19 protein-coding genes and 1 riboswitch (1 of these 20 running past the window's edge) are annotated in these 57,671 nt (G+C 47.7%); of the genes, 11 read left to right on the top strand and 8 right to left on the bottom strand.

Annotation, left to right across the window (positions count from 1 at the left end; translation table 11 throughout):
• Window positions 1-37: 37 nt before the first annotated feature.
• The 10 genes from EEL30_18945 (at window position 38) to EEL30_18900 (ending at window position 48,705) form a co-directional block, all read left to right on the top strand.
• Window positions 38-1,171 carry a glycerol dehydrogenase gene (locus tag EEL30_18945; protein QDX94179.1) on the top strand — a complete coding sequence of 378 codons (1,134 nt, stop codon included), beginning with the start codon at window positions 38-40 and terminating at the stop codon, window positions 1,169-1,171.
• 1 nt (window position 1,172) lies between these two features.
• On the top strand, window positions 1,173-2,933 hold the full coding sequence (dhaK, locus tag EEL30_18940; GenBank protein ID QDX94178.1) for a dihydroxyacetone kinase subunit DhaK: 1,761 nt from the start codon (window positions 1,173-1,175) through the stop codon (window positions 2,931-2,933).
• 578 nt (window positions 2,934-3,511) lie between these two features.
• Entirely contained in the window at window positions 3,512-4,510 is a 999-nt protein-coding gene (locus EEL30_18935) for a DUF2167 domain-containing protein (protein QDX94177.1), read from the top strand.
• A gap of 967 nt (window positions 4,511-5,477) precedes the next feature.
• Window positions 5,478-17,180 (top strand): amino acid adenylation domain-containing protein, encoded by an 11,703-nt coding sequence (locus EEL30_18930; GenBank protein ID QDX94176.1) that lies wholly within the window; start codon window positions 5,478-5,480, stop codon window positions 17,178-17,180.
• A 148-nt stretch (window positions 17,181-17,328) separates the two neighbouring features.
• Entirely contained in the window at window positions 17,329-24,978 is a 7,650-nt protein-coding gene (locus EEL30_18925; GenBank protein QDX94175.1) for an amino acid adenylation domain-containing protein, read from the top strand.
• Between the two features lie 16 nt (window positions 24,979-24,994).
• Window positions 24,995-32,650 carry an amino acid adenylation domain-containing protein gene (locus tag EEL30_18920; protein ID QDX94174.1) on the top strand — a complete coding sequence of 2,552 codons (7,656 nt, stop codon included), beginning with the start codon at window positions 24,995-24,997 and terminating at the stop codon, window positions 32,648-32,650.
• Between the two features lie 135 nt (window positions 32,651-32,785).
• The gene (locus EEL30_18915; GenBank protein ID QDX94173.1) at window positions 32,786-47,083 is read left to right on the top strand and encodes an amino acid adenylation domain-containing protein; all 14,298 of its coding nucleotides are present in this window, start codon (window positions 32,786-32,788) and stop codon (window positions 47,081-47,083) included.
• Between the two features lie 18 nt (window positions 47,084-47,101).
• Window positions 47,102-47,185 (top strand): hypothetical protein, encoded by an 84-nt coding sequence (locus EEL30_18910; protein ID QDX95821.1) that lies wholly within the window; start codon window positions 47,102-47,104, stop codon window positions 47,183-47,185.
• The gene (locus tag EEL30_18905; GenBank protein ID QDX94172.1) at window positions 47,157-47,531 is read left to right on the top strand and encodes an S-adenosylmethionine decarboxylase; all 375 of its coding nucleotides are present in this window, start codon (window positions 47,157-47,159) and stop codon (window positions 47,529-47,531) included. Before EEL30_18910 ends, EEL30_18905 begins: the two co-directional genes overlap by 29 nt.
• Before the next feature lie 109 nt (window positions 47,532-47,640).
• Window positions 47,641-48,705 carry a hypothetical protein gene (locus EEL30_18900; GenBank protein QDX94171.1) on the top strand — a complete coding sequence of 355 codons (1,065 nt, stop codon included), beginning with the start codon at window positions 47,641-47,643 and terminating at the stop codon, window positions 48,703-48,705.
• A 349-nt stretch (window positions 48,706-49,054) separates the two neighbouring features.
• Here the strand turns inward: EEL30_18900 and EEL30_18895 are convergent, their stop codons facing one another.
• The 8 genes from EEL30_18895 to EEL30_18860 all read right to left on the bottom strand — a co-directional run bounded on the left by EEL30_18895 (window position 49,055) and on the right by EEL30_18860 (window position 56,196).
• Window positions 49,055-50,020 (bottom strand): ATP-binding cassette domain-containing protein, encoded by a 966-nt coding sequence (locus EEL30_18895; protein QDX94170.1) that lies wholly within the window; start codon window positions 50,018-50,020, stop codon window positions 49,055-49,057.
• The gene (locus tag EEL30_18890) at window positions 50,017-51,102 is read right to left on the bottom strand and encodes an ABC transporter ATP-binding protein (GenBank protein ID QDX94169.1); all 1,086 of its coding nucleotides are present in this window, start codon (window positions 51,100-51,102) and stop codon (window positions 50,017-50,019) included. Before EEL30_18890 ends, EEL30_18895 begins: the two co-directional genes overlap by 4 nt.
• Window positions 51,103-51,113: 11 nt before the next feature.
• Window positions 51,114-52,040: an ABC transporter permease gene (locus tag EEL30_18885; protein QDX94168.1), complete on the bottom strand. Its 927-nt coding sequence runs from the start codon at window positions 52,038-52,040 to the stop codon at window positions 51,114-51,116.
• Between the two features lie 11 nt (window positions 52,041-52,051).
• Complete coding sequence (locus EEL30_18880) at window positions 52,052-53,008, bottom strand: ABC transporter permease (GenBank protein QDX94167.1); 957 nt, start codon at window positions 53,006-53,008, stop codon at window positions 52,052-52,054.
• Between the two features lie 110 nt (window positions 53,009-53,118).
• Window positions 53,119-54,864, bottom strand: coding sequence for an ABC transporter substrate-binding protein (locus EEL30_18875; protein QDX94166.1), 1,746 nt, complete (start codon window positions 54,862-54,864; stop codon window positions 53,119-53,121).
• Window positions 54,865-55,108: 244 nt separating this feature from the next.
• Window positions 55,109-55,678 (bottom strand): spore coat protein CotJC, encoded by a 570-nt coding sequence (locus EEL30_18870; GenBank protein QDX94165.1) that lies wholly within the window; start codon window positions 55,676-55,678, stop codon window positions 55,109-55,111.
• Between the two features lie 18 nt (window positions 55,679-55,696).
• A complete protein-coding gene (locus EEL30_18865; GenBank protein QDX94164.1) occupies window positions 55,697-55,978 on the bottom strand; it encodes a spore coat protein CotJB in 282 nt (93 codons plus the stop codon).
• Window positions 55,979-55,980: 2 nt separating this feature from the next.
• The gene (locus tag EEL30_18860) at window positions 55,981-56,196 is read right to left on the bottom strand and encodes a spore coat associated protein CotJA (protein ID QDX94163.1); all 216 of its coding nucleotides are present in this window, start codon (window positions 56,194-56,196) and stop codon (window positions 55,981-55,983) included.
• A gap of 304 nt (window positions 56,197-56,500) precedes the next feature.
• Window positions 56,501-56,698, top strand: a riboswitch (cobalamin riboswitch).
• Window positions 56,699-56,864: 166 nt separating this feature from the next.
• Between EEL30_18860 and metE the strand changes: the two genes are divergently transcribed.
• A protein-coding gene (gene metE, locus EEL30_18855) for a 5-methyltetrahydropteroyltriglutamate--homocysteine S-methyltransferase (GenBank protein ID QDX94162.1) crosses the window boundary here: on the top strand, window positions 56,865-57,671 show its 5' end (the start). The gene runs 1,488 nt beyond the window's last position; 807 of the gene's 2,295 nt are visible here — the first part of the coding sequence; the start codon lies at window positions 56,865-56,867; its stop codon lies off the right edge, out of view.

The raw sequence follows: 57,671 nt of genomic DNA, 5'->3' as shown, positions 1-57,671 counted from the left end.
AATGGGAATACAAATAGTACAGAGGAGGATTACTCACATGAGAAAAGCTTTTATTAGTCCATCCAAATATGTTCAGGGTAAAAATGAAATAGTAAATCTGGGGTATTTCATCAAGACATTTGGTGATTCGGCTCTTCTTATTGCTCATAAAGATGACGTAACACGTGTAAAAGAGAAACTGGAACATACCATGGTACAATTTGGAGTAACTATAATTGAGAGCGGTTTCAATGGAGAGTGTTCCCGGAGCGAAGTGCATAGATTGCAACAGCTTGCTAAGGAACATGCTTGTCCTTGCATCATTGGATTAGGTGGAGGTAAAGCGATAGATACCGCGAAGTGTGTAGCAGAGGGCGATGCGTTAATTATTGTGCCGACAATTGCAGCGACGGACGCACCGACAAGCCATTCTGCGGTTCTTTATTCTCAGGAGGGAGAGTTTGATGATTATGCCTATTTTAAACAAAGTCCAAGTGTAGTGTTGGTTGATACGAACGTTATTGCCAATGCGCCTACACGCTTTCTTGTAGCAGGCATGGGGGATGCGCTTTCTACTTACTTTGAGGCGAGAGCAACCGCCAACTCTTATTCCCATGTGAATGCAGGACTGCCTTGCGGAGCAAATGGTGGAGTCGGTCAGCCAGCTATAGGAACGAAAGCAGCTCTTGCCCTTGCCAAGCTTTGCTATGAAACGCTCCTTGAAGACGGCCTTACAGCTAAAATATCCTGTGATTCCAATGTCGTTACTCCAGCGCTTGAAAATATTATCGAAACGAACATCCTTTTGTCGGGTTTAGGGTTTGAAAGCGGCGGTCTGGCAGCTGCACACGCCATTCACAATGGCTTAACCGCGTTGGAAGGAACCCATTCGTATTATCATGGTGAGAAAGTTGCATTTACTACGCTTGTTCAATTAGTCCTTGAAAATGCAAGTACGGATGAAATAAACGAGGTATTGAGTTTCTGTGTAAGTGTAGGTCTTCCGGTGTGTCTCTCCGATATCGGCGTAACGAATGTCACCAGACTAGAGTTGCTGAATGTCGCCCAGAAAGCCTGTATACTGGAAGAGTCTATTCATTCCATGCCTTTTCCGGTGAGTGAAGAAGATGTAGTAGCTGCTATTATGGTAGCAGATCTAATTGGACAGGAATTTAAGAAAAAGGGTGAGTAATGTGAAGAAAATTATAAATAAGCCGGAGACGCTGGTAAGAGAAATGTGTAGCGGGATCGTACTTGCACATCCGGATCTGGAGTTTAACAGTAAATATAAGATTATTAAGAAAAAGCAAATCCAACAAAACAAAGTAACGCTTATTAGCGGCGGCGGAAGCGGACACGAACCTGCACATGCCGGATTTGTCGGGAAAGGGATGTTAGATGTTGCGGTCTGCGGGGATGTATTTGCTTCCCCATCTCAGATTCAGATTTATCAAGCGATCAAAGCTTCCGCTAGTAAAAAAGGCACATTGTTGATCATCAAAAATTACAGCGGAGATATTATGAATTTTAAAAACGCGGCACATCTTGCAGGCGAAGACGGGTTGCTTGTCGATTATGTCAAAGTCGATGACGATATCGCGGTGGAAGACAGTCTGTACACGGTAGGAAGAAGGGGAGTTGCCGGAACCGTATTCGTTCATAAGATTGCCGGTGCTGCCGCGGAAGAGGGAAAAGAATTAAGAGAAGTAAAGGAAATTGTTCAGAAGGCAATAGATAATACAAGAAGCATTGGTTTTGCGCTTACGTCTTGTACGGTTCCGGCTAAAGGGACGCCTACTTTCGAACTGAATGAGGATGAGATCGAGTATGGTGTAGGTATTCACGGCGAGCCCGGAATCCGCAGAGAAAAGATTGTATCCGCCAATGAGCTGGCAAAGAAAATGGTAACGGATTTGTTCCGCGATATGAAAATAAGCGACGATTCACAACAAGAAATCGGCGTTTTGATTAACGGATTCGGTGGATCTCCGCTGCAAGAATTGTATTTGTTGGCAAACGCGGTTGTTCGAGAAATCAACAACAGCAACGTGTCCATCTTTAAAGTATTCGTCGGCAACTACATGACAAGCATAGACATGGAAGGGGCTTCCGTGTCGATTATTAAATTAGACAATCAATTAAAACATTATTTGGAGGCAACCTGCGATACTCCTGCGCTTCAAGTTACCCAACCGTTCACACCGCTGTGTGTTGAAGAAGCAGCATTCGATTCGCAAGAGAATCGAGCTGTATCTTATCGATGCGAGACGGATAAGAAATATGCAACGATTGATAAGAATACATTCTCGTTAAACAATCTGATATATCTGATTGATAAGATGAGTGAAGTTATTATAGAGAATGAAGTTCCTTTCTGTGAATTGGATTCTCATGCGGGCGATGGAGATTTTGGCATGAGCGTGGCAAAAGGCTTCAAACAATTGAAAAATGAGTGGCGGGAAATTACTGAACACAATGCAGCAAATATAGAGGACTTTCTGACTGCGTGCTCTTTGGTCATTATGGAGCATTGTGGTGGGGCTTCCGGACCTATCTGGGGATCGGCATTCCGAGCTGCAAGTAAATTTGCCGGAGACAAGACCGAATTATCCGTCGCAGATTTCGCTGGCATGATGAAGGCCGTTGTCAAAGGTATCCAAGACACGGGAGAAAGATCCTTTGGAAGAGGAGCGGTGGTCGGCGATAAGACTTTGATTGACGCTCTTGCCCCATTTTCCGATTCTTGGGAGCAAAGCGCCAAAGCGGGCGATGATATCAAGACAGCATCTGTCAAAGCTGCCCAAGCCGCGGTACAAGGGGCGAAGCATACGGAGTCCCTTGTCGCTAGAATGGGCCGGGCAGGAACGGTTGGTGAAAGAAGCCTCGGCTATCCAGACGCGGGAGCCTTTGCATTGGGTGTCATCTTCACGGAGTTAGCTCAAGTCATAGAATGAACCGATTATAGCTGATTGTTATATTCAAATGATAATACAAAGGGCTGTCCCAAAGTCATGAAATATGACTGAAGGCAGCCCCTTTAGATTTTTGCTTAGCAAAAATCCCCCCCCCCTCCCCTTGACGGCTACTGTCGCTTTTCGGGCTTTTGATAGAGCATATGCCTAGCAGAATAGGTGTGAAGATTTATTAACACCCTTTTTTATAGTTAATCTATTAGAAAAATGTCGGGCCTAGTACCACATCTTTTCATAGATGAGTGGATACCAGATTAGTTACGATATTTGATACTTGGTTAGTTGTTGGCATACAGGTATGTACACCCTTTTTCCAAACCGATTATTTGTAGTAGAACATACCATAAGGAGTATGGAATTTATAGGGAATAAATATAAAAATATAATTTGTATCCAAAGGCTCTTGCAAAAAATATATTTATCAGAATTGTATGGGTAGTTACTGATTTCCTATGACTTTCTGCTTAATTATTTCCAACTAATATATCATTTACCACCATTAGATCAATTGTTAAGATTACGTTTGTGCATATAACTAATTTAACAATGGAGGCCACCAAGTGAGATCAAAAAGCATTTATTCAATCATTCTTGTTTTACTTATTACCGTTTTTACTACTTCGGTCTATGCAGTAGAGAATCTAAAATGGGTGAGTGGGGGGACGAAAGTTGATGTAGGGGATAAATTAGCTACTTTTAAAATCCCAGATCAGCTCACTTATTTGAACAAAGAAGATACCATAACGGTCCAAAAAGAGTTCGGGAACTCAGCATCATCACGCGAAATTGGAAGTGTGTACCCTACTTCGGATAAAGAAAATTGGTACGTAGTAATGGAATATGATGAAGTAGGTCACATCATGGATGATGAGCAAAACAATATTGATAAAGATGCTATCCTAAAGAGTTACAAAGAAGGAACAGAAGAGCACAACAAAGACCGCAAGCCTGAAGAGCAAATTCATGTAGTGGGTTGGCACGTTCCACCTTCCTATGACGCAAAGACTCATACCTTGCAATGGTCAATGCTTGCCGAAGATAATAAGAAAAACCCGATTATTAACTACAATTTGCAAATGTTAACACGAAAAGGATATGTTTCTTTTATTCTTGTATCTGATCCAGCGACATTGGCACAGGATAAAAAGATTTTGACTGAACAAATTATGCCTCAGTTCCAGTTGAAAGAAGGAAATCGATACAGTGACTATGATGCTTCGACAGACAAGTTAGCTGAATTTGGTTTGACAGGACTTGTACTGGGTGGATTAGGATTGGCTGTTGCCAAAAAAATAGGTATTCTTGCACTCATTCTTGTATTTTTGAAAAAAGCATGGATTATTGTAATTCTTGTGTTGGGTGGTATCTTTAAAGTAGTCACGAACATTTTCAAAAAGAAAAAGGCCCATGTCATGGAGCCATCAAGCGATTCTCAGGAGGCGACTGATCCCAATCCTTCAGTTGAGAAGACTCCGATAGTAGAGTCAAATGCATCATCGACTCCATCTAATCAAACTGATTCGACATCTTCTTCAAACGATAACTCAAAAACGATGTAAATAGTCAAACCACCTTGGATAAATCAGGGTGGTTTTTTCATCGTTATATGTAAATCTATTTGTGTTGTTTTGTTTACATAAAACAACACAATATGTTAATTTTTATTCGGATTACGTTTACAAATATTTTTGGATTGGGAGAGGATTTTCCAGCGAATAGTAGCACGAAATCAACTTGGCGTATTATGTCTCCGGTGGAAGCCGATTCCTTCTAATACAGGGAATCGGCATTTCTATTATTTAACTAACAAATTGAACGTTTAAAGACAGGGTTAGGAAGAAATCTCTTTTACAAAAACATGAACAAATTATTTTTTTGTAAATATTGTATTTATTTTTATGTAAATATTGTATATAATACGATTTGTAATTCCTTCCTATTCCTTACAATCTTAGTTACTACTAGTAGACTGCATCATTAACGTAGCGGTCAACGTCAAGCACTACAGACACTATGGAACCTTCTACGTACCCAACGTATTCGAACCGATCGACTGATCCGCTTTGCCGAAACCGATAAGCCTAAACATCTTCACATGGTATCCACCATGAGCGTATGTAGCAGTGTCATACCCGATGTAATTACGGGTAAACTTGTAAGCTTTCGCCTTTCATCCAAGTAGATAAAGTAAGATATGGTAAGAGCAGGATGCCTTTACCTAAGGACATCTGCTCTTTTTTACTAGTTACAAAGTGTCTTTTTGTGTAAAAAATCGTTATTTATTCCTGGTATGAAGATCTATCAAACCCAAAAAGTTTTTTTAGTTTTATTGAAAATAATTTTATATTTTTTGACATAGTAAGAAACTTCCATCAAACTTATATGTATGAAATTAATATTAATTGCATGCATATAAGTTTGATGGAAATTAAATTAATCCTTTCTTAAAATCTAGAATACGCTTCATTTTAGACATAGGAGACCGAATCTTTCACTATCCATCGTAACGAAGGGAGTATCTGATACATGTCACAACCTGTTGATTCTCGAACGATTCCAATCGACTTGGTAAAAGAGTTGAAAACGCTGGAAGGTGTTGGACAAATAGCCTCTTTGGCAAAAGAGGGCCTTGTTACCATTCCTGCCATTCATCTCAGTCACTTTTTCTCGGACTGGAAATCGGAACAATTGATGAACGGGAGCCAGACTTCCACAGCCACAACGCAACACGATGAACGGGATGAGGCTTTGCCGCTTGCGCTCAGTTTCGGGGGAGAGCTACAACTGGCGGTAGATGAACCAGGTACGTTAATCGAGGTTCTCTTGCGGGCGGCCCGTGTCGCTCACGACAAACGATTGATCTTTGTCCAACTCGATGGCAGCGAAGTCACCATGACTTATGCGAAGCTATTGCGAGAGGCGGAGTCGGTCCTGCGTGGTTTGCGCCAGCAAGGGCTTCAACCAGGCGATCCAGTAATATTCCAGTTGGATCACAACAAGAATTTTGTCACTGCGTTCTGGGCTTGTGTACTCGGCGGATTTTTGCCGACACCGATCGCGATTGCACCGACTTATACAGACTGGAATTCTGGGGTTAGCCGTATACATAACGCTTGGAAACTTTTACAGAAACCATTGATGCTGGTGGATGAAGCGTTGATTGGGTCGATTGAACAACTACAAACCCTCTTGGAGACCGACGAGTTACGTTATGTGGCACTGGAGCCGTTGACATACAATGAACCAGATCAGCAGTATTACGAGGCTACACCAGATTCACTCGTACTCCATCTTTTGACATCAGGCAGTACAGGAATTCCGAAGTGCGTTCAGCACTGCAACGAAAGCATCCTTGCTCGTGCGCGTGGTACAGTCGCTTGCCATAACTTTACATCGGATGAAATCATTCTGAACTGGATGCCATTGGACCACGTGGGTGGGATCGTGATGTTTCACGTGCTTGGCGTTTATCTGGCAAGCGAACAGATTTTGCCTAAGATCGACAGCTTTATCGCAAATCCACTCAATTGGTTCAACTGGATTGACCAATATCGGGCAACGATGACCTGGGCACCTAATTTCGCGTTTGCGCTGGTTAATGATCAAGTAGAAAAAATCAAACAAAGCAATTGGGATCTCTCCAGTATGCGCCATATCCTCAACGGGGGCGAGCCGGTCGTCTCTAAGGTTGTTCAGCAGTTCCTTACGTTGCTTCAACCGCACGGATTACCAGATGACGCGATGGCTCCATCCTTTGGTATGTCAGAGACTTCTTCCGGAATCGTTTTCAACAAGCTGCTCAATCGTCTGACCCCGACGAGCGGTTATCAGATTCTGGATAAAGCGTCGCTCGGTGGAACGATTCGCAGCGTTTCCGTGGGGCATCCGAATCATGTGATGTTTACCGAAGTAGGGGGGCCGATCCCCGGTGTATCCGTTCGTATCGTCGATTCCAACAACAACGTGATCCGCGAAAACCAGATTGGTCGCTTGCAGGTTAAAGGTAACAACATCATGGTGGGCTATTACGATAACCCGGAAGCGAACGCAGAAGTATTCGGCGGCGACGGATGGTTCATTACGGGTGATCTCGGTTTCCTGCATCAAGGCAGACTGACGATCACTGGTCGTGAAAAAGACGTGATCATCATCAACGGAAATAATATTCACAACTACGAAATAGAGTCGTTCGTGGAAGAGGTAAAAGGCGTCAAGGTCACGTTTTCTGCCGCTATTACAATTCCCAAGATGTCTAGTGGTAGCGACGAACTGGCGATTTTCTTTGTTCCGGTTGAACCTGATCTCGAATCCTGCTTGGGCGTGATCAAAGAGATTCGCCGTCATCTCAATGTCAAGATGGGCCTGAATCCGGCGTTGATCGTTCCAATCACGCAGGGAGAATTTCCTAAAACGAACTCTGGCAAAATCCAGCGTCCTGATCTTTCCAAACGTCTGGCTAACGGAGAGTTCGACGAGATCCTCAAGAAAATCGATCTGAAACTGGAAAACGACAACACGCTTCCAAGCTGGTTTTACAAACCAATATGGATAGAATGTCCGGTGGATGATGTTTCGTGTGAGGAGATGACAAAAGGCGAGAGAGTGGTAATTTCCGGCAATCGGCTACTCATGATTAATTCGTTCGAAGCGGTGAACGGATTGGTCTTAGGGGAAATGGGTGAAGGAGAATCTATCATCGTTACAAACGGAAAAGAGTTCTCCAAAATAGGGAGCTTTCAATATGTCGTAAATTTCAATAATCTAAATGATTTGAATAAATTATTCGGTGAGCTTGAAAAAGAGCAGATTGAGATCTCACATGTGTTCTTTTTGCAAGGGATGAGTGGTAATGTCACCCGTGATCAACCGCAGACCATAGACGAACTGAAAGCGGTGCAAGAGGACAACTACGCGACGGTCTATCTAGCAAAAGTCATGGCCGATCGCAATTTGCAACCATCAACGTTTACTCTGGTCACGCAAAACCTCTACCAGACGAACAAAGCAGAGATGGTTTCCTATGCGAATTCTCCGTTGATCGGCTTTTTCAAAACGTTACCGCATGAGTTCCCTGAGACGGCGTTTCTCCATATCGACCTGACTGATGACGCTCAAGAAATATACGGTGCATTCATCAAACAAGAACTAAACCGACTGGTAACCGCTGCACAATTGGCACTTTTGGAAGGTGTGACGAATCATACCAAAACAGCAATCGTTGCTTACCGTGGAGGAAAACGTTATATACCACGCATGACCCGTGTGGAATTGGAAAACACCGCGCTGACAGAGAGTCCGTTGACACAAAGTGGTTTTTACCTGATCACTGGTGGTCTTGGCGGGGTGGCGAAGCTTTTTGTCGAGCATCTGTTGCGTCACTATCAGGCAAAAGTGCTTCTTGTTGGCCGAACACCGCTTCCGGCTAGTTCAGAAGGGAGCTGTTCTGACGAATCAACAGGTACGAGTAAGAAAATCAAATGGCTTAAGGAGCTTGAAGCATGGGCACAAAACGGTGGAGAAGTTCACTATACCACATGTAATATCGCTGATCCGGTGCAACTCGAAGCTGTCACAGCTGAGTGGGAGGGGCGTTTTGGTCAGACTCTGAACGGAGTGATTCATCTTGCCGGTGTGTACCGTGAGACACTGCTCAAGGATGAAACCAAGGCGACGTTAGATGAAATGTTCGAAGCCAAGGTGTACGGTACGTTTGCCCTTTATCAGCTTTTGAAAAAGCGACCTACCAGTATGTATGTCACTTCATCCTCAACCACCACACTGTCATCTGGTTATATGGCGGGTGCGTATGCGGCGGCGAATCAGTTCGTGGAGAGCTTTAGCCAGTACATGCAGGCGAGTGGTGAAGTGAGAACCTATTGCTTCGCATGGAGCTTGTGGGATGACATCGGGATGGGGCGCGACCTGTTGGTGATGAAGGATATCCTGCAAAGCCGTGGTCACCAAGCGATCCGCTCTGTAAAAGGTCTCTATTCTTGGCTGATTGGGATGATGTCGAATGAATCTTTGCTCTATGTAGGGATTGATGCAACCAAACCGGACATGTCTAAGTTCCTGGCAATCGAACCTGAGAGAATACAAATGCTGCATCTCTTTTTTCAACTGGATCAAACGATGGAGCTGTCGTACCAATCGTTGAGAGAAAAGACAGAGCAAGTGCTTCTGGCGGCAAAGCCTGGTGAGCCGATTCAAGTGGTGTTGCATGAAATCGATGAATGGATGTACACCGAGGCGGGGGCAACCGATTGCGAAGAGATGCTCATGGCATTGGAGAAAAAAGCAGGAGGCATCGAACGCATCAAACCGAGGTCTCCATTAGAAAATGCCCTGTTTAGTATCTGGTCAAGTTTACTTGGAACAGATGATTTTGGGGTACGTGATAACTTTTTCGCTCTAGGTGGACAATCAATTAAAGCGACACAACTGCTGTCACAGGTCCGAGAGATTTGCCAAGTGGATATTCCGCTGAAAGCATTGTTTGTCAGTCCAACGATTGAGGGACTGGCCCAAGAGATCGAACAGAAAATGGGTGCGGGTCAACGTAACACAGGTGATCAGCATAAGATCAACAAAGCGGTGTACGGCGACACCCTACCTATGTCCAGCGCACAAAAGCGTCAATGGTACCTGTACCAATTGAACCCAGAGAGCCCGTACTACAACAACACGGTCAGCCTCCATCTGAAAGGAGAGAACGTCCAAGTTCATCTGCTTTCGCAGGCGGTGCAGTTGATTGTGGACCGACATGAAACACTGCGTACCCGATTTGCCCTGCAGGGGGATGAGGCGGTACAGATCATTGCTTCGGAACTGGTGATCGAAGTACCGTTGGTGGATGTGACACATCTGCCTTCCGGTGAGCGTGGACATGCGGTACAAGCTCAGATTCGTCAAGAAGCGATCACACCATTTAACTTAGAAAAGGATCCACTCATACGCGCTGTGTTGATCCGTGCTGCCGATGATGAACATGTCATGGTGGTCTCGATTCATCATATCGTCTCTGACGGTTGGTCTGTCGGGGTATTCATTGAAGAATTAGCCGATGCGTATGACCAGCTTAGAGACGGGAAGACCGTAGAATTGCCGGAATCGCCGATTCAGTATGCGGACTATACACTCTGGCAGCAAGACCTGCTCTCAGATGAACTGATCGTCCGTCAGCTGAGCTATTGGAAAACCAAGCTTGAAGATGCGACTGAATTGGAGTTGCCGACCGATTATCCGCGTCCAGTTAATCCAAGCCGAGTGGGCAAGTCCATTGAACGTAGATTCAGCTCACATCTGCGGGAAAAACTGGAGCAGTTGAGCCAGCAAGAGGGTGCAACCTTGTACATGATCTTGCTATCCTCTTTCTTAGCGCTGTTGTCCCGCTACTCTGGTCAGCGCGATGTAATTGTCTCATCCGTTACCGCCAACCGTAACCAGGTAGAGATCGAACGTTTGATTGGCTTTTTCGTCAATACGTTGGCGATGCGTGTGGATATAGATATGACGGAAAGTTTTGCTGATTTGTTGCAAAAAGTGAAAGTAACTGCGCTTGAAGCGTTCGACAATCAAGACGTGCCTTTTGAGATGGTAGTAGACGAGCTTGATCTTGAGCGTAGACCGCATCTTCACCCCCTTTCACAAGTGTTGTTCATCGTGCAGAACGCCAAGATGCGCCCGATTGACCTGGCAGATGCTACGATGACGATGCATATCGAGAACAGCGAAACCTCTAAGTTTGATGTTACTGTCCAAGTTTTTGAAGCGGGGGAAGACTTACAGGTTATGCTGGAGTACGATACTGAACTGTACCGCGATGATACGATGGAGCGGATGCTGTCACACTTCGAACGGCTTCTTACGGCAGTGAGTGAAGATGTGGCTCAACCACTGTCTCACGTGACGTTCCTCTCTGACGCGGACATACATCTGCTCGCGGCGTTTAATCAAACCGAGATGGATTACCCACGAGACATGACGTTGCACCAACAGTTTGAACAACAGGTAGCCCGTACTCCAGATGCTGTGGCTGCTGTCGAACAGGACGGGATCCAGAAGATCACCTATGGTGAACTCAATACACGAGCCAACCAACTGGCCCTCCACTTGAGAACCAAAGGGGTCAAAACAAATCAGGTCGTAGGTCTTATGGCAGATCGTTCGATAGGGATGCTGACCGGATTGCTCGCCATTCTCAAAGCGGGTGGGGCGTTCCTGCCGATTGATCCGGTACTGCCGACAGAGCGGGTCAGCTACATGCTGGAAAACAGCGGCAGTACCCTATTACTAACCGATCGTGATGAAACGGGTCTGATGTTCAGCGGTGACGTGATCAAGCTGGATGACACAGCGTATCAGCAAAACGCCACCGATAATCTGGATTGTATCAACATTTCATCCGATTTGTTGTATGCAATCTACACGTCTGGTACAACAGGTCGTCCGAAGGGGATCATGCTTGCACACCGCAATTTATCCAATATTGTTCACTTTGAATATAACCAGACCACACTTGATTTCAGACGTGTGTTGCAGTTTACCACAATCAGTTTTGACGTGTGCTATCAGGAGATTTTCTCCACGCTGTTGGCGGGTGGGGAGCTTCACATCATCGGCAATGATGACAAGCGCGATATCCTTAAGCTCCTGGCATTTATCGAAGAACGGGGTTTGGAGACGGCGTTCCTGCCGACCTCACTGTTGAAGTTCATCATCAATGAACCGTTCTACGTGGAAAAATTACCGAAATCACTCAAACATTTGGTCACAGCAGGGGAGCAGCTGATCCTGCCGGAATCGTTCATTACGTATCTGCATCAGCATGACATTCAGTTGCACAACCATTATGGACCGTCAGAGACGCATGTAATCACCAGCTTAACGATGAAGGCTAAAGAGCCAATCATGGGGATTCCACCGATTGGACGACCGCTAGCCAATACGCGAATTTTCATTGTAAGTGAACAGATGCAGCTCCAGCCTGTTGGTGTACCGGGTGAACTCTGTGTCTCTGGTGACACAGTCGGACTAGGCTACCTGAACCGCGATGATTTGACCGCCGAAAAATTTGTGCCAAATCCGTTTGCTCCGAGTGAAATTATGTATCGTACAGGCGATATAGCTCGCTGGTTGCCGGACGGCACGATCGAATACTTGGGTCGCATCGACCATCAAGTAAAAATTAGGGGTTATCGAATTGAGCCAGGAGAGATCGAAGTTCAATTGTTGAACCACCCAATGATTAGCAAAGCGTTTGTCATGATGTATCAGAGTGGTTCTAATCCCAGCCTGTGTGGGTACTATGTGACAGAGGAAGTCTTGACACCGGAAGCTGTCCACAGCTATCTGGCCGAATCTCTGCCTGACTACATGATTCCATCTTACCTGATGCCACTAAACGAGTTGCCACTCAATCACAATGGCAAGATCGACCGCCTCGCTCTGCCGATTCCTGAAGCGACTGTGATGATGGAAGAGTACGTGGCTCCGGGCAATGAGACGGAGGCTACACTGGCTGGGATATGGGCGGAAGTTTTGGGAGTGGAGAATGTGAGTGCGACCGGCAACTTCTTCAAAATCGGTGGTCACTCGCTTAAAGCGACGATGCTGGTATCGCGGATTCACAAGCATTTTGGTATCGAGTTCCCGCTCAAAGAAGTGTTCCTCAAACCGACGATTCAGCAGATGGCAACCTATATCGAGCAAGCCGTTGTCCGTTCCTATACGTCTATCGAACCCGCGGCAACTATGACGCACTATCCTGTCACATCCGCACAAAAACGTCTCTACGTCATCAGCCAGTTTGATGGTGTTAATACAGGGTATAACATGCCAATCATTGCTGAACTTCGCGGCGACTTGGACAAAGACCGCCTGCGACAAGCTCTTCAAGCTGTCGTCCTTCGTCATGACACGCTCCGCACCAGCTATGAGATGGTGGAGGGAGTGCTCGTACAACGGATTCATGAGAACGCTGATGTACCTGTGGAGATCGTACAGGCTCCCGAAGTTCAGTCGGATGCTGATGCGGTGACACTGATACACGACTTGATTACCGATGCGATCCGCCCGTTTGACTTACGTGTAGCTCCACAACTGAGAGCCACTCTGATTGAACTGGCTCCGGCGCACGCTATCCTCGTGGTAGATATGCACCACATTGCTGCAGACGGAGTGTCGCTGAATGTATTCATGCGCGACCTTGGCGTGTACTACCAAGGCACGGACCTACCGCCACTTCGCATTCAATACAAAGACTTTGCCGTCTGGAAGCAATCCCGCCTTGGCAGTGAAGAGAATCGTCAACATGAGGCATATTGGCTTGACATTTTTGCTAAAGAACTGCCAGTGCTAGAACTGCCGACTGATTACCAGCGTCCATCTGCCCAAAGTTTCGAGGGAGACCGCATCTGGATCGATCAGAGCAAAGACTGGACCACGAGACTCAAATCTTTTGCCACAAGTCAAGATACTACGCTCTATATGCTGTTGCTTGCTGCGTACAATGTCTTTTTGGCGAAATGGACGAGTCAGGAAGATATTATCGTAGGATCACCGATTGCAGGTCGCCCGCATGCCGATTTGGAGCAGATGATGGGTATGTTCGTCAACACGTTGGCGTTGCGCAACTATCCGCAGGCCAATAAATCATTCAGTCAATTCGTCGCAGAAGTGAAAGAACATGTGCTTCAAGCCCACGAACACCAAGATTACCCGCTGGAAGAACTGATCGAAAAACTGGGTCTGCGCCGCGACTTGAGCCGCAATCCGTTGTTTGACACGATGTTTACCCTGCAAAACGTAGATATCGACTACAACGTGATGCAAGATGTCCAAGTCAGCTCGTATGATTATCAATACCCGATCTCCAAGTTCGACCTGACGCTATTGTGTGTGGAAAAAGACGGGCAACTCCGCTTTGAGTGGGAATACAGCACTAAGCTGTTTGCCCGCGAGACGGTTGAGCGGATGTCCAAGCACTTGATCCACCTGTTGGAGCAAGTCATGGAACAGCCACAACTCTCCATTGTCGCCATCGAGCTGGTGACAGAAGCGGAAAAAGCTCAACTCTTGATTGATTTCAACCATACCGAACGCGATTACCTGGTTGAGCAGACGATCCATACTTTGATCGAAAAACAAGCGCTGGTAACACCTGATCAGACCGCTGTTGTATGTTGCTCAGAGGCACTGACCTATCAGCAACTCAACGATAAGGCCAATCAACTTGCACGTCGCCTGCGCGAAAAAGGAACGGGGCCTGAGCAGATTGTCGCCATCATGGCAGACCGCTCTCTAGAGATGTTCATCGGTTTACTAGCCATCCTCAAAGCTGGGGCTGCATTCGTGCCGATCGACCCGGAGTATCCTGCCGACCGTATCCAATACATGCTCGAAGACAGCCAAGCGAAGCTGTTACTCATTCACACTAGTCAAGCCGTGGAGATCAACGCTTACGCAGGGGAGGTCATTCTGATCGCCGACTCGACCTCCTATCAGGGCGACGCGTCCAACCTTCCAGAGGTAGCGCAGCCTGCCAACTTGGCGTACATCATCTACACGTCGGGTTCAACCGGGAAGCCAAAAGGGGTCATGATCGAGCATCGTTCGCTCGTCAATCTCTGCTTCTGGCATCAGAGCGAGTATGGCATCACATCCGAAGATGCTGCGACTAAATACGCCGGATTTGGCTTCGACGCCTCGGTTTGGGAGATCTTCCCGTACCTAATTAGTGGTGCGACCATCCATGTTATGGGGGATGATCTTCGTTACGATATCCACAAACTTAATGAGTACTACGAACAGCACCGTATCACGGTCAGCTTTTTGCCAACCCAACTGTGTGAGACCTTCATGAGTCTTGGTAACCGTTCGCTTCGTTACCTGATGACAGGCGGGGATAAGCTTAGAACGTATACGCCGCAAAACTATCAGCTGGTCAACAACTACGGTCCGACTGAAAACACGGTCGTTGCCACCAATTGCTTCATCACAGAGGCGGACAAGAACATCCCTATCGGCAAGCCGATCCACAACGTCAAGGCATATGTGCTTAACTCCCACAATCAGCTTCAGCCAATCGGCGTGTTGGGCGAATTGTGTGTCACAGGCACTAACTTGGCACGCGGCTATTGGAATAAGCAGGAGATGACCGCTGAAAAGTTCGTCGACAACCCGTTTGCTATTGGTGAGCGCATGTACCGTACAGGTGACTTGGTGCGCTGGCTTCCAGACGGTAATCTCGAATATTTGGATCGCATCGATGCCCAAGTCAAAATCCGCGGCCACCGTATTGAACTAGGCGAGATTGAAACAACGCTCTTGCAGCATCCATCTGTCAAAGAGGTCGTCGTCGTTGCACAGCAAGACAGCAACAGCAAAATGCTGGCGGCGTACTATACCGCTAGTTCAGTGGTATCTACCAATGATCTGCGCAAGTGGCTTGGTCAAACACTCCCGGATTACATGGTGCCATCCTATTTCATTGAGGTAGAGCAACTGCCGCTTACCGCCAACGGCAAGGTAGACCGCAAAGCATTGCCATCTGTGGACAAATCCGCAGAAGCCGCTATCTCCTACGTGGCACCACAAAGCGAGACAGATGCTATTCTCGCCACGATCTGGCAAGAAGTGCTCGGAGCAGAACGGATCGGTATCCGCAACAACTTCTATGATCTGGGAGGCGACTCGATCAAGGCCATACAAGTGATTGCCCAGTTGAACAAGCATCAACTGAAAGTGGAGATCAAAGATATCTTCATGAATCCGACCATCGAGGAACTCAGCCTCTACGTCAAACCGCTGGAGGCCAAAGCAGATCAGGACATGATCACAGGTGAGGTTGAGTTGACACCGATCCAACGCTGGTTCTTCGCCCAAGATTTCGCTGACTCTCACCATTGGAACCAATCGATGATGGTCTACCGTCGTGAAGGGTTTGACGAAGAAGCCCTTTATCGCGTCTTGCGCCAACTGGTGTTACATCATGATGCCTTGCGCATGTCCTACGTGTTGTCTCAGCATCACATCAAGCAAGTGAACCGTGGGGAAGAGAGTCATTTGTTTGACTTTGAGGTAATTGACCTTGGCAATCTGACCGTTGGGAACGAGCTTGACACAGCCATCCGTACCGAGGCTACCCGCATCCAGCAGAGTCTTGACCTGACCCATGGGCCACTCGTCCATACCGGCCTGTTCCATACGGCGGAAGGTGACCATCTCTTGCTGGCGATTCATCACTTAGTGGTAGATGGTGTCTCCTGGCGCATCCTACTTGAAGACTTAGCGATCGGGTACGAGCAGGCAGTATGCGATCAGATGATCCATTTTGCTGAAAAGACGCACTCTTACCAAAACTGGGCAGAGGCGCTCACCACATATGCCAACAGCCGTATGGCACAGAAAGAAGCGAGCTACTGGCAAACCGTGGTACAGACCGCAACCGAACCATTGCCAAAAGATGCAACATCGCCATGCAACCGCTGGGCTGAAACTGCCGAAGAAACGGTCTGTCTGAGCGAAAAGGAAACGGAAGATTTGCTTAAACACGCACATCACGCCTATAACAACGAGATTAACGAAATCCTGCTCACTGCGCTCGGCTTGACACTCAGTGAATGGAGCGGACAGACACAAATCCGTGTCGATCTAGAAGGACATGGCCGCGAAGACATAATAAAAGACATCAACGTGACACGAACAGTTGGTTGGTTCACTTCGATCTATCCTGTGGTGCTGAAGATGAATGCACCGCGAGACCTTGGACAGCAGATTAAACAGATGAAAGAATCGCTTCGCCAAGTTCCCAACAAAGGTGTTGGTTATAGCATTCTCAAATACCTCACCGAGACAACGCTCACCGACACACAGGCCGAAGTCAGCTTTAACTATCTCGGTCAGTTTGACAACAGCCAGCGAGTCGGGTTGTTCCAAGCATCTGACAAACCAGTCGGTGAGATGTTCAGCCCAAGCGCCGAACGAACCTATATGCTCGACTTCCTTGGCATGGTAACAGACGGCAGGTTGAAGCTGTCCGTCCTGTATAACACCCAGATTCATCAGACAGAAACCATTACCAAACTGTTGGCCCGTTTTAAAGAGAACCTGCTGCGCTGTATCCAACACTGTGTAAGCCAGCAAACCAATGAGTTAACCCCTAGTGACTTTACCTCAAGCGGCTTGAGCTTTGATGACTTGGAAGCGGCGTTGGATCTTTTTAACTGATGAAGTAATCTGTCATCCCCGAAAACCGGTCACGTCACTCCGGCGCACACGGGTAGGCCTTGTTGGCTTCTGACGTGTGCGCGGGGGACACTTTTTCTACCAATGGAAAATCACATTAATTATTGGAATGCGGGGTGTATGTACAAGAATGTTTGACAAGCAAAACGTAGAGGATATTTACTTTTTATCTCCCATGCAAGCGGGGATGCTGTTTCATTCGTTAAAAGACAAAGACCACCATACATATTTCGAACAGCTTGACTTTCCTATACAAGGCGAGCTGAATGTCGCTCTTGTGGAACAGGCGGCCAATCAATTGATCAGTCGCTACAGCATTCTGCGTACCGCTTTTCTTTATAAAAATGTAAGCAAGCCGTTGCAAGTGGTACTCAAACAACGTCCGATCAAGGTGGATTACCGCGATATCTGCCACCTGAACGAACAGCAGCAACAGACCTACCTGACTGAACTTAAAAATACGGACAAAGCGAAAGGCTTCTCCCTGACCAGCGATGCGCTGATGCGTTACACCGTCGTGCAGACAGGTGATACAAGTTGGAATCTGATCTGGAGCTACCACCATATCCTGATGGATGGTTGGTGTTTCGGTATTGTGATGGATGACTTCTTCGGACTGTATGAACAAGCTCGCACCAACAAGCAACTCCCAATGGACAGAGTGGTGCCGTACAGTCGCTACATCAAATGGCTGGAGCAACAGGACCAAGAAGAAGCGCTTGATTATTGGAAGACCTGCTTGCAAAACTACGAGCAGCAGACCACTTTGCCATCTCCTCATCCGATTGGCACCAAAATCGACCCTAGCTACCGTCAAGAGGAACTGTTCGTCACGATTGATGAGACGATAACCACAGAGCTTTCCGAACTGGCGAAAAAGCATCAGGTGACGATCAACCATCTGTTTCAAGCGGTCTGGGGAATTCTGTTGCAACGGTACAACAACAACGACGATGTAGTATTCGGTGTGGTTGTGAATGGTCGCCCCTCCGAAATCGAGGGCATTGATAAAATCGTCGGGGTCTGCATTAATACGATCCCGGTGCGTGTCAATGGTGGAAACGGGGTTACATTTGGACAGATCGTGCAAGAGGTTAAACGCCAAGCACTCACTTCGGAAAAATACGCATATGTGTCTCTCGCTGATATCCAAGCGGTCTCTGGCGGCGGGCAGCAAGAACTGTTCGACAATATCATCGTGTTCCAGAACTACCCGCTCAAATCAGAATTAGGCCACTACGGCAGTGGTCACGACTTAGGCTTTACGCTGGGCAAGTTGGAGGCGTTTGAACAAACCAACTACGGGATCAACGTCATTGTGGTTCCCGGCAAGCAGTTGACGCTTAAATTCAATTACAACGCCAATCAATACGACGGGGATTACATCAGCCGCATCGGAAAGCATCTTCAATCGATCATGCGTCAGATCACGCACAGCCCAGAGATTGCTGCGCATGAGATCAGTATCCTCACGGAAGAAGATCAAAAAGCGCTGGCGGCATGCAACGATACCGCAGCCGATTATTCACGGGACAAAACGATTCACCAACTGTTCGAGGAACAGGCGGCACGTACACCGGATCAAGTAGCGGTTGTCCAATACGGGGAGTCCATCACGTATGCAGAACTGAACCGCCGAGCGAATCAACTGGCTCACATGTTGCGTGAACGAGGGGTACAACCGTCCGAAATCATCGGCATTATGGCCGAACGTTCGATTCCGATGGTGATTGGGTTGCTCGCTATCCTCAAAGCAGGGGGCGCGTATCTGCCAATCGACCCTGAATATCCATCGGAACGAATTACCTATATGTTGCAAGACAGTGGAGCACGTCTGTTGTTGACCGACCAAACGTCAGAGGTTGTCCAGGCGTTCGGCGGTGAGGTGTTGCAACTGTTCGAAATACTTGTTTCAGACAATATTACCCGAAATCCAGAGCCGATAAACATCCCCCAAGACATTCTGTATGCGATTTATACATCGGGTACGACCGGCAAGCCAAAATGTACATTGGTCAAGCATCACAATCTCGTGAACCTGATCAGCTTTGAGTACGCGAGCACCTCGCTTGCATTCAATCGTGTGATGCAATTTACAACGATCAGCTTCGATGTTTGTGCGCAGGAGATTTTTTCAACGCTGCTCGCAGGTGGGGAGCTGCACATCATCGCAAGCGATGAAAAACGCGATGTGCTTCGTCTGCTCCAGTTTGTGGAGAAACATCAGATTGAAACAGCCTTTTTGCCGACGGCGCTAGTAAAATTCATTATTGCAGATCCGCTGTATGTGGAGAAGTTGCCTGCAAATCTCAAGCATATCGTCACAGCAGGTGAGCAATTGGTTCTTCCTGCGGTGTTCATAGACTATCTCCAGAAGCATGAACTCCAACTGCACAATCACTACGGTCCGTCCGAGACGCACGTCGTCACCACGTTGACGATGAAAGCGGGAGACAACCACCTGGAGCTTGTACCAATCGGTCGCCCGATTGCGAATACACAAATCCACATCTTGAATCGCTTCAATCAATTGCAACCACCGGGGATCAGCGGAGAAATCTACATCGCCGGAGAGAATGTGGGGGCAGGATATCTGCACCGTCCAGACCTGACGATGGAGAAGTTCGTCGACGACCCGTTCCATCCTGGTTCCAAGATGTACCGCACTGGTGACGTGGGCAGATACCTGGCAGACGGTATGATCGAGTTCCTGGGACGGATTGACCATCAGGTAAAAATACGTGGCTACCGCATCGAACCAGGTGAGATTGAGGCACAGTTGCTCAACCATCGTGCTGTGCAAAAAGTGTTCGTCACTGTCTACGAACAGGCGGGTACACCTGGTCTGTGCGCGTATTATGTTCCATCCGAGCCGGTTACGGCGGAGGAGCTTCGCAGTGATTTGGGACGAATACTCCCAGATTATATGATTCCATCGGTGCTGATCGAACTGGAAGATATGCCGCTCACCCCTAACAACAAGATTGACCGCCGCGCTCTGCCTAAGCCAGACGGGCAATCGGGTCGTATCTACGTAGCACCTTCCAATCCGACCGAAGAGGCATTGACTGTGATTTGGTCGGAAGTACTGGGTGTGCCGCGCTTAGGAGCGACCGACCATTTCTTCGACTTGGGTGGTCACTCGCTTAAGGCAACCATGCTGGTATCGCGTATCTATAAACAGTTCAATGTAGATGTACCGCTCAAAATGGTCTTCCAGCGTCCAACCGTGCGCGAACTGGCTGCTTATCTTACGCAGGCGGAGGCAGGCAGGTACGTGTCGATTCATCCGGCAGCTCCGACTAAGGGCAATGAATACACAGCCACACCAGCACAAAAACGGATTTTTGTCATCAGCCAGTTCGAAGGTGTGGACACCAGCTACAACATGCCAATGATGATGGATATCGAGGGTGAGATCGACCTTGATCGTCTGCGTCATGCACTGGATGAGATGACCCGCCGCCATGAAGCATTACGCACCTCTTTTTCCATGGAAAAGGATCATTTGGTACAACGCATCCAGTCGGTTGCCGAAATTCCGCTGACAGTGAAGGAAGCGATGGAGGTGAGCGTGGACGACGTGATCGCATCGTTGATCCAGCCGTTTGATCTGGGGCTTGCACCGCTGGCACGGGCTGCACTGGTGCGGATGGATGTGAGACGCTCCATTCTTTTGATCGACCTGCATCACATTATCGCGGATGGTGTGTCCATCCATGTGTTTTTCCAAGAATTAGGCAAGCTTTATAGTGGTCAAGACTTGCCGCCGCTCCACCTTCAATACAAAGATTACGCTGTTTGGCAACAGGAACAGTTGGCCGCCCGTGAAACCCATGCGCAAGTCGCGTTTTGGCAGGAGCAATTTAGTGGTGAGTTGCCGGTGTTAGAGGTGCTGACCGACTACCCGCGCCCGGTGATGCAAAGTTTCGACGGTGATCGCATCAGTTTTGAAATAGATGCGGATTTGACAAACAGACTCAAAGAGTTGTCAGCGCAAAATGGTTCGACGCTGTTCATGACCCTTTTGGCTGCGTACAACGTCTTCCTCGCCAAATATACTGGACAGCACGATATCATCGTCGGCTCGGCGATTGCCGGTCGTCCACACGCTGATCTTGAGTCGATCATCGGGATGTTCGTCAACACGATAGCGCTGCGTAACAAGCCGAAGTCTGACAAAACGTTCCGCATGTTCCTGCACGAAGTCAAGGAGAATCTGCTCAAAGCCTACGAACATCAAGATTATCCACTCGAATCATTGCTGGAACAACTCGGACTGCGCCGCGACCTAAGCCGCAACCCGCTGTTCGACACGATGTTCACTCTGCAAAATATCGAGCTCGGATTCGACGTGTTCGCGGGATTGCAAACCAAGCCACATGCATACAGCTACCAAGTCGCCAAGTTCGATCTTACCCTGCAAGGGCGGGAGATGGACGATAAGCTGGTGTTCGACTGGGAATATGCGACCAAGCTGTTCAAGCGTGAGACGCTACAGCGGATGGCGAAGCATTATGTCCATATCCTCGGGCAAGTGGCAGAAAAGATTGATCTGTCGATTGAACAGATTGAGTTGGTGACAGATGCGGAAAAAGAGCAACTGCTCGATGTATTCAATCAGACAAGCCGTGACCATGAGCTTGATCAAACGATCCATGCCTTGTTTGAAAAGCAAGTGCAGGAGCGACCGGAGCAGACTGCGTTGGTGTATCAGGAGCAGCGTCTAAGTTACGGCGAGTTAAATCAACGGGCTAACAACCTTGCCGCTGTACTTCAGGGAAAAGGAGTGGAGGCAGAAAGCATCGTAGCGATGATGGCGGAGCCTTCCTTAGAGATGATCGTCGGTATACTGGCTATCCTCAAAGCGGGAGGCGCGTTCTTGCCGATTGACCCTGCTTACCCGAGCGAGCGTGTACAGTATATGTTGTCCGACAGCGGGACGAAATGGCTGTTGACCAACTGCGGTACGAATCTGGCGGTGCTTGACTTTGCCGGAGATGTGATTGACCTGACTGATTCAGAGCTATATCAAGGGGAGAAATCATTACAGGCGCAAGGAACCAACGCGCAAAATCTGGCCTATGTCATCTATACGTCTGGCTCTACCGGTCAGCCAAAAGGTGTTATGGTTGAGCATCGTTCCCTCGTCAATCTGACACTTTGGCATCAAAGCGAGTACCAACTTACCGCAAACGACCGTACTACCAAATATGCAGGCTTTGGCTTCGATGCAACTGTATGGGAGATTTTCCCGACATTGGTTGCGGGAGCTTTGTTGCACGTGATCCGTCCTGATATCCGTCTTAATATCGAGCAACTGAACGAATATTTTGAAGCAAATAACATCACGGTAAGCTTCCTGCCGACACAGCTGTGCGAAGCGTTCATGAATCTGTCCAAGCAGAACCAATCGCTTCGTCTGGTTCTGACTGGCGGTGACAAGCTCAAATCGTTTACCCCGCAACGCTACCAGTTGGTCAACAACTATGGCCCGACAGAAAATACAGTTGTGACGACCCGGTACCGTATCGAGTCAGAGATGCCAAACATTCCAATCGGTAAGCCGATTTACAATGTTCGTGTCTACGTGCTCAACCAAATGACGCAGCTTCAGCCAATCGGCGTACCAGGTGAATTGTGTGTGGCAGGTGACAGTTTGGCTCGTGGTTACTTGAACCGTCCTGACCTGACAGCCGACAAATTCGTCGATGACCCGTTCGTACCTGGCGGGCGTATGTATCGCACTGGTGACCTGGTCGCATGGCGCGAAGACGGCAATCTGATCTATCTGGGTCGCATTGACCAACAGGTAAAAGTGAGAGGCTATCGCATCGAGTTGGGCGAAATCGAGACCCAACTGTTGACCCATCCGGATGTCACCGAGACGGCGGTTAAGATACACAACGACATGATCTGCGCTTACTACGTGGCATCAAAACCGGTTCGGATTGACGAACTACGCCAACATCTGGCTCGCATTTTGCCGGATTATATGATTCCAAGTCACTTTAAGTTGATGGAAATCCTGCCGCTGTCCGCCAATGGCAAGGTAGACCGCAAAGCATTGCCGAAGCCGGATGCCGAAGCGCTTGTTCAGACTGAATATGTGGCGGCTACCACCAGCATCGAAGAGACCTTGGCCGAGATCTGGGCCGATGTACTAAGCGTTGAGCGTGTCGGGGTAAAGGATAACTTCTTTGACCTCGGCGGTGACTCTATCAAGGCGATCCAGATCATGGCCCGTCTGACCAGTCATAACATCAAGCTGACGATCCGCGACTTATTCCAAAACCCGACGATTGAGCAGGTGACTCCGTATATCAATGTCACTAGCACCGTGATCGAGCAAGGAACAGTCGAGGGCGAAGTCAAGTTGACACCGATTCAACGGTGGTTCTTCAACCAGCAGTTCACCGACGCACATCACTGGAATCAGGCTATGATGCTGACTCATCCGGCAGGTATAGACGAGAATGCACTGCGTCAAGCCCTGCAAAAAGTGGTGGAACATCATGATGCATTACGGATGGTGTATGTAACCGAGGAGGGTGTAAACGATGAGGTTCGACAGATCAATCTGGGCATCGCAGGGGAGCTTTTCACCCTCGAAACGCTTGATTTATCTGATGAAATTGACTTGACTGTCCGCCTTGAGAGCGAAGGAACCCGTATTCAAACGGGTATTAGCTTGCACGAAGGACCACTCGTCCAAGCAGGTCTGTTCCGCACCAGGGAAGTTGACTATCTGTTGATCGCAATTCATCACCTTGTCGTCGATGGTGTATCTTGGCGCATTATCCTCGAAGATTTGGAGAATGCCTATCAACAAGCGCTCTCGCACCAATCGATCACCCTGCCACAGAAGACGCATTCCTACCAATACTGGGCAAACCAGTTGACGGATTACGCTACAGGAAAAACACTGCGTAAAGAACTGGATTACTGGCACAAACAAGAAAAGGTGCAGGTGGATAGTATCCCATCTGATCATGGAACTGGTGGCAATACATGGGGCGACATGCGTGTGGTCACATCGACATTTTCCACTGAAGCGACAGAGAAACTGCTCAAGAACGTTCATCAAGCGTACCAGACCGAGATCAATGATCTGCTCTTGACCGCGCTGGGATTGGCCTTGCATGAGTGGACAGGGGAGAATCGTTTTGCTGTCGAGTTGGAAGGGCATGGCCGCGAAGATATCATCCATGCCGTCGATATCAGCCGTACCGTCGGGTGGTTTACCAGCATGTATCCTGTCGTGATCGATATGTCTCATATTTCAGATCTGTCCTACCAGATCAAGATGATCAAAGAATCACTTCGCCAAATCCCGAATAAAGGAATCGGTTACGGTCTCTTGCGCTACATGACCGATCCACTCGAAAAAGACGCTTTGACTAGCATGATCAAACCTGCGATCAGTTTCAACTACTTGGGTCAGTTCGGCCAAGATAAATCCTCGGCAGGTTTCCAACGGACCGCGATGCCGACTGGCGCCCTGTTCAGTGCGAAAAGCGATCGTACCAATCTGATTGACATCACAGGCAGCGTCGCAGACGGCCAATTGACCCTGCACTGGATGTACAGCTCTCAACAGTACAACGAAGCCACGATTGAACGCCTTGCTGAGATGTACCTTTGTCAACTGACTCGCTGCATCGACCACTGTCTCAACAAAGAAGGAACAGACCTGACCCCAAGCGATGTGGGCTACAACAAGATTTCTATCGACAAGCTTAGTAAGATCTCAGGAAAACTCAAATCTATCAAAATCTAAGGAGAGGTAGTAACAAATGGGAGAACATGCAGAGATTAAGCTGATCCAACGGCTGTCCCCTCTCCAAGAAGGGATGCTGTTTCATCACATACTGGATCGCGACCATCACGCCTACTTCGAGCAGATGCGTTTCGTGTTGGAAGGACCGTTGAACCTTGACGCCTTCCAAAAAAGCCTCAACTTGCTCATTGAGCGTTACGATATCCTGCGCACGATTTTCATGTGCGAGGATTTGGAGGAACCGCTCCAAATCGTCTTGCAACAGCGCACAACGACCATCCATTACGAAGATATCTCGTCTCTGCCCGATGCAGAAAAAGCCACCCAAGTGGAGGCTTTCTGTCAACAGGACAAGGCAAAAGGATTCGATTTGACCAGTGACTTGCTTACCCGTATGTCTGTACTCAAGACAGGGGATGACACTTATCAAGTCATCTGGAGCTATCACCACATCTTGATGGACGGTTGGTGCTTCGGGATCATCCTCGGAGAGTTTTTCCAACTCTATCAGCAGGTGAATGACAATCTTCCTATTAGGTTAGAAGCTGTGGTGCCGTACAGTCACTATATTCAGTGGCTGGAGAATCAGGATCGCGAAGAGGCATTGGCCTACTGGAACCAGTATCTCTACGGCTATGAAGAACGTGTCAGCGTACCGCCCCAAATACCGGCATCCCAGACAGAGAGTGGCTATCAACCACAGGAACACCTCGTGACCCTGCCGACAGAGCTCACGGCCAAGCTGACCGGGCTTGCCCGCCGCTATCAGGTTACGATGAATCATGTGTTTCAAGCCGTCTGGAGCATTCTGCTCCAACGTTACAACAATACCAATGACGTTGTGTTCGGCGCAGTTGTCTCCGGCCGTCCATCCGACATCCCTGGTGTGGAGAGGATCGTTGGTCTGTTTATCAACTCGATCCCGGTTCGTGTGAAGATGCAAGCGGGGTTGACTTTTGAAGACCTGCTCCAACAGGTCAAAGGCGCAGCTCTCCGCTCCGAAGCATACGACTATGTGTCACTTACCGATATCCAGCAGCAGTCCGGTCTTCAGCAGAACTTGTTTGACCATCTGCTGGCGTATCAGAACTATCCGTCCCGCATCAGCACTGACGAGTTGGAGCAACAGATTGGCCTTCGTATACATGATATCGAGGTGTTCGAGCAGACCAACTACGATTTCAATATCTTGGCAGCCCAATCCGGTGACCAAATGCTGGTCAAGTTTATTTATAACGGGCAAAAGTTTACGCTTGATTTTATCCAAAGCATAAGTGGGCATCTGACCAAAGTGATGGAACAGATTACCGATAACCCTGCTCTTGTAGTCAACCATCTCGAAATCGTCACCGATGAGGAAAAACAACGACTACTCAACGAGTTTAATCCAGAGCAATCCTATACACCGTACACCCAAAGCATTGCCGAGGTGTTCGAATTCTGGTCGGAATCGCTTAAAGAAAGCATCGCCGTCGTGTTCGGCGACGATCAGTTGACCTATCAACAATTGAATGAAAAAGCCAACCAACTGGCCCGTCATCTGCAAGCCAAGGGAATCCGAGGAGGGCGTACCGTTGCCTTGGTGTTTGACCGCTCCATCGAGATGATCGTCGCCATGCTGGCCGTACTCAAAGCGGGCGGAGCCTATCTACCCATGGACCCTCAGTTCCCAGCTGACCGCATCGGGTTCCTGCAAAAGGATGCCGATGTCCAACTTGTATTGACCCAGACACATCTGATTAACCTGTATCCATGGCTGGTCGAAGCCATTCCACTTGATGACAACGCGCTCTACCAAGGGGATGCAAGCAATCTGCCGCAGCAGGCCAACGGGCCAAGTCTCGCGTTCATCCAATACACTTCCGGCTCAACAGGGAAGCCAAAAGGCAATCTGACCACTCATGCCAATGTGTTAAGGACTGTGGTCAATCCCAACTATGTCAACATCCGCGAGCAAGACCGGATTTTGCAGCTGTCCAACTATATTTTTGACGGCTCCATCTTCGACGTCTATGGTGCATTGCTCAATGGTGCTCGGCTGGTGCTGATCAAGCGCGAAGAGATGCTGGACGTCACCCAACTGGCTCGGGTCATCACTGAGAATGGCGTCACCATGACACTGATGACAACAGCCCTGTTCAATGCGGTGGTGGATGCGGACTTGCGCTGTATAGCTCCGCTGCACAAGATTTTGTTCGGTGGGGAAAAAGTCTCGGTTCACCACGTCCGCAGAGCGATACAATATCTCGGACCCAACCGACTCATTCATCTCTACGGTCCATCGGAAAACACGGTCTATTCCACGTACTATTCGGTCGGGCAGCTATCAGCTGACGCACACACAGTGCCTATCGGCAAACCAGTGAGTCAGACCCAACTATTCGTACTTGACCGAAATCAAAACCTTCAGCCAATCGGTGTTCCAGGTGAGTTGTGCATCGGGGGCGGTGGCTTAGTACGCGGTTATTTAGACCGCGACGAACTGACTGAAGAAAAATTCATTCCGCATCCGTATCGATCAGGCGAGCGTATCTACCGTACTGGTGACGTGGTCAAGTGGCTTTCGGACGGTAACTTGGAATACGTCTCTCGTCTCGACCATCTGGTCAAAATCCGTGGCTACCGTATTGAGCCAGGCGAGGTTACTCATGTTTTGTTGCAACATCCAAAGGTGCAAGACGCCATCGTGATCGATCGCCAAGACTCCCACGGGCTTGTCTACCTCGTCGCATATTACGTAGCTAACGGGGTGAAGCCAGAGGAACTGCGTCAGTCACTTGGTCAAAACCTGCCGGACTACATGACTCCAAGCTACTTTGTTGAGATGGAAAAACTGCCACTCACGCCAAACGGCAAGGTGGATCGCAACCAACTGCCTGAGATTGATGAACAATTTCACCGTAGCACCGAATATGTCGCACCATCAGATGAGTTGGAGTCCACGCTTGCCGAGATGTGGGGAGAAGTTCTGGGGCAGGCGAGAGTTGGAGTGGAAGACAACTTTTTCAGTATCGGCGGTCATTCAATTAAAGCGACCATGCTCGCATCACGCATCGCTATGCAGCTAGAAATTCATTTCCCACTCAAAGCGGTGTTTCAATATCCAACGATCCGTCAAATGGCTGATTATATCCGCAATGCTACCACACGCGAATATGTCGCAATCGAATCAGTTGACCATAAAGAAAATTATGTTACTACATCCGCACAAAAACGTCTTTACGTCATCCAACAGTTCGAAGGGGCGGGGACCAGCTACAACATGCCGTTGATGCTCTCCATTGAGGGATCTCTCGACACACAGCGTACCTGCTCGGTCTGGAGAAGCTTGGTGGATCGTCATGAGTCACTTCGAACTTCATTTACGATGGTAGATGGCGCTCTGATGCAACAGGTACATGAGAATTTAGAACTACCATTTGAGGTGATTGAAGCACCAGAGGCGAGCGAAGCAGAACTGAACGAGATCATCGAACAATTCATCCAGCCATTTGATTTGAGCCAAGCACCACTTATGCGTGGCCTAATCATCCGTGCTAGCGATACGCGTTACGTGCTTGTCGTGGATATGCATCACATCATCTCCGACGGTGTATCCATGAAACTCTTGGTTCAAGAGTTTAACCAACTCTATCAAGGTCAAGAACTGCCAGCTCTACGCATTCAGTACAAAGACTATGCGTCATGGCAACAGACCAAGATGCAGGGTAAAGAGGCTACACGTCAGGAAGAGTTCTGGCTCCATACCTTTGCTGGTGAATTACCAGTGCTCGACATGCCAACCGACTATGCCCGCGGTTCTGTTCAACAGTTTGAGGGGGACCGATACACCTTTACCTTGGATGAAAAACAGACAGCGGTGATTAACCGTTTCTGCGAGCAGAACCAAGTGACATTGTTTATGACTCTGATCGCGGCGTATAACGTGCTGCTTTCCAAATATACTGATCAGGAAGACATTATTGTCGGCTCACCTATCGTTGGCCGTCTACTTGCTGAGCTGGAACCAGTGGTCGGGATGTTCGTCAACACCTTGGCTCTGCGCAACAAGCCAGCTGCTGACAAGAGTTTCCGAGCGTTTGTGACCGAGGTAAAAGAGAACCTTCTTAATGCCTATGAGCATCAGGACTATCCGCTCGAAGAACTGATAGACAAGCTCAACCTGCGTCGAGACCTTAGCCGCAATCCGTTGTTTGACACGACATTTGCGGTGCAAAATATAGCGTTTGCCAAGCAAAACCTACCGGGCTTAACAGTCAGCAACTACGCCTATCCGTACAAGGTAGCGAAGTTTGACATGACAGTTCAGGTTGCAGAGTTGGATAGCGAACTGGTGTTTGATTGGGAGTACAGCACCTCCCTCTACAAGCGAGAGACCATCGAGCGCATGGCTGAGCATTTGACCCAGATCATCAGCGAAGCAGTCTTAGATCCGGATCGATCAATTGCTCAGATCGATATGGTAACGGCAGAGGAGCGCGAGCAATTACTGACTACTTTTAACGACACCCAAGCGGACTATCCAATTGATCAACTTGTGCATGCCTTAATCGAACAGCAGGCTATCGAACGACCTGATCACATCGCACTCGTGGATGAGTGGCAACAGCTGACCTACCAGCAGTTCAATGAAAAGGCAAATCAACTGGCCCGCAAGTTGCGCTCCATAGGCGTTGGTTCCGAAAGCATCGTAGCCATCATCGCAGACCACTCCGTGGAGATGGTCGTTGCACTGCTCGCAGTGCTCAAAGCCGGCGGTGCGTTCCTGCCGATTGCTCCAGATTATCCGGTTGAGCGCATGAATTATATGGTCAAAGAGGCGAACAGCAAATGGCTGTTGACCCATACGAAGTCACTACTTTCGTTGACTTTTGACGGGGAAATTTTGGCTCTTTCCGATACTTCACTGTATCAGGGCGAGACCACTAATTTGGAGCCTGTCACTACTTCCACCAATCTGGCATACGTCATCTTTACCTCCGGCTCTACGGGGCAGCCAAAAGGGGTGATGGTCGAACACCATTCGCTGATCAATCTCTGTTGTGGGATCAAGGAGCAGTACGAATTGACCCCGCAAGATCGTATGACCAAATACGCTGGCTTTGGATTCGATGCGACAATCTGGGAGATTTTCCCTAGCCTGACTGCAGGGGCAACGCTCCATCTGTTGAGTGATGAGGTGCGCTATGATATTGAGCGTTTGCACCACTACTATGATCACCATCAGATTACGGTGAGCTATCTACCGACTCAGATGTTCGAGTTGTTCATGGAATGGCCGACTCAGAGCTTGCGCATCATGAACACAGGTGGCGACAAACTGAATCGCTTTATTCCGCAATCCTGCCGTTTCATCAATAACTATGGTCCGTCAGAAAACACTGTTTTGGCAACATACTACGAAGTGACCGAGGCTCTGCCAAATATCCCAATTGGAAAACCCGCCCAAAATGTACGTATCCATGTGATCAACCGTCACGGAAAACTGCAACCAATCGGTGTGCCAGGTGAGTTGTGTATCTCCGGGGGTGGTCTGGCACGTGGTTATCTCAATCGGGCTGACCTGACTGATGCGGCGTTCGTGGCCAATCCGTTTGCTGAAGGGGAACGCATGTACTGCACAGGCGACATTGCCCGTTGGCTTCCAGACGGAAATCTTGAATTCCTAGGCCGTGGAGACCACCAAGTCAAAATTCGAGGCTACCGCATCGAACTGGGGGAGATCGAAAGCAGGCTCAATGCTTTCGAGGCAATCCAAACGGCTATCGTCGAGCCAAAGGAGTTAGATACCAAAAAAGTCCTCTGTGCCTACATCGTCGCCGAAGACGCACCCGATTATCGTGAACTGCGCAAATACCTTGCCGTACACCTACCGGACTATATGATTCCAACGTTCTACATCACGTTGCCGAAACTGCCGTTGACAACCAATGGCAAAGTCGATCGAAAAGCCTTGCCATTGCCTGATACCGAGACTCAGACCGGCAAACAGTATGTGGCTCCAACTAACGATAAGCAAGAACTGTTGACGATAATATTTGCCGATGTGCTGGGCGTGGAGCGCATTGGTATTCAGGATAACTTCTTTGACCTTGGCGGAGACTCAATTAACGCGATTCAGATTGTGGCCCGCTTGAGCAATCATCAGTTGAAGGCGGATATCAAGCAGATTTTTCTTTATCCGACCATCGAAGAGCTCAGCCTCTATGTCAAACAGATGAGCACCACCGCGACCCAAGGGGAAGTAGTGGGAGAGGTTCCACTGACACCGATCCAGCAGTGGTTCTTCGCTCAACAGATGACCAATCAGCACCACTGGAATCAATCGGTGATGTTGCATGCACAAACAGGATTAGAAGCAGAGATTCTTCGCACCGTTCTGACAGAATTAATGGGACATCATGACGCGTTGCGGATGGTCTACAACATGGAAGCAGACGGTCGTGTCATACAGACCAACAGTAGCATCGGAGAGGCGGAAGGAAAAGAATTCATCCTTGACATCATCGACTTGCGTGGTGTGAACAACGCGACGGTTTTGACCTCACGAATCGAGACGGAAGCCACCCGTATGCAACAGAGCCTTGATCTGACACACGGTCCCCTGTTCAAAGCAATCCTGTTCCAGACTGCTTGGGGCGACCACCTTTTGCTTACCATCCATCACTTGGTGGTAGACGGCGTATCCTGGCGAATTATACTGGAAGACTTACAGACTGCCTACCACCAAGCCCAGCGTGGCGAAGACATCCAGCTTCCGGACAAGACGCATTCCTATCAGGATTGGGCCCGCGCCCTTACGGAATATGCCGACAGCAAAACGATAGCCAAAGAGTGGCACTATTGGAAAGAGCTCGAAGCAATCAGTAATCAGCCGTTGCCACAAGATCATGCGGATGGAACCAATTTCTGGCGCAACCTTCAGAGCCAGGCCGCCAGTTTGACAAGCGAAGAGACGGATAACCTTCTCAAGCATGCTCATCAAGCCTATCATACCGAGATCAACGACCTGTTGCTCACCGCGCTGGCCCGCACGATTCACGAGTGGACAAGGGAAAGCCACGTGCTAGTCGATCTCGAAGGTCACGGACGCGAAGGTATCATCAAGGAAATCAACATCAGTCGAACAGTAGGTTGGTTCACTTCCTTGTATCCTGTCAATCTGACTATCCGTCCTGACCATGATCTCTCCTATCAGATCAAGGCGATAAAAGAATCCCTACGCATCGTTCCGCAAAAAGGAATAGGCTACGGCATCCTAAAGCATCTCGCAGGTTCAGCCCAGCGCGAAGGCTCCGCACTCACCCTGCAGCCCGAGATTAGTTTCAACTACCTCGGTCAGTTCGAGCAGAGCAAAGGAGAGGGATTGTTCCAGCCATCAGACATGCCTAAAGGACCGCTGTTCAGTCCGAACAGCAAACGTAGTTATGAATTGGATATTATTGGAAGTGTAAATGAGAGACAGTTGCACGTTCAAATCCTCTATAGCCAAGAGCGCTACCAAGACAGCACAATTACCAAGCTAGTGGAGCGTTATATGCACCATCTACGCTCGATTATCAATCACTGCCTGCAAAAAGAAGGCGCCGATCTCACCCCAAGTGATGTAGGTGATGAGGATCTGACCTTCGAAGAGCTGGACGACATCGCAGACTTTATCAACAATCTCTAATCTAATGCCGTGCCGCCACCAAGGCACAAGAGGAAGTGTGAGCTGTTATTATCCGAATGGACTTACGGCTCACACATCCCTTCCTTACTATTTTCACTCATACATATCTAGGAGAAAAAATGGGGAGTAACGGACATGAAAAATAACCAAATCGAAAAGGTGTATCCTTTATCACCTATGCAAGAGGGCATGCTTTTCCACTCCTTACTTGGTGAAGCGCAACATGCTTACTTTGAGCAGATGAGGCTGGTCATCCAAGGTGACCTCAACGTTGGCTATGTGGAAAAAAGCCTGAACCATTTAATCAGCAAATACGATATTTTCCGCACGCTGTTCCTCCACGAAAAGTTACAGCGTCCACGCCAAGTCGTGTTAAGAGAACGCACGACCACCGTTACCTTTCACGATATTGTAAACCTTTCCTCCGACGAACAAAACGCTCATATCGCGGCTTTGCTCCAGGCTGATCGAGAAAGAGGCTTTGATCTTTCCAAAGATGTCCTGATGCGTATTAGTGTGATTCAGACCAGAGAGAAGGAGTATCAACTAGTTTGGAGCCACCACCATATCTTGATGGATGGTTGGTGCTTTGGCATCGTGATGCAAGATTTTTTCCGCTTCTACAAAATGCTTGTTATGGATCAGCCACTAGTCAAAGAAAAGACGGCCCCATACAGCAGTTACATCAATTGGCTACAAAAACAAGACCAGACTGAGGCGATTACCTATTGGGATAACTACCTCTCCGCATATGAAAAACCTGCGGTTATCGCCCCGCAGCACACAGGCTCTTATGAATTCAGCTATAGGGAAGTAACGGTCAATCTGGAGGAAGCGTTGAGCGAGGGCATCCACCGTATCGCCCGCGAGCACCAGACCACGACCAACAATGTGTTTCAAGCGATCTGGGGCCTTTTGCTCCAACGCTACAACAACACGCCAGATGTCGTCTTTGGTTCCGTCGTCTCAGGTCGTCCCTCTGAGATCGAAGGTGTGGAACAGATCGTCGGTCTCTTTATCAATACCGTACCTGTGCGGATCAAAAGCGTAAGTGGGCAGACGTTTAGCCAACTGCTCAAAACGGTGAAGCAAAACGCATTGGAAGCCAAATCCTATGAATACGTCTCCATCGCCGATATCCAGTCAAGCACCGGACTCGGGAGCGACCTGTTCAATCACATCATCGGTTTCCAGAACCACGTAGATAACCAAGGGCTCTATCAGACGGAATTGGACAAAGATATGGGTTTTTCCATAGTCGGAGTGGATGCCCATGAGATGACCAACTATGATTTCCATCTCGTCGTGATTCCGGGCAACCCGTTCACCGTACGCCTGAGCTACAATGCGAACAAATATGACCAATCGTTTATCGAGCGCATAGGTGCTCACCTAACAAAGCTGACAGAGCAAGTGATTGCAACACCTCATCAAGCCGTCAACACCTATGAGTTGCTCACCGCCGAGGAAAAGCAGAAGCTGCTTATCACTTTTAACAACACAACAATAGACTTTCCGGCAGAGAAAACCTTGCATCAATTGTTTGAAGAGCAGGTAGCCCGCACACCGGATGCCATCGCGCTTGCGTACAACGACGAGAGCCTGACCTACCAACAACTAGACGACCAAGCGAACCAGTTAGCCCGCGTATTACGCAGACAGGGAGTGGCACCTAACCAACTGATCGGGATTATGGCTGAACGCTCTATGGAAATGATAATTGGACTTTTTGCGATACTCAAAGCAGGGGGCGCGTATGTACCAATCGACCCGGAATATCCAAAAGAGCGCATCGAATATATCCTGACTGATAGCCATATTCAATTGATTCTGACCCAACCGCATCTGCGCGAAATCATTAGCGCTACCCTTGGGGAAAAAGTGGCATCTTACGGCCTGATTGATATCACTGCCTGCGATACAGACAACAGTCCGCTTGAGTCAGTAAATACCCCATCTGACCTTGCATATATGATCTACACGTCCGGCACCACCGGCAAGCCAAAAGGGGTTATGATTGAACACCGCAATGTGGTCAATACAATCTATTGGCGTAGCCGCGAGTACGGATTCTGTACAGAAGACAGTGTGTTGCAGCTCTTTTCCTTCGCGTTCGACGGGTTCGTCATTAGCCTATACTCACCATTGATCGCCGGAGCCAAAGCGGTCATCTTGCCGCCCGACGATGCCAAAGACCCAGCGGCGATCAAGCGTCATATCCTGCGCTGGAACGTAACCAGCTTTATTACCGTGCCCGTCATGTACAGAGCGATCATCGACGGCATGACCGCCGAAGAGACCGAGTCGTTACGCTTGATCTGCTTGGGTGCCGACAAACTGACAGAGAACATCATCCGTCAGAGTCAATCACTCAACCCTCGTATTGAGTTGATCAACGAATACGGCCCAACAGAGAACGCGATCGTCTCTACATTTGCCCGCGACATGCAAATAGACAAGCCAATTACCATTGGTGGTCCAATCGCCAACACTCGTGCCTATGTGTTGACCGCTGATGACCAGCTCCAGCCTGTCGGAATACCTGGCGAACTGTGCGTTTGTGGTGTAGGTCTTGCTCGTGGCTACCACAACCGTCCTGATCTGACAGCCGAGAAGTTTGTAGCGAGCCCGTTCGAACCGGATGAACGCATGTACCGCACGGGTGACCTTGTCAGTTGGACGGAAGAAGGAACCCTGACTTTCCACGGTCGCGTCGATAATCAGATCAAAGTACGCGGTCATCGTGTCGAGCCTGGCGAAATCGAGGCTCAACTACGTAAGCACCCTGCGATAAATGAAGCGGTCATAACCGTGCAGGTAATTTCTGACGACGCAACACTTTGCGCGTACTACGTGCAAGCTGATGAAGTGAGTACCACCGAACTGCGTGGGCATATGTCAGCAGAGCTGCCGGATTACATGATTCCTTCCTATTATATAGCACTCGATTCTCTCCCACTGACCGTCAATGGCAAAGTTGACCACAAATCACTCCCGATGCCGGAGACCATCGCCAGTGGAAGCGAATACGTGGCACCTAAGAACGAAACACAGAAACAACTGGCAGAAATATGGGCCGAAGTGCTAGGTATTACTCAAGTGAGCATCACCGATAACTTTTTCGAACGGGGCGGCCATTCTCTCAAAGCGACAATGCTGGTTTCTCGAATCAACAAGCACTTTGGCATCCAGTATCCACTCAAAGAAGTGTTCAGCCATCCGACCGTCGAGCAGATGGCGACTTACATCACAGAGGCTGATGAGGGTACCTTACCGCCACTCGTTCCAGCAGAAGCTCGTGACTTTTATCCGTCGACCTCAGCACAGAAACGTCTATATGTGACCGTCCAATTCGACGGCGCGGAACTAACCTATAATATGCCGATGATGATGCGGCTCAACGGACCACTTGATGTCGAACGCCTGCAAGAAGCCGTCCGCACACTGACCCATCGTCATGAATCGCTCCGAACTTCTTTTGTCACCGTAGACGAAGAGTTGATGCAGCAGATTCATAAGGAAGCCGAATTGCCGTTTTCCTATATCGAAGCCACCGAAGAATTACTGAAAAAAGAGGTCGACACGTTCATTCAACCTTTTGATTTAAGTCAGGCACCACTGGCACGAGTCGGACTTTTCCGAATCGGGGAACAAGACCATCTGCTCGTACTCGACATGCATCACATCATCTCTGACGGTGTTTCCATGAACATTTTCCTACATGAGTTGGCTCAACTCTACGCCCGCGTGGAATTGGCACCGCTCTCGATTCAATACAAAGATTATGCCGTCTGGCAACAAGCGATCATGCAAAGAGGTGCAGCAAAGGCGCAGGAGAAATATTGGCTCGACACCTTCAGCGGTGACATTCCTGTGCTGGAGCTTGCGACTGACTTCCCGCGCCCGACTGTTCAAGAGTTCGCGGGTGCGCGCATCGAATTCGAACTCAACGAAAGCCAGAGTGAGCGTTTGCTGACTTACTGCAACGAACAGGGTAGTACCTTGTATATGACCCTGCTGGCCGCACTTAATGTCCTACTTCACAAATACAGCGACCAAAATGATATTGTCATTGGTACCCCGATTGCCGGACGCCAACTGGCTGAACTAGAACATGTGATGGGGATGTTCGTCAACACGCTTGCGATGCGCAGCCAACTTGTGACTGACGCGACGTTCGGCCAATTCCTGAGCGAAGTCCAAGCGAACAGCCTCAAAGCGTTCGAAAATCAGGATTACCCACTTGAGACACTGATCGAAAAGCTGGATGTTCAGCGTGACGTTAGCCGCAATCCGCTTTTTGACGTCATGTTCTCCGTACAGAATATCGATGTTTCCGCCTTCCCGATGGCTAATCTGGCAATGAGCTCCTATGAATTCACTCATGATATAGCCAAATTCGACATGACCGTGGTAGCAGCTGAACGCGAAGGCAAAATTGTGTTTGACTGGGAGTACCGGACCCAACTGTTCCGTCATGAGACGATAGAGCGGATGACCCAACATTATCTGTGCATTCTCAATCAAGTGATTGCGCAACCGGATATCAAGCTGATCGACATTGACATGATGACCGATGCTGAAAAAGAACACCTGCTCACAGGAGTTAACAACACATTCACGAGCATCCCCCAAGACATCACTGTGCAGAAGCTGTTCGAACAAAAAGCAGGCGCTATGCCAGAGCAGATCGCTGTGGTATACGGTGATCAGCAACTGACTTATCGCGAATTGGATGAAAAAGCCAACCGCCTCGCGCAGACCTTGCGTGCAAAAGGTGTGGGACATGAAGACATCGTCGCCATCATCAGTGACCGCTCACTGGAAATGATCATTGGATTGATCGCGATTATTAAAGCGGGAGCAGCCTTTTTGCCGATCGACCCTGAGTATCCAGCAGAACGTATCGAATACATGCTAACCGACAGCAAAGCCAAACTCTTGCTCATCCACCGCAATACGGACAGCGTAGCAACAGTAGGGGAGTGGACATACACAGGAGAGACCCTGTTCCTTACAGATGACAGACTGTATCAAACAAAGACCGTTGAATCACTCGAAGCGATTGTCAAGCCAGACAGTCTGGCCTATGTCATCTATACCTCAGGCTCCACTGGACAGCCAAAAGGGGTCATGATCGAGCACCATTCACTCGTCAATCTTTGTTTGTGGCATCAAACCGACTTCGAGCTGACGGAAGCCGATCATACAACCAAATATGCAGGTTTCGGCTTTGATGCCTCAGTTTGGGAAATTTTCCCAACATTGGTCACAGGAGCTACCCTGCACATCATTCCTGATGACATCCGCCTTGATGTGGAACAGCTTAATCTTTATTTCGAAACACATGGCATCACCATAAGCTTCTTGCCGACCCAATTGTGTGAGTCATTCCAAGAGCTAGATAACCGCTCACTGCGCGTACTTTTGACTGGTGGCGACAAGCTTAAGACCTTTACTCCAAGGTCATACCGACTCGTCAACAACTACGGCCCGACTGAAAATACTGTCGTTGCGACATCTACTACACTAACCAAGGCATCCAATAACCTGCCGATCGGTCGCCCTATCCAGAACGTTCACGTGTTCGTGCTCAACTCACACGGTCAACTGCAACCAATCGGAGTACCGGGCGAACTCTGCATAGGTGGAACGGGACTGGCTTGTGGCTATCTCAACCGCTCAGATTTGACTGCAGAAAAATTCGTACCGCATCCGCTCCTTCCAGAGCAGACCATCTATCGTACCGGCGACCTCGTGCGAATAAACCAAGATGGACAGCTCGAGTTCCTTGGGCGGATCGACCAGCAGGTAAAAATACGGGGCTACCGCATCGAACTGGGGGAGATCGAGACCAGACTACTCCAGTATCCTGCGGTGAAAGAAGCTGTGGTGACCGCCTTCGACACCAATCTTTGTGCCTACTACGTGGCGGCAGAAGAGATGAGTACTGCAGGTCTTCGTCATTACCTGAATAACCTGTTGCCAACGTTCATGATTCCGACGTTCTTCATCCAATTGGATAGCCTGCCGCTCACCGCCAATGGCAAAGTAGACCGACGCGCCCTGCCGCAGCCAGACAGCACCCTTTTGACAGAACGCCCTTTTGAAGCACCGATTAACGAACTGGAGCAGGCGCTGGCTGACATTTGGATTAGCGTTTTAAAGGTTGAACGCATCGGCCGTAACGACCATTTCTTCGAGCTTGGCGGACATTCGATTAGGGCGACTACTGTAATCTCTCGCATCCAGAAGGATTTCGGGGTGAAGGTGCCACTCACAGCATTCTTCCAGAAACCGACGCTTCAAGAACTTGCGGACTGCCTGAAGCAAGCCCTGCAAGAGAAAAAGAGAGGGGACAGTTCAGACGAATTAACGATCCAACCTGCCGTGCCAAGCGAGTATTACCCAGCTTCTTCGACGCAAAAACGTATGTATGTCGTCAACCAGTTCTCTGGCGTAGATATTGCGTATAACATGCCGCTTGTGCTGGAAATCAACGGTCCTCTTAACATTCCACGCTTTACGGGTGTGATTGAGAGCTTGATCCAACGTCACGAAGCGCTACGCACCTCTTTTGCCGTGGTGGATGGGGAAGTGGTGCAACGGATTCAGCCAACTGTAGGGCTACCATTTGAGCTTATCCAAGCAAGTAAAGAGGAGCAGGACGAGTTGATTAAGCAGGCAATCCAGCCATTTGATCTCGGGCAAGCCCCTCTGATGCGTGCCCGTCTGATCCAACTGGGCGACCATTCCTATGTGGCTGTGATTGACATGCACCATATCATTTCCGACGGTGTCTCGATGAGCCTGTTTATGGATGAATTCAGCAAGCTTTACGCTGGCGCGGCGTTGCCAGAACTCCACATTCAGTACAAAGACTACGCAATCTGGCAGCAACAACGCAGTCAGTCACAAGCGTTCGCCACCAAGGAATCTTACTGGCTGAATCAGTTCGCTGATGAAGTTCCGGTGCTGGAGTTTCAAACCGACTACCCGCGTTCTGTGGTCAAACAGTTTGATGGAGAGATTCTCCAGACCGAACTGCCTGCCGAGTGGACAGCTGAACTACACTCGTTCATCCATGAAGAACAAGTAACCCTTTTTATGACCTTGCTTGCGCTGTATCAGATGTTGCTTGCCAAATATACTGACCAAGAAGACATCTGTATCGGCACACCGATCGCCGGACGTCCGAACGCCGATGTTGAGCAGGTGATGGGGATGTTCGTTAACACTCTGGCGTTGCGTAACCAGCCAAAAGCGACCAAGACCTTCCGCCAGTTTATTGCCGAGGTAAGAGAAAACGTCCTGTTAGCCTATGAACATCAGGATTATCCGCTCGAAGAACTGATCGAAAAGCTGGGACTTGCCCGTGACACGAGCCGTAACCCTCTGTTTGACACGATGTTTACCCTGCAAAACCTCGAACTGGCATCTGTTCAGCTCACGGACGTGACCATCACCGCCCTTCCATACGAGATGAAGAAGGCCAAGTTCGATCTGACGTTGCTCGCCATCGAAGCAGACGGCAAGATTTACTTCAACTGGGAATACAGCAGTCACTTATTTAAGCGGGAAACAATTGAGCGGATGGCTAACCACCTCAACCAACTGATCATCCATGCCCTGCAACATGCGGACAAGCCAATCGCCGACATCCGAATGATTACGGCAGAGGAGGAGCGCCAACTTTTGGATGAGTTTAATTCAGAACGGGGGCAAGCACCGATCACAGCTACCATTCCTCAATTGTTTGAAAAGCAGGCCTCTGCGCATCCGGATAAGATTGCGCTGGTATTCGAGGATCAGGAGTGGAGCTACCGTCAGCTTAACGAACAAACCAACCGCCTTGCCCATGCTCTTCAAGCGAGAGGAGTAGGAACAGAGGAAAAAGTAGGTTTGATTATCGACAGAGCACCGGTGATGATCGTTGCCATGCTAGCCGTACTAAAAGCAGGAGGCGCCTATGTGCCGATTGACCCAGCGTATCCAATCGAGCGCATCCGATTCATGCTTAGTGACACTAAGGCCCGACTGGTGTTGTCCCAGTCTCATCTGATCGGCAACTATGATCTGGACCAAGAGTTGATCAATCTTGATGACCCGACGCTGCTTTACCATAGTGATGTAAGCAATCCTAAAGCGGGTGACCTCACCGCACAACATCTCGCCTACGTGATGTTTACCTCGGGAACCACAGGTCAACCAAAAGGGACGCTCACCACGCACGCCAACATTATTCGTGTCGTCAAGGATACCAACTATGTCGATTTGAGTCACACCGACAGCCTTTTGCAAATTTCTAACTACGTGTTCGATGGTTCCACCTTCGATATCTATGGGGCGCTCTTGAACGGGGCCAAACTGGTGATGATGAAGCGCCACGAGATGCTCGATGTCCATGCGCTTTCCTATCTGATCTCGACTCACCAGATCAGTGTGATATTCATGACAACTGCGCTGTTTCATACCTTAGTCGACGTGAACCTGGAGTGCTTGGGCAACGTGCGTAAATTGTTTGTCGGCGGTGAAAAAATGTCGCCCAAACAAGCTCGTAAAGCACTTGATTTTCTCGGTCCGAACTGTTTTTACAACATATACGGACCGACAGAAACCACTGTCTTTGCCAGCTACTATCACATCGCCGAGATCAAGGAGGATGTCAGCTCAATACCAATTGGTCAACCTCTCAGCCGTACCCAGTTGTATGTGTTAGACAAGCACCTACATCTAGTGCCAGTCGGTGTTCCAGGCGAGCTCTACATCGGTGGAGAAGGCTTGGTGCGAGGGTATTTGAACCGTCAAGACCTGACTAACGAGAAGTTCATCCCAAATCCGTTTAACCCAGATGAACGCTTGTACAAGACAGGGGATTTGGTCAAATGGCTTACAGACGGTAACATCGATTACCTTGATCGCGCTGACAACCTTGTAAAAATTCGTGGTTTCCGCATTGAGCCAGACGAGATTGCCGTGCAGATGAAAGAACATCCACAGGTCAAAGAAGCTGTTGTCCTTGTCAAACGCGATCAAAACGATCAAACCTACTTGTGCGCCTACTTCGTTGCACATTCTGAGCTTGGTATCGCTGAACTACGGGCTCACCTGTCCGCCCGTATGCCAGAGTATATGATTCCATCAGTCTTCATGGTGCTTGAGGTGATACCATTCACCCCGAACGGCAAGCTCGACCGCCGTGCGCTACCAGAACCTAGATTGGAGCTGTATGCCAACCAGTACGTGGCACCGACCAACCCGACCGAAAAAGTACTTTGCCAGATTTGGTCCGAGGTACTTGGAGTAGAAAGAATCGGCATCGAAGATAATTTCTTCGACCGCGGCGGTCACTCCTTACGCGCTACGATGCTGTCGGCAAGTATTGAGAAACAGTTGGAAGTAGAATTCAGCCTCCAGCAAGTGTTTCTCCATCAGACGGTCAAAGAGATGGCTCACGCGATCAGCAAGGCCAATCAAAAGACCTATCAAGCTATCCAAACAGTGGAGAAGCGCGAGTATTACCCGGCATCGTCCGCCCAGCGAAGACTTTATTTCATCAACCAGTTTGAAGGGGCTAGCATCAGCTACAATATGCCGCTGATAGTCCGACTGGATGGTGAGCTTGACCTATCAGCGCTACAATCCGCACTTAATACATTGGTACAGCGTCATGAGGCATTCCGCACCTCTTTTGAAATGAGGGGAGAAGAGGTTATCCAACTGATCCACGATCAAGCGGGTATCCCGCTGACGTTGGTCGAAATCGATGAAGAAACCCTGCGCCGCACGTTGACTGACTATATCCAACCATTCGATCTGAGCAAAGCACCGCTCATCCGCGCTACCATCTTCCGCGTGGCCAGCGAGCAGCAGGTGTTCTTGATCGATATGCATCACATCATCTCCGACGGGACATCGCTTAACCTGTTCCTGCACGAACTTAATCAGTTATATCAAGGGAACGAACTGCCGCCGCTCGCTATCCAGTACAAAGATTATGCCGTATGGCAACGGGAGCATAGTCAAGTCAGCGGTGAGGACGAACGTTTTTGGATTGACAACTTTGCCGGTGAGCTTCCAGTGCTGGAGATGCCGACCGACCACAGCCGACCGATCGTCACTGATTATGCAGGTGACGTGATCCGCTTCGGGCTGGACGAGCAACAGACAGCCCAGTTGCTCACTCTCTCAAGCGAGACCAATGCAACGCTCTATATGACCATGCTGGCAGCCTATAACCTGTTCCTCGCCCGCTATACCGGTCAAGACGATATCATCGTCGGGACACCGACAGCAGGACGCTTAAAAGCTGACCTAGAGAACGTGATGGGGATGTTCGTCAACACGATTGCTATGCGCAACTACCCTGTGATGTCTAAATCATTCCGCGAGTTCTTGGGCGAAGTGAAAACTAACGTGCTACAGGCTTATGAACACCAGACATATCCGCTGGAAGAGCTGATCGAAAAACTCGACATTCAGCGTGACCGTAACCGAAATCCGCTATTTGATACGATGCTGACCGTACAGAACATAGAGTTTGCCGACAGTACCATGCCGGGCCTCACGATGACATCATACGAGTACACGCACAACGCAGCTAAGTTCGACCTGACATTATCGGTGCTGGAGCGTGACGGTAAACTTTACTTTGAGTGGGAATACCGCACCAGTCTGTACAAGCGTGCCACCATAGAACGTATGGCCCACCATTTGATCGCATTGCTGATGGGAGCCATCGCACAGCCAGACCTGTCGATGGGACAACTCACCATGTTAGACGAAGCGGAGAAGCAACACCTTATCTACGACTTCAACCAAACTGATGCGGACTATCCGCGTGAAGCGACGATCCATGGTCTGATTGGGGAACAGGTGCGTCTGACACCAGACCGCATCGCTGTCACATACGGCGACAAACACCTCACGTACCGGGAACTGGACGAGCAGGCCAACCAAATCGCTAACCGTCTGATGCAGATGACTCAGCACCAGCGCAATCCGCTAATCGGAATGCTTTTGGACCGATCTGAACGCATGATTATTTCAATTCTGGCGATTTTGAAAGCTGGAGGAGCCTATGTGCCAATCGATCCGGAATATCCAGTAGAGCGTATTGCAGCAATCGTCGAGGACACAGGTATGGACACGATCATCACTGAATCGCATCACGCTGGAATTTATGATGTTTTTGCCGAGCAAGTCCAACCGATTAACCTTGATCATCCAGACGAGTGGGAAAAACAGTCAGCCGAGCTGATGACACAGGCAACCGCCACAACAGATGACCTCGCGTATATCATCTTCACCTCTGGCTCCACCGGCAAGCCAAAAGGTGTCATGATCGAACACCGCAATGTCATCCGCCTGATGAAGAATGACCGCATGATGTTTGATTTTAACGAAAACGATGTCTGGACAATGTTCCACTCTTACTGCTTTGACTTCTCTGTGTGGGAGATGTATGGTGCTCTCTTCTACGGTGGCCGTGTTGTTGTAGTACCAAAAGAGATTGCTCGTGTGCCAAAAGATTTTATCCAGCTTCTCAAACAGGAACGGGTGACTGTGCTTAACCAGACCCCAACCGCTTTCTACGCGCTAGTTCAGGAAGAGGCGATAGTAGAGGAGAGCGACCTGTCCATCCGTTACGTGATTTTCGGCGGTGAAGCTCTAGCACCGATCCAGCTTCGCAAGTTCCATGAGAAATACCCGGCAACCCAACTCATTAACATGTATGGCATCACAGAGACCACCGTACACGTCACCTACAAAGAAATTACCCAATCCGAGATGAACAAGAATCAGTCCAACATCGGTACGCCGATCCCGACGCTCACCGTTTACATTTTGGATGAATTCCAGCAACCGGTACCAATAGGGGTAAAAGGGGAGATTTACGTCGGTGGCGACGGTGTGGCACGTGGCTATCTCCATCGCCCAGATTTAACAGCGGAGCGTTTTGTACCCAATCAGTTCTTACCAGGTCAGACGATGTATCGTGCTGGTGATCTGGCCCGTTGGATCGATGACGGCACTCTGGAGTATTTGGGCCGACTCGACCATCAGGTAAAAGTGCGAGGCTTCCGCATCGAGCTAGGGGAGGTTGAGACACGCCTTCTACAACACGATGCCATCACCGAAGCCCTCGTGATAGCTAGCGACGACGCTGGCACCACTGCTCTCTGTGCTTACTATACAGCTACCCGCGAACTCAGCATCAGCGAGTTGCGCAGACACATCGGCGAAGCGTTGCCAAGCTTCATGATCCCAGCCTATTTTATTGCGCTCGAAACGTTCCCGATGACCGTCAACGGCAAAGTGGATCGCAAAGCCCTGCCAAAACCAGACGCTTCCGCACTCACTACCAGTCGTTATGTGGAACCGCAGGGTGAACTGGAAGAGAAACTGGCTGTTATCTGGGCCGAAGTACTCGGTGCAAGCCGCGTCGGACGAGAAGACAACTTCTTTGAACTAGGAGGTCACTCGCTCAAAGCCGCATCTCTGATCTCCCTGATGCACAAAGAAACCGGAGTGAAGGTCCCGCTGAAGGTTCTGTTCCAGACTCCAATCCTTTGGGAGGTGACCGACTACATCAAAGGCCAAGATGCAGGAACCTACACCGCGCTCGAGCTACTGGAAAAACGCCCGTACTATAAAGCCTCTCCATACCAGCGTTACACTTACGAGCGTGCCGCAGGGGAGATCAGCTACAACATTCCTTTCGCCGTCACGTTCGAAGGCAAGCTGAATGTAGAATTGTTACACAAGGCATTCCAGACCATGATCAATCGCCATGAATCGCTGCGTAGCTCCTTTGATATAGTCGATGGTGATGTAGTACTCGTCGTTCACGACGAGCTTTGCTTTGACATCACTATGATCGAAGCAGAGGAGGAGCAAGTGACGGAACTCGTACAGGCCCAAATTCAGCCGTTCGAATTCCATCAAGCCCCTCTGCTCCGCGCCGTTCTGATCCGCTCCGGCGAGGAGCGGCACACGTTGTTCGTCGACATGCACCACATTATTTCCGACGGCACTTCTCTTAGCGTTTTCATGGACGAATTGATGCAGCTTTATGGCGACCACGAACTACCTGAGCTGACCGCACAATACAAGGAGTATACGCACTGGATGGATGCATGGCTGCACAGCGAAGAGGGGCAGAGACAGGAGCAATTCTGGTTGGAGTATTTTAGTGGCGACATCCCGCAACTCAATCTCCCAACCGACTTCCCACGTCCCGAACAAAAGCAGTTCGATGGAGAAAAAATCTTCTTCCAAGTCGATGCCGAACGTACCAAGCTGCTTCACGAATTCTCTGAAGCACACAGCGTCACTATCTACATCACCCTTTTGTCCGCATTCTATGTGCTTCTGCAAAAGTACACCGGACAAGAAGATATCGTAGTGGGTACATGGCAAGCAGGAAGACCGCGTGAAGAATTCAGTAAGATGATCGGTCTATTTATCAACACCTTGGCCTTCCGCGCCAATCCACGGGGCACCCTGAACTTCCAGGACTTCCTCACCGACGTCAAAGAGAATATCGTTCAATGCTATGAGAATCAACTCTATCCATTCGAAATGATAACGGAAAAACTAGCGCTTCCTAAATCCGAGAACCGCACTCCACTCTTTGACGCAGTATTTTCCATGCTCAACTACGAGATGAGCGATATCGAATTCGAAGGTCTTCACGTCGTACCGCATCCATTTGAATTCAAAATTTGCGAATACGACATCTATCTGGAAGCGATTGAAAAACACGACTTCATCCATTTCTCCTTCGGTTACAGCGTTGAACTGTTCAATCAGTCGACCATTGAAGAGATGGCGCAAGATTACTTGTCGTTGCTTGATGAACTCTTGTACAATGTGCAAGCAAAATTTGAAGAGGTGGGGATTACCATTAAAGACAAACAGGCTGTTAAAAATGAATGGAGAGTGGCAACCTCCGAAATCGCAATAGCGATGGCACCGGAACTCGCACCTCCATCAACGGACCGCATCTATCCTGAGACCGTTCCGTACCACCCGTTTGAACCAACTAAAGATAGAGTAGAGGTTATCAATAGAGCAGAATTTGGTGACGGTGTGATCTCCAAGACAGTCATCCAACCAGGCGACGTAGTCTTCCGTTTCGATGGACCGCAACTTTCCCATCAAACTCTGTACACTCTGCAAAAACGTTCGGGTCTCTATGTGGAAGATCCATACTGCATGGGAAAAGTACTTCACTCCTGCGATCCTAACACTGTGGTTGACATGGACACTCAGGTATTCATAGCTGTCAAAGAAATCAAGCCGGGTAACTACATCACCATGGACTATGAAACCACTGAAGACGACCTGTTCCGCCAGTTCGAATGCGGATGTGGTGCAGCCAATTGTCGCAAGTCCATCACAGGTCGAGTAGTTAGATCCAGAAATTAATAACCTTTTAATTTCACTATAGCCATCATTAATTCTTTTGTTAAAAATGGAAAATACAGGGAGATGTTAGATTATGTACAAACGTATTATGCACGAAGGTAAAGCTTGCTATGGAAAACATGTTTTGGTTCACATGGAAAAATGCAACGAGAACATCCTTAGCATCGATGTGGTCAAAGAATTCATTACCAAACTCGTTAAAGACATCGACATGGTCGCCTTCGGTGATTGTCACTGCTACCGCTTCGGTGACGGTGAAGAAATCGGTCTTTCTGCAATACAACTGATCTACACCAGTAGCATTACCCTCCACACCAACGACCTGCACCGCGAGGGTTACCTCGATGTCTTCTCTTGCAAAGACTTTTCTGAGGAGCAGGTTAGACAAAGCATCATTGATGTGTTTGGGCCTGAAAATGTCCAATATCAAGTTATTATCCGTGAATAAGCTAATGATTTAGACCCAAACAGGGGAGAGGGAGGAAAGTGGTATCGCCTTGACGGTACCACCCTTTTCCTTTTTGTTCCCCACGTAAAAGCTACGATGAGGTGATCCTATGACAACCACAGAAAAGAACCGCTCTGCGTCGCTGATAGTCTTCCTGTTTTTGGCTGGAATGATCTATGGGGGCAGCTATTATTACATGCACGTATATCCAGCCAAAAGTGACATGATCGATCTGCTCATCACACTAGCTCTGATGTTCGCCATCCCATTCCTAGTCAATCTACTGGTCATTCCGAACAAAATTTCGCTGTTTTTTGCCTTCTTCGTCGAGATTTTTGTCTCGAAGTACCTGATACCAGATGCCCATCAGCGTTACCTGGATTACGTCATTTTCTACTTTGCACCACTGGTTGAAGTCTTTTTTATTTGTTTTATCTTCTTTCAAATTTTCCGTCTTTACCGCGAAAGCAAAAAACAAGCGAATCGTGAACTAAGTTTCTATGACGCGATGGAAGTGGCGCTGACCAAATTGTTCGGCAACACCCCGCTCAAAGAAGTTTTCCTCTCTGAGATTAAGCTGTTCTACTATTCTTTCGGTGTTCTGTTCAAAAAGCCGGAAATTCGGGAAGACATCTCATTTAGCTACCATAAGACAACGATTATCAAAACGATGATGATGGTTTTCGGTCTGTTGCTTGCAGCTGAGACTGTGCTGTTACACTGGCTGCTTTCGATGTGGAGCGAAATCGCAGCCTGGATTGCAACCGCGTTCAGCATCTACGCAGCTTTATACATCATCGCTTTCTACAACTCTGTCAAGTACCTACTCTGCACCGTCACTGACGACAAAGTCACACTCTATGCTGGTTACCAAAGTGTTGCCGTGATCGACATCGCCAACATCGAAGCACTTCAATCCCCAAACATGAGCAATGTTGCACTCAACCCGTTTGAAAAAGGAGACCCAGATGTGATCAATACTACACTGATGATGGACTCCCCATCATTCGAGATCAAAGTCAAAGAACCGGCTATTCACTATGGTGTGTTCGGTATGAAAAAGGAATTTAGACGCATCATGTTCAAAGTCGACGAACCAGAGCGTTTTGCCCAAGCTGTCCGATCCAAGATGGAAGAACTACAAGAGCAACGAGAGAACGGCACAGAATCCTAATTGCCTGAGAAAGTGCAAGAACAGACATACCGTACGTAAACAACAAAAAGGACTCTCGCTAATGAGAGTCGTTTTTGTTGTAAGGCGTCCTAAGACTGGTGATCTCATCTCCTGTCTGGGAACAGTACCGCACCGGTCAGTGAGGAAATCATTCAGGGTGTTGAAGGCGACGATGTCCTGAGCGGGCAAGCAGGCAATGACCCAAGGCGACGACAGCCTGTTTGGGGGCACAGGTGCCGATACGCTTGACGGTGGCATCGGTAATAGGTGTCCGGATTCCACATATCTTGAATCCGGACACCTTTCGTTATTATATTCTCGGACAGCACCATTTGTTGACTAACAGGCCTTAAACCAAGTGACACGCCACATAATGATGGGGACCGACTTCCCGATACATTGGAGCCTGGTCGGAGCACAGAGGGATTGCATATGGACATCTTGTATGAAATTTACACCCAGAGGGGGGATTTGCCGGACTGGGGATTTCACCTTGCAAAACGATTCGCTCTCGTCTAACTGTAGGGTTGGGAACAGGAACAGCCGACAAAAGTGCCCTTGTATATGGATGTTGGGGATGGGCAAATAATTCTTCTCGTGGTGCCACTTCCATAAAAGAGCCTAAGTACATAACACCAATCGTAGTACAAAGATGCTCTACTACACTTAGATCATGAGAGATAAATAAATAGGTGAGGGAGCGCTTCTCCTGCAAATCACGGAATAGATTGATAATTTGAGCCTGGATAGAAACGTCCAGTGCCGATACAGGCTCATCCGCTACGATAAAATCAGGCTGTAAAATAATGGCACGGGCAATGCCGATTCGTTGGCGCTGACCACCAGAAAATTCATGGGGAAATCGATCATATTGATAGGGGGCAAGACCGCACAAGGACATTATTTGTTGCACATATTCACGCAGGTTTCGCTTGGATACCAACCCATGATCTAGCAAAGCTTCTCCAATTGCATCACCAATCCGTATACGTGGATTGAGTGAACTATAGGGGTCCTGAAAAATAAACTGCATGTTAGGGCGCATTTTCCTCAGCTCTTTAGGCGAGAGCGAAGATAGATCAATACCTTTATAGAGCACATCTCCTGACGTCTTTTCAATCATTCGCAAGATAGTTCGTCCTGCTGTACTTTTACCACTCCCTGATTCTCCAACCAGTCCGAACGTTTCTCCCTTTTTAATAGAAAAGGAGAGATCATCAACTGCTTTCACTTGACCTTTACTAGATTGAAAGGGGCCGTCTGCTAAAGGATAATATTTTTTTAAATGTTGCACATCTAGTAATAACTCATTCATGTTTGTTCCTCCTCATACAACCAGCAGGCTACCTTTTGACCAATGGATACAGGAGCTAGTTGAGGCTGTTTCTCCCGACATTGTGGTCTGCAATGCTCACAACGTTCTGCAAAGTAACAGGAATCGCCTAGTCCAATCGGATTGGGAACTTGACCTGGGATGGAATAAAGTCGATCGGTTCGTTGATTCATCACTGGTTTGGAACGTAATAATCCCTGAGTATAGGGATGCTTAGGGTGGAGAAATAAATCAATAACAGGACCCTCTTCAATCACTTTGCCCGCGTACATGACAATAACGTAATCGGCCATTTCAGCAACAACTCCTAGATCATGAGTGATCAAGAGGATAGCTGTGTTAGATTGTTGCTTGATTTTGCGTAATAAATCTAATATTTGCGCCTGGATGGTAACATCTAGTGCTGTAGTAGGTTCGTCCGCAATTAACAGACGTGGATTACAGCCCAAAGCAATGGCAATCATGATGCGTTGTAGCATACCACCGCTTAGTTGATGCGGATAAGAACGAGCGATCTCTTCTGGACGTGCAATTCCTACTAAGTTGATTAATTCAATTGCCTTTTCGAAAGCCTCTTTTTTGGTCACTGGAAGATGTTCGATTAACGGCTCCATGATTTGTTCACCAATTGGTAATACGGGGTTCAAAGAAGTCATGGGTTCCTGAAAAATCATTGCCAAATCATTTCCACGTAATTGTTGCATGTCACCAGCAGATATCTTCAGCAAATCTCTATGATCGAACCAGACCTCTCCATCTACGATTTTACCCATAGGTCCTGAGATAAGACCCATCAAGGACATGGCTGTAACGCTTTTGCCACATCCAGACTCGCCAACAATACAAACGGTTTGCCCCGCTTTCATCTGAAAACTAACATCATGTACGGCTTTGACGATCCCTTCATCTGTATGGAAATAAGTAGAAAGGTGTCTAACATCTAAGACTGTCTCTTTTTCCTCACCAGAGTCTACACTCAAAATTCTTGACCCATCTATAAGGGTCTGTTCTTCACGATGTTCAATTCGCTCCGAGTTAAAAAACTGTTTATCTGTACCATCCATATGTCGTCCACCTACTTTTTCATTTTCGGGTCTAGCGCATCCCGCAATCCATCTCCTAGTAAATTAATGGAGATGACGGTTACAAAAATGGCTAAGCCAGGCGGAATCCAGAGCCACGGTCTTTTTTGAAAATCAATTAATGTATTGGCCGAATCAATCATATTGCCCCAAGTTGCAGTGGGAGGTACGACACCAAGTCCAAAATAGCTAAGTGTTGATTCACTCAAAATTGCGCCACCAACGCGCAACGTAGCTACAACAATCAACAAAGGAAGAATATTGGGAAGCAGATGGCGAAATAAGATTCGACTATTACGAAGACCTAATATTTTAGCCGCTTGAATATACTCCTGTTCGCGCAGACTCAAAATCTGACTACGAACTAGACGTGCCAAACCAGCCCAACCAACAATGCTTAACATAATCATGACAATGTATAAACGGTAATTAGAAGGAACCTTCCATTCTGATAACACGGCTGCCAAGATAAATAACATGGGTAATTCTGGGATCGTCATCAATATATCGGATACACGCATGATGATGGAATCTACCCATCCACGAAAATATCCAGCAATAACGCCGAGCAATGTCCCAAGAAACACGGAGAGTACCATGGAAGCAAGCCCGACAGTAAGAGAGATTCGACCAGCCTGCATAAGACGAGTTAAGATATCTCGACCAAGATTATCCGTTCCTAGCCAATGGGACATGCTTGGTGGTTTGTTGATCATTGCCGCGTTTATTTTTCCTAATGAATAAGGAGAAAGCAATGGTCCAATAAAACAAAAAAGAAAGATGAGTACAAGAAAACAAAGCCCTACAATGGAGACTTTGTTCTTTTGTAGTTTTTTGAAGGATTGTCTCCATAACGAGGATCTGGAATAAGAGGGAGTCTTGTTGCCAGTCTCTAGATTTTCTTTAACAACAGTATTCATATTTGCTCCTCCTACTTCAGTCTCACACGGGGGTCAACTACGCCGTATAACAAATCTGCCAATAAATTACTCACGATGGTGAGTAAAGCGATAAACATGGTAAATCCCATCAGAAGTGGGTAATCTCTAAGTGACAACGCTTGCATATATACCTGACCTACGCCGGGCCAGTTAAAAATTTTCTCCGTTATAATAGCTCCTCCAAAAAGAGCAGGCAGTTCAAAGCCAAGCAAGGTAATAGCAGGTAACAATGCGTTACGGAGAGCATGCTTGTAGGTAATCACCTTTTCCTTCAAACCTTTTGCACGAGCGGTTCGGATAAAGTCTTGGCGAATCACTTCTAAAATGTTGGTGCGGAAATAGCGGGTTAAAGAGCCAACACTCAACATGGTTAATACTGTAACAGGCAAAATCATGTGTTTGGCAACCTCGATTACATAGGCCATACCAGTTGTATTGCTGCCGGTCGTAAGCATTCCGCCTGGGGGCAACAATTTGAGATCAACGGCAAAAAATTTAATGGCAAGCAACCCTACGAAAAAAGCAGGTAAGGCCATTGCAGCAAAAACGCCAATGGTTACAAGTGAGTCAAACCAGGAATATTGTCTAGTAGCGGAAAAAACGCCAATTGAGATTGCAATAATCCAAGTCAACGTAGTGGAGGTGATCGCAATTAAGAATGAACTCCAAATATGCTGACCTAAGATGGTTGTAACAGGCTGCTGATATTGAAGGGAATACCCCAGATCCCCTTTTAATACATTGCCAGCCCATACAATGTATCGTTCCGTAATCGGTTTATCCAAACCGTATAGAGCCTTTAGTTCCATTTTTCTTTCTGGACTTAGCTTGGGATTCGTATCTACGTAATCACCCGGGGTCAGCGCAAACAGAAAGAAGATTAACAGAGAAGAGCCAAGCAAGGTTGGGATCATAATCATCAGTCTTCTTAACATGTAGGTTTTCATTGATAGGGCAGCCTCCTAGCTATATGGAATGGAACAGCCAATTTTGATGGGTAAGGAAGATGCTCAGTCCCTGTCTAGCAAATAGGAACTGAGCATGTTCAACGGTTGTTTTATTCCACAATTTTCAGATTAGGCAGGCTTGAGCTAATACCAGTGTATCCATTGGGATCAAATCCTTCGATACGTGCGTTATGTCCTGATAAAATCTTGCGATAGCTCAGGAAAATAAACGGAGGATCATCGCTTAATGCCCGATAAAGTTCCTTATAAGCTTCTTTGCGTTTTTCAATATCAAGAGTGCCTACGCTTTTGGCAAGTAGTTCATCTACTTTTGGACTTGAATAACCATGTGTATTCGTAAAACTACCGCCTCCCGTAGAAGAGAATTGAGCAACACCATCAGACGGATCGCCTAACATCGTGGTAGAGTAGGAGGCTAGATCATGATCACCTTTGTCTGTTCTTGCTACGAGAGCAGGATAATCCATTAATTCTGCTTCTAGTTGAATACCGATTAATTTGTAATTTTCCTTGGCAATGGGAATAAGAACGTCACTCACTTTGCTTTTGGTGGTCAAGTAGTGGAGCACCAGTTTTTTACCGTCTTTTTCACGGATGCCATCTGCGCCTGTTTTCCAGCCAGCCTCGTCCAGCAATTGTTTAGCCTTTTCCGCATCATATGCATAAGGGTTTACGTCTTCCGTATACGCCCAGGAAACAGGGGATACCGGTACATTAGCTATTTGCGCATAACCCTGATACGCAGCATCCACGATTTGTTGACGATCAAGACCATAGATCAACGCCTGTCTAACACGTTTGTCTTTTAAATAAGGTTTGCTATGGTTAAACGATAGATAGCTATAGGCAGTCGATGTATAAATATTGATGTTCGCAAAACCAAGACTTTTTAGAAGTTCCAGATTATCTGCATTTGCAGGGAAGGAGCTATAGTCCGTTTCGCCCGTTTGGAAAAACTGAGTAGTATCTCCATCGGTTGTTTTATATATAAAATGAGCAATAGCTGGTTTACCCGCGTAGTAATACTCATTGGCAACAAATCTAACTTCTTGACCTGGGATAAATTTTTCGAATTTGTATGGACCAGCTCCTACCGGTTTCGTATGCAACGTACGTAGGTAATCAAGTTTTCCTGGCTCATAACCTCTCCCATAATAAGCTTTTGACAATACTTGACCGCCAAGTAAGAGGAGAGATCGAGCGTTAACTTTCTCGGTAGTAATTTCGATTGTCTGTGGATCGATTACTTTGATCCCTTCAATGGTTTTTGCTGTTCCATCTTTATAAGCTTTTCCGCCTTTAATGTGCGCTTCGGCAATTTCTGTTTCCCCATCGTACGTTTTATCATGCAAAACGGTTAAAGTGAAGGCGACATCGTCAGCAGTCAAAGGCTCCCCATTGCTAAATTTCAAATCTTTACGTAAGTGGAAGGTATATGTAAGCTGGTCGGTAGAAATGTCCCACTTTTCTGCTAATTTAGGAGTTGGTTTGCCATTCTTATCAATATCAACGAGCGGGGAAAACATCATGGAGGTAACGTTTCCATCGTATCCATTGTGATAAAAATATGGATTAAAAACCCCGCCAGGTTCCGTTAAAGCTACTACAACAGTATCTTTTCGGTTTTTAGCTGAGTCAGGCGATTTTGATTTGTCTGTAGCTAGAATAACCGTGTCACCTGCGTTTTGTACGCGCAGTGTCTGATCTTGGACACCTGCCTGTTCACCAGGCGTAGCAGTAGAGATGGAAGGGGCTGCACCCTCGCTACTGCAACCGACTAATAAGGAAGCTCCTAACAAAAATGTGAAGAATGAATGTATAAAAGCTCTACTCATAATGATCCTCCTTATATTTTGGAAAATGTAGCCTCATTATATTCCTGTAATTCCGATCTGTAAAGTATGAATTAAGATTATTTCTACAATTTAGCAGTATAACCTTTTATTTTCATACTGTTGGCCACATGAAATAGAGGAGATAGCGTAGAAAAATACGTTTGACCAAATCTCTTACTAGAAATTTGGTCAAGTGGCATTCTTATTCATTTGTAGGACATTCAGTATATAGCTTCTGAGTTATTTAAAAAATCTTTTGTTGTTCACGATCTGCTTTTAGAATTTCCACTGCTTCACGGAACCGTTGGGAATGTACGATTTCACGTTCGCGCAGGAAAGAAAGGCTATCGATTAAATCGACATCATCGGTCATATTAATCAACCATTGATAAGTGGCTCTTGCTTTTTCTTCTGCAGCAATATCCTCATACAAGTCAGCAATCGGATCGCCTTTCGCTTGAAAATAAGTTGCCGTAAAAGGAACACCAGCAGCATCATGAAAAAACAAAGCTTTATCGTGACCTACGTAATGAGCACCAAGACCTGCTTCTTCCAACTGATCGGGAGTAGCATCCTTGGTTAGTTTATATACCATTGTTGCAATCATTTCGAGGTGGGCAAATTCTTCCGTGGAAATATCGTTTAATAGCCCAATAACCTTGTCAGGAACGGTATAGCGTTGATTCATATAACGTAAGGCCGCTGCTAATTCCCCATCAGCCCCACCATACTGTTCCATCAAATACTTTGCCATTTTAGGATCGCATTTGCTCACACGAACAGGATACTGTAGCTTTTTCTCATAAATCCACACTCAAAATCCCCCCTTTTCTTACACCTGCCAAGGCCAGGGAACGTCTTTCCATGACCAAGGATATTGCGAATAGCTATTGCCGAAATTCATCAGAGGTCCGAATAAAGATTCGAATTGGCGTTTCATAGTCATACTTTGCTGGGCAGTATCATTGAATTGCTTAATGGCTGCCATGTCATCAGGATGGGTGTTCAGATATAAGTTTAATTCGACTAATACAAAGTCAAGCACCTGAATATGATGCAGCATGTCATAATATTGTTGCTGTCCTTCCTCGGTAAAGGTACAATGATCGCTCACTTTCATTTGCCTCCTTTGTATGGATTTTCATACGGCGCATACAGAGCAGGCCAAAGAGTTCCCAGACAAAGCGCTTTGTGAGGCTCAAACTGGGGCAAATTCGGAGGTTGGAATCCCAAATAGAGTTGCGGCGGTGTTTCAAAGGTTACGATTCTTAGTGGTGGACAAGGATCACATGGACCGATGAAAGGAAAAAAGGCCTTACGATTTGTACTCATATGATTGCCTCCTTCCTGTGAATGTCCTTATATGCTTATCAACTGGACAAGTTAAGTAGAACAGAAAACATAGGAAAAAAAGGGGGAATTTGCTCGGGAATTGCTCCAAAAATTTGGCAAGCTGAAGTGAGGGGATGTAAAAATTATTCACATATGATTGTGGTAGCAGTATAAATACTAGTCGCATGGAATGAAATAACGGAATTGCATAAACATATGGAATTTTATGTGAAGTTATATTATGATAGCAAGCATACCTAGCTAAAGGGTATGCTTGTCGATGTTTGGCGTAAATATGGATGTAACTGAATATGTGGAAATAGGTTCCTTGGATGTTGAGTGCCAGGGATGAAAAGGGAAGCACGGTGCAAATCCGTCACGGTCCCGCCACTGTAAAAGAGGAGTTAGTGCTACAAAGTACCACTGATCAAATAAGATTGGGAAGGTATGTGCTAATGATGATTCTTGAGTCAGGAGACCTGCCTGTTTCGACAACACTGTGTGACCTACGGGAGATAGGGAGGTGTTAGGATAAGCTGCGGCAGTTGTATACGCATATTCACTGCTTGTTCAAGTATCTCTAACCATCTGTTGATCGGAAGAGATGCTTTTTTTTGTTTGAGTTGGTTCCAAAACGAAAAATAACCTGTCTAGGAGGGCGAGAAAGCATGAGCAAAGGAAGAAGTAGCAATTTAGGATATCCACGCATTGGTGAGAATCGTGAATGGAAAAAGGGACTAGAGGCTTTTTGGGCTGGTATAATTGAAGAGGAAGAGTTTCTTGCTCAAATGAAAAAAGGTAGGCTTCATCATTTACAAAAACAAAGAGAGATGGGTATTGACCTGATACCAGTTAATGATTTTACCATGTATGATCACATGTTGGATATGGCTGTGATGTTCGGCTATGTTCCTAAACGCTATGATTATGCTGGTGGGGTTGTACCCTTGTCCACCTATTTTGCAATGGCCCGTGGCAATCAAAATGCTGTTGCTTGCGAAATGACTAAATGGTTTAATACCAATTATCACTACATTGTTCCGGAATTTCAGGATATCAAACCAATTCTTACTGAAAATAAGCCGCTTCTTGCGTATCGTGAAGCGAAGGAGAAGCTAGGAATTAAGGGCAAGCCTGTTATGGTGGGACCCTACACTTTTATTAAGCTCTCAAAAGGCTTTGATCCTTTGCAAATACCAGCTATTATCTTGCAGCTCATCCCGCTTTATGTACAGGTGCTGACTGAATTAGCACAAGAAGGTGTGGAATGGGTTCAGATGGATGAGCCTATTCTCGTAACATCTCTGTCCGAAGACGATATGAAAACAGTTTCTTACATCTACGAACAACTCCATGAGGCTGTTCCACAACTACAAATTATGCTACAAACCTATTTTGGTTCTGTTACGTTATACAAAGAAGTGATCAAGCTACCTGTTGGAGGGATTGGATTAGATTTTGTTCATGATGCAGGA

It is taken from the genome of Brevibacillus laterosporus, assembly GCA_007833815.1.
GTDB classification, from domain to species: Bacteria; Bacillota; Bacilli; order Brevibacillales; family Brevibacillaceae; genus Brevibacillus_B; species Brevibacillus_B laterosporus_D.
Note: the sequence above shows the minus strand (reverse complement) of the source record. Positions and strands in the feature narration are given on the sequence as shown.

Bases quoted from the DNA above. Each gene is read 5' to 3' on its own strand.
- EEL30_18860 (QDX94163.1), bottom strand. From the start codon at position 56,196: ATGAGTACAAATCGTAAGGCCTTTTTTCCTTTCATCGGTCCATGTGAT.
- EEL30_18885 (QDX94168.1), bottom strand. From the start codon at position 52,040: ATGAATACTGTTGTTAAAGAAAATCTAGAGACTGGCAACAAGACTCCC.
- EEL30_18920 (QDX94174.1), top strand. From the start codon at position 24,995: ATGGGAGAACATGCAGAGATTAAGCTGATCCAACGGCTGTCCCCTCTC.
- EEL30_18925 (QDX94175.1), top strand. From the start codon at position 17,329: ATGTTTGACAAGCAAAACGTAGAGGATATTTACTTTTTATCTCCCATG.
- EEL30_18900 (QDX94171.1), top strand. From the start codon at position 47,641: ATGACAACCACAGAAAAGAACCGCTCTGCGTCGCTGATAGTCTTCCTG.
- EEL30_18945 (QDX94179.1), top strand. From the start codon at position 38: ATGAGAAAAGCTTTTATTAGTCCATCCAAATATGTTCAGGGTAAAAAT.
- EEL30_18915 (QDX94173.1), top strand. From the start codon at position 32,786: ATGAAAAATAACCAAATCGAAAAGGTGTATCCTTTATCACCTATGCAA.
- EEL30_18880 (QDX94167.1), bottom strand. From the start codon at position 53,008: ATGAAAACCTACATGTTAAGAAGACTGATGATTATGATCCCAACCTTG.
- EEL30_18905 (QDX94172.1), top strand. From the start codon at position 47,157: ATGTACAAACGTATTATGCACGAAGGTAAAGCTTGCTATGGAAAACAT.
- EEL30_18930 (QDX94176.1), top strand. From the start codon at position 5,478: ATGTCACAACCTGTTGATTCTCGAACGATTCCAATCGACTTGGTAAAA.
- EEL30_18890 (QDX94169.1), bottom strand. From the start codon at position 51,102: ATGGATGGTACAGATAAACAGTTTTTTAACTCGGAGCGAATTGAACAT.
- EEL30_18875 (QDX94166.1), bottom strand. From the start codon at position 54,864: ATGAGTAGAGCTTTTATACATTCATTCTTCACATTTTTGTTAGGAGCT.
- EEL30_18895 (QDX94170.1), bottom strand. From the start codon at position 50,020: ATGAATGAGTTATTACTAGATGTGCAACATTTAAAAAAATATTATCCT.